Annotated in this window: 50 protein-coding genes and 1 other RNA gene (1 of these 51 running past the window's edge); 31 read left to right on the top strand and 20 right to left on the bottom strand. The window is 67.3% G+C overall.

All coding sequences use genetic code 11. The features are described from left to right. From ACVOME_RS04800 to ACVOME_RS04780, 5 genes are all read left to right on the top strand, one after another. Positions 1–1,084, top strand: the 3' portion of a protein-coding gene (locus ACVOME_RS04800) for an NHL repeat-containing protein (RefSeq protein WP_193395516.1). Its footprint begins 29 nt before the window's first position; the window shows 1,084 of its 1,113 coding nt (coding positions 30–1,113); its start codon lies beyond the left edge, outside the window; it ends in the stop codon at positions 1,082–1,084. After that, positions 1,081–2,445 carry a purple acid phosphatase family protein gene (locus ACVOME_RS04795; RefSeq protein ID WP_481504797.1) on the top strand — a complete coding sequence of 455 codons (1,365 nt, stop codon included), beginning with the start codon at positions 1,081–1,083 and terminating at the stop codon, positions 2,443–2,445. The genes ACVOME_RS04800 and ACVOME_RS04795 overlap by 4 nt, the downstream gene beginning before the upstream one ends. Before the next feature lie 10 nt (positions 2,446–2,455). Further along, positions 2,456–3,076, top strand: a complete 621-nt coding sequence (locus tag ACVOME_RS04790; protein ID WP_053517323.1) for an inorganic diphosphatase — start codon at positions 2,456–2,458, stop codon at positions 3,074–3,076. An 85-nt stretch (positions 3,077–3,161) separates the two neighbouring features. Further along, entirely contained in the window at positions 3,162–4,577 is a 1,416-nt protein-coding gene (locus tag ACVOME_RS04785; protein WP_481504796.1) for a cryptochrome/photolyase family protein, read from the top strand. A 141-nt stretch (positions 4,578–4,718) separates the two neighbouring features. Further along, positions 4,719–5,414 carry a YiaD family glycine zipper/OmpA-like lipoprotein gene (locus ACVOME_RS04780; RefSeq protein ID WP_053517326.1) on the top strand — a complete coding sequence of 232 codons (696 nt, stop codon included), beginning with the start codon at positions 4,719–4,721 and terminating at the stop codon, positions 5,412–5,414. Between the two features lie 112 nt (positions 5,415–5,526). On the opposite strand, the gene ACVOME_RS04775 is transcribed toward ACVOME_RS04780, so the two are convergent. Further along, entirely contained in the window at positions 5,527–6,252 is a 726-nt protein-coding gene (locus ACVOME_RS04775; protein ID WP_111185460.1) for an SDR family oxidoreductase, read from the bottom strand. A gap of 122 nt (positions 6,253–6,374) precedes the next feature. On the opposite strand from ACVOME_RS04775, the gene ACVOME_RS04770 reads away from it, so the two are divergent. Beyond that, a complete protein-coding gene (locus ACVOME_RS04770; RefSeq protein ID WP_481504795.1) occupies positions 6,375–7,271 on the top strand; it encodes a LysR family transcriptional regulator in 897 nt (298 codons plus the stop codon). An 18-nt stretch (positions 7,272–7,289) separates the two neighbouring features. On the opposite strand, the gene ACVOME_RS04765 is transcribed toward ACVOME_RS04770, so the two are convergent. Next, entirely contained in the window at positions 7,290–8,321 is a 1,032-nt protein-coding gene (locus ACVOME_RS04765) for a LysR family transcriptional regulator (protein WP_065174970.1), read from the bottom strand. A gap of 147 nt (positions 8,322–8,468) precedes the next feature. On the opposite strand from ACVOME_RS04765, the gene ACVOME_RS04760 reads away from it, so the two are divergent. The 7 genes from ACVOME_RS04760 to ACVOME_RS04730 all read left to right on the top strand — a co-directional run bounded on the left by ACVOME_RS04760 (position 8,469) and on the right by ACVOME_RS04730 (position 16,896). Further along, positions 8,469–8,696: a hypothetical protein gene (locus tag ACVOME_RS04760; RefSeq protein ID WP_053517540.1), complete on the top strand. Its 228-nt coding sequence runs from the start codon at positions 8,469–8,471 to the stop codon at positions 8,694–8,696. Then, complete coding sequence (locus ACVOME_RS04755) at positions 8,693–9,463, top strand: SDR family NAD(P)-dependent oxidoreductase (protein ID WP_053517454.1); 771 nt, start codon at positions 8,693–8,695, stop codon at positions 9,461–9,463. The genes ACVOME_RS04760 and ACVOME_RS04755 overlap by 4 nt, the downstream gene beginning before the upstream one ends. A gap of 89 nt (positions 9,464–9,552) precedes the next feature. After that, the gene (locus ACVOME_RS04750; protein ID WP_065181297.1) at positions 9,553–10,776 is read left to right on the top strand and encodes an efflux RND transporter periplasmic adaptor subunit; all 1,224 of its coding nucleotides are present in this window, start codon (positions 9,553–9,555) and stop codon (positions 10,774–10,776) included. Positions 10,777–10,903: 127 nt separating this feature from the next. Further along, complete coding sequence (locus tag ACVOME_RS04745; protein WP_053517457.1) at positions 10,904–14,074, top strand: efflux RND transporter permease subunit; 3,171 nt, start codon at positions 10,904–10,906, stop codon at positions 14,072–14,074. Positions 14,075–14,138: 64 nt separating this feature from the next. Next, positions 14,139–14,876: an SDR family oxidoreductase gene (locus ACVOME_RS04740; protein ID WP_193395511.1), complete on the top strand. Its 738-nt coding sequence runs from the start codon at positions 14,139–14,141 to the stop codon at positions 14,874–14,876. Beyond that, positions 14,870–16,291, top strand: coding sequence for an efflux transporter outer membrane subunit (locus tag ACVOME_RS04735; protein ID WP_065174973.1), 1,422 nt, complete (start codon positions 14,870–14,872; stop codon positions 16,289–16,291). The genes ACVOME_RS04740 and ACVOME_RS04735 overlap by 7 nt, the downstream gene beginning before the upstream one ends. Positions 16,292–16,632: 341 nt before the next feature. After that, positions 16,633–16,896 (top strand): hypothetical protein, encoded by a 264-nt coding sequence (locus ACVOME_RS04730; RefSeq protein ID WP_053517461.1) that lies wholly within the window; start codon positions 16,633–16,635, stop codon positions 16,894–16,896. 18 nt (positions 16,897–16,914) lie between these two features. Here the strand turns inward: ACVOME_RS04730 and ACVOME_RS04725 are convergent, their stop codons facing one another. The 6 genes from ACVOME_RS04725 to ssrA all read right to left on the bottom strand — a co-directional run bounded on the left by ACVOME_RS04725 (position 16,915) and on the right by ssrA (position 24,022). Next, positions 16,915–17,769: an endonuclease/exonuclease/phosphatase family protein gene (locus ACVOME_RS04725; RefSeq protein ID WP_322523305.1), complete on the bottom strand. Its 855-nt coding sequence runs from the start codon at positions 17,767–17,769 to the stop codon at positions 16,915–16,917. A gap of 109 nt (positions 17,770–17,878) precedes the next feature. Further along, entirely contained in the window at positions 17,879–18,583 is a 705-nt protein-coding gene (locus tag ACVOME_RS04720; RefSeq protein ID WP_111185466.1) for a PA1136 family autoinducer-binding transcriptional regulator, read from the bottom strand. Positions 18,584–18,588: 5 nt separating this feature from the next. Next, on the bottom strand, positions 18,589–19,461 hold the full coding sequence (gene hchA, locus ACVOME_RS04715) for a glyoxalase III HchA (RefSeq protein ID WP_111185670.1): 873 nt from the start codon (positions 19,459–19,461) through the stop codon (positions 18,589–18,591). A gap of 125 nt (positions 19,462–19,586) precedes the next feature. Further along, positions 19,587–21,596 (bottom strand): esterase/lipase family protein, encoded by a 2,010-nt coding sequence (locus tag ACVOME_RS04710; protein WP_340044821.1) that lies wholly within the window; start codon positions 21,594–21,596, stop codon positions 19,587–19,589. A 285-nt stretch (positions 21,597–21,881) separates the two neighbouring features. Further along, positions 21,882–23,381, bottom strand: coding sequence for a S8 family serine peptidase (locus ACVOME_RS04705; protein WP_229765817.1), 1,500 nt, complete (start codon positions 23,379–23,381; stop codon positions 21,882–21,884). Between the two features lie 287 nt (positions 23,382–23,668). Then, positions 23,669–24,022, bottom strand: a transfer-messenger RNA (tmRNA) gene (gene ssrA, locus ACVOME_RS04700). Between the two features lie 229 nt (positions 24,023–24,251). On the opposite strand from ssrA, the gene ACVOME_RS04695 reads away from it, so the two are divergent. Further along, positions 24,252–24,824, top strand: a complete 573-nt coding sequence (locus ACVOME_RS04695) for a hypothetical protein (protein ID WP_481504794.1) — start codon at positions 24,252–24,254, stop codon at positions 24,822–24,824. A gap of 51 nt (positions 24,825–24,875) precedes the next feature. Here the strand turns inward: ACVOME_RS04695 and smpB are convergent, their stop codons facing one another. After that, positions 24,876–25,379: an SsrA-binding protein SmpB gene (gene smpB / locus ACVOME_RS04690; RefSeq protein WP_019661238.1), complete on the bottom strand. Its 504-nt coding sequence runs from the start codon at positions 25,377–25,379 to the stop codon at positions 24,876–24,878. 57 nt (positions 25,380–25,436) lie between these two features. Here smpB and ACVOME_RS04685 point away from each other — a divergent pair, with 57 nt between their 5' ends. Both ACVOME_RS04685 and ACVOME_RS04680 read left to right on the top strand, forming a co-directional pair. Then, positions 25,437–25,862 carry a type II toxin-antitoxin system RatA family toxin gene (locus ACVOME_RS04685; RefSeq protein ID WP_053519703.1) on the top strand — a complete coding sequence of 142 codons (426 nt, stop codon included), beginning with the start codon at positions 25,437–25,439 and terminating at the stop codon, positions 25,860–25,862. 3 nt (positions 25,863–25,865) lie between these two features. Then, complete coding sequence (locus ACVOME_RS04680) at positions 25,866–26,123, top strand: RnfH family protein (RefSeq protein WP_053519704.1); 258 nt, start codon at positions 25,866–25,868, stop codon at positions 26,121–26,123. Positions 26,124–26,159: 36 nt separating this feature from the next. Here the strand turns inward: ACVOME_RS04680 and ACVOME_RS04675 are convergent, their stop codons facing one another. Continuing rightward, entirely contained in the window at positions 26,160–26,552 is a 393-nt protein-coding gene (locus tag ACVOME_RS04675; RefSeq protein WP_053519705.1) for an outer membrane protein assembly factor BamE, read from the bottom strand. 103 nt (positions 26,553–26,655) lie between these two features. Here ACVOME_RS04675 and fur point away from each other — a divergent pair, with 103 nt between their 5' ends. Next, the gene (gene fur / locus ACVOME_RS04670; RefSeq protein WP_053519706.1) at positions 26,656–27,063 is read left to right on the top strand and encodes a ferric iron uptake transcriptional regulator; all 408 of its coding nucleotides are present in this window, start codon (positions 26,656–26,658) and stop codon (positions 27,061–27,063) included. A gap of 53 nt (positions 27,064–27,116) precedes the next feature. Here fur and ACVOME_RS04665 read toward each other — a convergent pair whose 3' ends face one another. Then, entirely contained in the window at positions 27,117–28,370 is a 1,254-nt protein-coding gene (locus tag ACVOME_RS04665; RefSeq protein ID WP_481504793.1) for an SGNH/GDSL hydrolase family protein, read from the bottom strand. Positions 28,371–28,467: 97 nt separating this feature from the next. Between ACVOME_RS04665 and ACVOME_RS04660 the strand changes: the two genes are divergently transcribed. Beyond that, entirely contained in the window at positions 28,468–29,385 is a 918-nt protein-coding gene (locus ACVOME_RS04660) for a LysR family transcriptional regulator (RefSeq protein WP_053519708.1), read from the top strand. Positions 29,386–29,428: 43 nt separating this feature from the next. Here the strand turns inward: ACVOME_RS04660 and recN are convergent, their stop codons facing one another. Continuing rightward, positions 29,429–31,090, bottom strand: coding sequence for a DNA repair protein RecN (gene recN, locus ACVOME_RS04655; protein WP_065175026.1), 1,662 nt, complete (start codon positions 31,088–31,090; stop codon positions 29,429–29,431). A gap of 114 nt (positions 31,091–31,204) precedes the next feature. Here recN and hrcA point away from each other — a divergent pair, with 114 nt between their 5' ends. The 4 genes from hrcA to dnaJ all read left to right on the top strand — a co-directional run bounded on the left by hrcA (position 31,205) and on the right by dnaJ (position 36,255). Beyond that, positions 31,205–32,269 carry a heat-inducible transcriptional repressor HrcA gene (gene hrcA, locus ACVOME_RS04650; protein ID WP_481504792.1) on the top strand — a complete coding sequence of 355 codons (1,065 nt, stop codon included), beginning with the start codon at positions 31,205–31,207 and terminating at the stop codon, positions 32,267–32,269. Between the two features lie 63 nt (positions 32,270–32,332). Beyond that, complete coding sequence (grpE, locus tag ACVOME_RS04645; RefSeq protein ID WP_053519711.1) at positions 32,333–32,848, top strand: nucleotide exchange factor GrpE; 516 nt, start codon at positions 32,333–32,335, stop codon at positions 32,846–32,848. Between the two features lie 206 nt (positions 32,849–33,054). Continuing rightward, positions 33,055–34,977, top strand: a complete 1,923-nt coding sequence (dnaK, locus tag ACVOME_RS04640; RefSeq protein ID WP_053519712.1) for a molecular chaperone DnaK — start codon at positions 33,055–33,057, stop codon at positions 34,975–34,977. Positions 34,978–35,130: 153 nt separating this feature from the next. Further along, positions 35,131–36,255: a molecular chaperone DnaJ gene (gene dnaJ, locus ACVOME_RS04635; RefSeq protein WP_053519713.1), complete on the top strand. Its 1,125-nt coding sequence runs from the start codon at positions 35,131–35,133 to the stop codon at positions 36,253–36,255. A gap of 145 nt (positions 36,256–36,400) precedes the next feature. On the opposite strand, the gene ACVOME_RS04630 is transcribed toward dnaJ, so the two are convergent. After that, entirely contained in the window at positions 36,401–37,198 is a 798-nt protein-coding gene (locus ACVOME_RS04630; RefSeq protein WP_481504791.1) for an AraC family transcriptional regulator, read from the bottom strand. Between the two features lie 72 nt (positions 37,199–37,270). Here ACVOME_RS04630 and ACVOME_RS04625 point away from each other — a divergent pair, with 72 nt between their 5' ends. From ACVOME_RS04625 to ACVOME_RS04615, 3 genes are all read left to right on the top strand, one after another. Then, positions 37,271–38,470 carry an MFS transporter gene (locus tag ACVOME_RS04625; RefSeq protein ID WP_164152967.1) on the top strand — a complete coding sequence of 400 codons (1,200 nt, stop codon included), beginning with the start codon at positions 37,271–37,273 and terminating at the stop codon, positions 38,468–38,470. A gap of 292 nt (positions 38,471–38,762) precedes the next feature. Continuing rightward, positions 38,763–39,671 (top strand): pyridoxal kinase, encoded by a 909-nt coding sequence (pdxY, locus tag ACVOME_RS04620; protein ID WP_481504790.1) that lies wholly within the window; start codon positions 38,763–38,765, stop codon positions 39,669–39,671. Next, entirely contained in the window at positions 39,668–40,792 is a 1,125-nt protein-coding gene (locus ACVOME_RS04615; RefSeq protein WP_481504789.1) for a prephenate dehydrogenase, read from the top strand. Before pdxY ends, ACVOME_RS04615 begins: the two co-directional genes overlap by 4 nt. Before the next feature lie 175 nt (positions 40,793–40,967). Here ACVOME_RS04615 and ACVOME_RS04610 read toward each other — a convergent pair whose 3' ends face one another. The 5 genes from ACVOME_RS04610 to ACVOME_RS04590 form a co-directional block, all read right to left on the bottom strand. Beyond that, on the bottom strand, positions 40,968–41,162 hold the full coding sequence (locus tag ACVOME_RS04610) for a hypothetical protein (RefSeq protein ID WP_481504788.1): 195 nt from the start codon (positions 41,160–41,162) through the stop codon (positions 40,968–40,970). Positions 41,163–41,232: 70 nt separating this feature from the next. Next, complete coding sequence (locus tag ACVOME_RS04605; protein ID WP_065181307.1) at positions 41,233–43,005, bottom strand: ABC transporter transmembrane domain-containing protein; 1,773 nt, start codon at positions 43,003–43,005, stop codon at positions 41,233–41,235. Then, positions 42,998–43,594: an IMPACT family protein gene (locus tag ACVOME_RS04600; protein WP_481504787.1), complete on the bottom strand. Its 597-nt coding sequence runs from the start codon at positions 43,592–43,594 to the stop codon at positions 42,998–43,000. Before ACVOME_RS04600 ends, ACVOME_RS04605 begins: the two co-directional genes overlap by 8 nt. A 34-nt stretch (positions 43,595–43,628) precedes the next feature. Further along, positions 43,629–44,591: a hypothetical protein gene (locus tag ACVOME_RS04595; protein ID WP_481504786.1), complete on the bottom strand. Its 963-nt coding sequence runs from the start codon at positions 44,589–44,591 to the stop codon at positions 43,629–43,631. Then, on the bottom strand, positions 44,588–45,106 hold the full coding sequence (locus ACVOME_RS04590) for an RNA polymerase sigma factor (protein ID WP_229765872.1): 519 nt from the start codon (positions 45,104–45,106) through the stop codon (positions 44,588–44,590). The genes ACVOME_RS04595 and ACVOME_RS04590 overlap by 4 nt, the downstream gene beginning before the upstream one ends. A gap of 292 nt (positions 45,107–45,398) precedes the next feature. Between ACVOME_RS04590 and ACVOME_RS04585 the strand changes: the two genes are divergently transcribed. Beyond that, positions 45,399–48,194, top strand: coding sequence for a bifunctional diguanylate cyclase/phosphodiesterase (locus ACVOME_RS04585; RefSeq protein ID WP_481504785.1), 2,796 nt, complete (start codon positions 45,399–45,401; stop codon positions 48,192–48,194). Between the two features lie 19 nt (positions 48,195–48,213). Here ACVOME_RS04585 and ACVOME_RS04580 read toward each other — a convergent pair whose 3' ends face one another. Together ACVOME_RS04580 and ACVOME_RS04575 are read right to left on the bottom strand one after the other, a co-directional pair. Continuing rightward, positions 48,214–48,807: an LOG family protein gene (locus tag ACVOME_RS04580; protein WP_065175031.1), complete on the bottom strand. Its 594-nt coding sequence runs from the start codon at positions 48,805–48,807 to the stop codon at positions 48,214–48,216. Between the two features lie 264 nt (positions 48,808–49,071). Then, positions 49,072–50,568, bottom strand: coding sequence for an aminotransferase class III-fold pyridoxal phosphate-dependent enzyme (locus ACVOME_RS04575; RefSeq protein WP_128988969.1), 1,497 nt, complete (start codon positions 50,566–50,568; stop codon positions 49,072–49,074). 209 nt (positions 50,569–50,777) lie between these two features. Between ACVOME_RS04575 and queA the strand changes: the two genes are divergently transcribed. The 5 genes from queA (at position 50,778) to secF (ending at position 56,466) form a co-directional block, all read left to right on the top strand. Then, complete coding sequence (gene queA, locus ACVOME_RS04570; protein WP_111185614.1) at positions 50,778–51,845, top strand: tRNA preQ1(34) S-adenosylmethionine ribosyltransferase-isomerase QueA; 1,068 nt, start codon at positions 50,778–50,780, stop codon at positions 51,843–51,845. A 97-nt stretch (positions 51,846–51,942) separates the two neighbouring features. After that, on the top strand, positions 51,943–53,073 hold the full coding sequence (gene tgt / locus ACVOME_RS04565) for a tRNA guanosine(34) transglycosylase Tgt (RefSeq protein WP_065181313.1): 1,131 nt from the start codon (positions 51,943–51,945) through the stop codon (positions 53,071–53,073). Between the two features lie 134 nt (positions 53,074–53,207). Then, positions 53,208–53,552, top strand: coding sequence for a preprotein translocase subunit YajC (gene yajC, locus ACVOME_RS04560; protein WP_053519780.1), 345 nt, complete (start codon positions 53,208–53,210; stop codon positions 53,550–53,552). A 61-nt stretch (positions 53,553–53,613) separates the two neighbouring features. Continuing rightward, positions 53,614–55,470, top strand: a complete 1,857-nt coding sequence (gene secD / locus ACVOME_RS04555) for a protein translocase subunit SecD (protein WP_053519779.1) — start codon at positions 53,614–53,616, stop codon at positions 55,468–55,470. 15 nt (positions 55,471–55,485) lie between these two features. Then, a complete protein-coding gene (gene secF, locus ACVOME_RS04550) occupies positions 55,486–56,466 on the top strand; it encodes a protein translocase subunit SecF (RefSeq protein ID WP_481504784.1) in 981 nt (326 codons plus the stop codon). Positions 56,467–56,717 lie beyond the last annotated feature (251 nt).

The following is a 56,717-nucleotide window of genomic DNA, read 5'->3' as shown; positions in this document are numbered from 1 at the left end:
AGCAATCGCATCCGCGCTGGTCGTGGGCTGCACGCCAGCGGCCGACCGCGCGCCGGCGGCACATGCGGCGTCGCCGACGCCTCCGGCGCGCACGGTGGCCACCGTTGCCGAGGCGTTCGTCTCGCCACTCACGCCCGCCGACAACATCGATTCGCCCGCAACCTGGCGCACGCCGGACGGGCAGATCTGGCTGATCGCCACCGCCAAGGCCACCGACAAACTGGTGGTGTATGACGGCAGCACCGGCCGTCACCTGCGCGACGTCGGTGCCACCGGTACCGGCCTGGGACAGTTCGATCGCCCCAATGGCATCGCCGTGACCGACGACCTGCTGTGGATCGTGGAACGCGACAATCACCGGGTCCAGGTCCTGTCCCTGCCGGACTTCATACCACTGGCGACGTTCGCTGCCGAAGATCTGCGCAAACCCTACGGGCTGTGGGTCGATCGCAGGGCGGACGGCTACAGCGTCTACGTCACGGACTCTTGGGACAACGGCGAGGACGCACAGGGCCGCGACATCCTGCCGCCGCTGGCGGAACTGGACAAGCGCGTGCGCCAGTACCACGTTTCCCGCGACGGCGCGAAGATCGACGCGAAGCGCATCGCCGACATCGGCGACACCAGTGAGGCCGGTGCGCTGCGCGTGGTCGAATCGATCTGGGGCGATCCGGACAACGACCGTCTGCTGATTGCCGAAGAGGATGAGAGCTACGCCAGCGAGTTCAAGGTCTATACGCTGGCAGGCCGCTTCACCGGCACCACCTTCGGCCGTGACGTGTTCAAGGCGCAGGCCGAAGGGGTGACCCTGCGGACCTGCGGCAAGGACGGCTGGTGGATCACCACCGAGCAGGGCAAGCAGCGCAGCGTGTTCCATCTTTTCGATCGGCACACGCTGAAGCCGGTCGGTGCCTTCCAGGGCAATACCGTGGCCAACACCGATGGCATCTGGCTGATGCAGCAGCCCAGCACGCGGTTCCCGCACGGTGCGCTGTACGCGGTGCATGACGATCAGGGCGTGGTCGCCTTTGACTGGGAAAGCATTGCCAGGCAGCTGGCGCTGCCGCTGGAGTGTGGCGCATGAGGCGGCACAGCACGCGCGCGTTCGTCGCCAGCCTGCTGCTGGCCCTGCCTCTGCTGGTCACCGCGGCGGTCGAACCCAACACGCAGGTGCCTGCGGGCAGCCGCCACTATGCGGCATCGCCACTGCCGGATCGTATCGTTGCCTCGCCCTCGGCCGACCCCAGCCACGGATTCGCCGTAGCCTGGCGTACGGATGGCAGCGTACAGGCGCCACTGCTGGAGATCGCGCGTGCCGGCGATTCGCCGGCCATCGAAGGCATTCGCGCGCTGCGCGCGACCACGCAGGCGCTGCAGACCGAGAACGGCCTGTCGCACCATCACCGCGTTGACATCGATGGCCTGCAGCCGGATACCGCATACATCTACCGTGTGCAGGGCAGGGCAGGCTGGAGTGCATGGAACCAGCTGCGCACGCTGGCGGCCGCCGGGCAGCCGCTGACGCTGCTGTACTTCGGCGATACCCAGAACAAGAATCTCAGTCACGTCAGCCGAGTGATCCGGGCCGCGCAGAAGGCGGCACCGGACGCTCGCCTGAGCCTGTTCGCGGGTGACCTGGTCAGCGGCGGCGACGGTGTGGACGACAGTGAATGGGGCGAATGGTTCGCTGCCACCGCCTGGCTGGCGCAGGAAACACTGGTGGCGCCTGCCATCGGCAATCACGAGTATTTCGAGGAGTTCGAGGACACTCCGCAGGAACGCCGTGTGCTGGGCCGGCACTGGCCGGTGACCTTCGCACTGCCGGACAATGGCGCCCCTGCCGCGCAGCAGACCAGCTACTGGTTCGATGCGCAGGGCGTGCGCGTGGCCGTGCTTGATGGAACCTCGGCACTCGATCTCGGCACCGCCCAGGCCCAGGCACACTGGCTGGACAAGGTGCTGTCCGGCAATCCGCAGCCGTGGACCATCGTAATGCTGCACCAGCCGTTCTACTCGCCGCGCGAAGGCCGCGAGAACGCCGCATTGCGTGACGTGCTGCTGCCGGTGGTGCGTCGTCACCAGGTGGATCTGGTGCTGCAGGGGCACGACCACACCTATGGCCGCCGTGGCGAAGGACAGGCCGCCACACCACAGTATGTGGTGACCGTGGCGGGACCGAAGCAGTACCGTCTTTCCGATGAAGCCCGAAGGACGATGGCCCCGGTGGCCGAGGACACCCAGCTGTTCCAGGTGTTGCGCATCGATCCGCAGCATCTGCGCTATGAGGCGCGCACGGTGACCGGGCAGCTGTACGATGCTTTCGAGCTGCACCGCGACGCCAGCGGGGGCAAGCAGCGCACGGAGCTGACCGAAGGCCGCATCACGCCACGCGACTGCCCGCGCGCGCAGACTGCCAAGGGTCGCGCCGACCGTTGCTGGGAATAAGGAGACGCCGATGACCATGCCCCGACGCATCGTTCCTCTTGCTGCCATCGGTGCCGCTCTGCTGTTGCTGGCCGGTGCGGTGGCCGCCGCTGATGCGGTGCTGCATCCGTTCCTGGCGGCCCAGCCGCAGCAGGCACCGCAGGAGGTGAACCTGGCCGTGGAAATTCCCGCTGGCAGCTTCACCAAGTATGAGATCAAGGACGACGGGCTGGTCCACGTCGACCGCTTCCAGTCGATGCCGGTGGCCTATCCGGCCAACTATGGTTCGATGCCGCGCACGCTGGCGGGTGACAACGATCCGCTGGACGCGCTGGTGCTGACCCGTGAGCCCCTGCACCCCGGCGTGATCATCCGCTTCCGCCCGATCGGCTATCTGAAGATGATCGATGGCGGCGAACATGACGAGAAGGTCATCGGCGTGCCGACCGACAAGGTTGATCCGAGCTATGCAGGCGTCCGCGATCTGGCCGATCTGCCGGAGATCGAGCGGCAGCGCATCGAGGCGTTCTTCCGCGTGTACAAGGATCTGCCAGCTGGACGCAACCCGGTGCAGCTGCAGGGCTGGGGCAACGCGGCCGAGGCGCGTACGCTGATCCGCGAAGCCATGCAGCGTTTCGACGCCCGGAAGTAGTCCGGCTGCGGACGGCGTTGCGCCCCTGCGCGGTCTTCACCTGTGCTGGCTACCATGGCCGCCTTCCACAGCAAAGGCGGTGCACGTGTCGGTAGCGTTGGTCTGGTTCCGTCGCGACCTGCGGCTGCAGGACAATCCGGCCCTGCAGGCCGCACTGGATGCGGGGCACGATGTGGTCCCGGTTTACATCCACGCGCCGCACGAAGAAGGCGAGTGGGCCCCGGGAGCGGCATCCAACGCGTGGCGTCATCGCTCGCTTGCCGCGCTGGATGCGGATCTGCGTGGCCGCGGTTCTTCCCTGGTGCTGCAGATCGGCGACAGCCTGCCGGTGTTGCAGGCACTGATCGCACGGACCGGTGCCACGGCGGTGTACTGGAACCGCAAGTACGAGCCCGCCACCCAGCCACGTGATGCCTCCATCAAGCGCACGCTGCGCGAGCAGGGCATCGATGCGCAGAGCTGCAACGGCAGTCTGCTGTTCGAGCCGTGGGATATCGCCACCCAGCAGGGGCAGCCGTACAAGGTGTTCACCCCTTACTGGCGCAACGTGCTCAGTCACTGGCGCCTGCCCGGGCTGCAGGCGGCGCCCGCGGCACTGGCGGCGCATGCCGTCGAAGGCGAGTCGCTGCAGGCGCTCGGGCTGGCACCGGCGCTCGGCTGGGACGGCGGCTTCTGGGAGCACTGGCAGCCGGGAGAGGCCGGCGCGCTGGAGGCGCTTTCGGTGTTCGAGGACGGCGCGCTGCGAGGCTATCGCGCGCAGCGCGACCTGCCGGACCGGGTCGGTACCTCGCGGCTGTCACCGCACCTGCACTTCGGCGAGATCGCGCCCTGGCGCATCGCCCATGCGCTGGAAGGGCTGCGCAGCGCCGGTACCGACGCCGACATCGACGGCTACCTGCGGCAACTGGGCTGGCGTGACTTCGCCTACCACCTGCTGCATCACTTTCCGGAGACCCCCACCGGCAACCTCAACCCGCGCTTCGACCGCTTTCCGTGGGCCACGCCCAGCGCCGGCCAGCTGCATGACTGGCAGCGCGGCAACACCGGCGTACCGATCGTGGATGCCGGCCTGCGCGAGCTGTGGCATACCGGCTACATGCACAACCGGGTGCGGATGATCGTCGCCAGCTACCTGTGCAAGCACCTGCGCGCGCACTGGCTGCATGGCGCACGCTGGTTCTGGGACACACTGGTCGATGCCGACCTGGCCAACAACACGATGGGCTGGCAGTGGGTGGCCGGTACCGGTGCGGATGCAGCGCCTTACTTCCGCGTGTTCAATCCGGTCACCCAGGCCGAAAAGTTCGATCCTCAGGCGCGCTACATCACCCGCTGGGTACCGGAACTGGCGGCGCTGCCGGTGAAGGCGCGCTTCGCGCCGTGGCAGCATCCGCAGTGGCTGGCCGAGCACGCGCCGGAGTATCCGCGCAGCCCCCTGGTGGATCTGGCCGCCGGCCGGGATGCAGCGCTGGCCGCCTACCGCCAGTCGGGAGCGGGGTAAAGCGCCGTCGCGGGGTTCCAGACAGCTAGCTGAACAAGGGCCTGTCGAGCGGCGTGTTCATCATCCCGGCATCGCGTCCTGCTGTTTATCCTCTGGGCGGCCCGCAAGCCGCCGGCCCGACCGGAAACCAAGGAGACCATCATGATCCGCAACACCACCCGCAATGTCGCACTGGCCCTGATGAGCGCGGCCGTCCTGTCGGCCTGCGCCACCGGCGGTTCCTACGTGCAGAGCGATCAGTACGGCAACCCGACCGAGCAGCAGAACCGGACGGGTCGCAACGCGCTGATCGGTACCGCCATTGGCGTGGCCGCCGGCCTGCTCAGCGGCGACAGTGCGACCGAGCGCCGCCAGCACGCGCTGATCGGTGCAGGCATCGGCGCGCTCAGTGGCGCGGCCGTGGGCCAGTACCAGGATCGCCAGGAACGCGCGCTGCGCGAGCGCACTGCCAACACCGGCATCGATGTGCAGCGCCAGGGCGACAACATCATGCTGAACCTGCCCGACGGCATCACCTTCGATTTCGGCAAGTCGGCACTGAAGCCGCAGTTCTACGGCGCGCTCAACGGCGTGGCCGGCACCCTGCGTGATTACAACCAGACCATGATCGAAGTGGTCGGCCATACCGACAGCATCGGCAGCGATGCGGTCAACAACCGCCTTTCCAAGGAGCGCGCCGATTCGGTCGCCCAGTACCTGATCGGGCAGGGCGTGCAGAGCGTGCGTATCGAAACGCTGGGCGCCGGCAAGGCGTACCCGATTGCCGACAACAGCACCGATGCCGGCCGTGCCAAGAACCGCCGTGTTGAAATCCGCGTGATTCCGCTGCAGCAGTAACGCGCGGCGCGTGCGTGCAGGTCCGGCGCAGCCGGAACGGGAATGCCGCCCTTGCAGGCGGCATTTTCGTTGGGCGAGATGCGCGGCGCCTAGCGCAGGAACGGCGGCCGGGTCATGCCGCGGCCGTCGGCCGCACCACGATCTCGTTCACGTCCACGTCGTCGGGCTGCTCGATGGCGAACCGCACCGCGCGCCCGATCGCATCCGGCTGCAGGGCGATGGCGCGATAGCCGACCATCATTTCGGCGGCGACCGGGTCGGTGATGCTGTCCGCAAGCTCGCTTTCCACCACGCCGGGGTGGATGCAGGTGACCCGCAGCTCGCGGTGTTCCTGGCGCAGGCCCTCCGAGATGGCGCGTACCGCGTGCTTGGTGGCGCAGTAGACCGCAGCGGTCGGTACGACCGACAGCGCGCCGATGGACGCGATGTTGATGATCTGTCCGCGGCCGCGTGCGCGCATATGGGGCAACACGGCCGCGATCCCGTGCAGTACACCGCGGATGTTGACGTCGATCATCCGGTCCCATTCGTCCACCTTCAGCGATGCCATCGGCGACAGTGGCATCACACCGGCATTGTTGACGATCACATCGAGGGCGCCGAACTGCTCCAGGGCCGAAGCGGCGAACGCTTCGACCTGCGCGCGCTGTGTCACGTCCAGCGCATGCACGCGTACGTCGGCGCCGTGCTGGCGCAGTTCATCCGCCAGTGCCTGCAACCGTTCGAGGCGGCGCGCGCCCAGCACCAGGCGCGCGCCGGGCTGCGCCAGCGAGCGGGCGATGCCGGCGCCGATGCCGCTGGAGGCACCGGTGATCAGGATGGTTCGGGAATGGCTCATGGCAGGTCTCCGGAAGGGCTAGGGGGAAATGCCGGGTCGTGCCCGGTGCAGTCACGGTAGACGGCCTGCTTCGTCGCGATAAGATGGCGACTGCTGACTACCTTGTATAGATCCGCTAACCAATGTCCGTCGATCTCAATGCCCTCGCGGTGTTCCAGCGGGTAGCCGACTGCAGTAGCTTCACCGCGGCGGCCCAGCAACTGGGCGTGACCCGGTCGGCCGTCAGCCAGACCATCGCCCGGTTGGAACAGTCGCTCGGTGTCGCTCTGGTGCTGCGCACCACCCGCAGCGTCAACCTCACCGATGCCGGCCAGGCGCTGCTTGCGGCGGTCAGACCCGCCCTGGCTGAACTGGACAGCGCCGTGGAGTCCACGCTACGTCGCGGCAGCACCCTCAAGGGCCAGCTGCGCTTGGCCGTGTCCTCCATTGCCGAGCATTTCCTGGCCGGTCCCCTGCTGGCCAGCTTCGCCGCCCGGCACCCGGAGCTGCAGCTGGACATCACGGTGACCGATGAGGAGTTCGACATTGTCGAGGCGGGTTTCGACGCGGGCGTGCGTCTGGGCGAGGTGATCGCCCAGGACATGGTGGCGATTCCGGTGTCCGGCCGGCAGCGGCAGGTGGTGGTGTGCACTCCGCGGTATGGGCAGCAGCACGGCATGCCCAGGCACCCGCGCGAGCTGCCCGGGCACCGTTGCATCGGCTGGCGCGCCGCACCACGCAAGGCGCCCTATCGCTGGGAATTCGAAGAGCGCGGACGCGAGTTCAGCGTCGATGTGCAGCCGGAGATCACCAGCAATGACATGGCCACGATGACCCGCCTGGCATTGGCGGGCGCCGGGCTGGCCTTCGGCATGGAGGACACATGGCGCCCGTGGCTGCAGCGTGGGGAACTGGTCAGCGTGCTGGAGCCCTACTGCCCGTGGTTCGCAGGGTTCTTCCTGTATTACCCCAGCCGGCGCCAGGCCGAGCCGAAGCTGCGGGCACTGATCGAGCATCTGCTGGAACAGCGCACCGCATGACGCCGGGCAGGCCCCGCTTCACGCCGCCGGCGCGGCCACCTTCTCCAGGATCCGCTTGCCGCTGATCTCAAGCGCGGCATCTTCCTGCTCCTGCTGCTGCCGCGCCAGCTTCGCGCCAGGGCACTGCGCCAGCATGTAATTGGCGTCGAAGTTGAGCTTCTCCACCAGGAAGTCGACGAATGCGCGCACCTTCGGCGAGACCAGGCGGCCGCCGGCAAAGACCGCGTTGAAATCCACCTCCGGACCTGTCCACCCGGCAAGCACGCGACGGACCATGCCTGACTCGACGAACGGCTTGGCCATCACATCGCCGGTCAGCAGCAGGCCTTCACCGCACACCAGCGCGCCGTTGAGCGCGGACATGTCGTTGGCCGTCATCAGCGGCGTCACCGGGAAGTCACGCAGTTCCCCTCCGTTCTCGCCCAGCTGCCAGGTAAAGCGCGGTGAATTGCCAGTGTGGTAGGGCTTGCGCATGGCCAGGATGCGATGGAACTGAAGCTCTTCCGGGTGCAGTGGTTCGCCGTAGCGCTCGATGTAGGCTGGGCTGGCGAACACCTGCGTGCGCAGGCTGCCGAGCTTGCGTGCGACCAGGTTGGAATCGGGCAGGGCGCCGACGCGCAGGGCCAGATCGGCTTCACCGGCGATCAGGTCGAGCTTCTCGTTGCCCATGTGCATGTCCAGGCGGATTTCCGGGTACTGCGCATGGAACTGGCCCAGCAACGGCGCGATCCAGGTGATGCCGATGGAGTAGGGCACAGTGAAACGCAGCCAGCCGCGTGGGCCGGACTGCAACTGGCTGACCGCGCTCTCGGCTTCTTCCAGCTCGCGCGCGATGCGCTGGCAGTGCTCGTGGTAGATCGAGCCCGCCTCGGTCAGGCCAAGACGGCGCGTGGTCCGGTGCAGCAGGCGCGCGCCCAGCCGTGTCTCCAGCTCCTGCACCTTGCGGCTGACAGTGGTCTTGGGCAGGCCGAGCGCTTTGGCAGCTGCGATGAAGCTGCCCTGCTCGACCACTTTGACGAAGATCAGCGTTTCATTGAGATCGTGGGACATGGTCGGGAGTCCTGGACGTCGGGGGTGGGACAATCGTGACAGATCGATTGGACCGGGAACGGGATGATTATTCCCCTTAATCAGGACTAATCAAGTAAAGGTTTGAGGTCTATCGTGGCGCCATTCGTGAAATGGAGTCCCCCCGCCATGAGCCTGCGCAACATTCTTGCCCGTTTCCGGCATGCCGGCCAGAACGCCCTGGATCTGGCGATGACCGTTGAGATCCGCCCGAGTTCCTTGGTGCACAAGGATTTCCGTGAGTTTACCGCGCCCATGCGGCAGCAGCGTGGCGGTGCCATCCGCTTGGCGCCGCAGAAGAGCGATCGACTGCGCCGAATCGGGACTATCCCGGATTTGGGAGGAAATGTCCCGTGAATGGGATTCTGATGCCCGAAGTCCTGGTCCTCGGCGGAACCGGTGCGGTCGGCCAGGGCGTGGTCGGTGCGCTGCTGGAAGCCGGCAGCCCGGTGCTGGTGGTCGGCCGCGATCCAGGACGGCTGGCGTCGCTGGAAGCGCAGTTCGCCGATGAACCCGGCCTGCAGACCATGCTCGGTTCACTGGCAGACGACGGTTCGGCGCAGGTCCTGGCCGAGCGCGTCGCGCAGCGCCCGCGGCCGTTGGCAGCGGTGATCGCGGCCATGGGCGGTCCTTACAACCGTGGCCGGGTGATGGACCGCAAGGGCGACGAACTACTCGGCGCACTGCAGGCCGACCTGATGCCCCATGTGCATGCGGTACGCCACCTGCTGCCGCTGCTGCGTGACAACGTGCATGCGCGGCGCTACGTGATGATCGGCAGCCCTGCCGGTCTCAAGCCCTGGGCCGGCTACGGCGAGACCTCGATCACCACCGCCGCCCTGCGCATGTACGCACAGGTGGTGCACCAGGAAGCACAGGCGGTCGGTGTCCGCGCGCAGATGCTGGAGGTGTGCAGCCCGGTGTGTACACCGGCCAACGCCGCCAACGCCTGCATCGAGTGGCCGAGCTCGCTGCTGGTCGGCCGGCGCGTGGTGTCGCTGCTTGATGGCTGCCGCGACAACCGCGCCATCGTTCGCTGCGACAGCAGCGATGCGGAACTGCCGCGGGGCCTGCTGCGACTGGAAGTTCCACCACCGTGGCGCGACGCCGTCGGTGTCGCTTGACCTTGACCTTGGTTGAGGTTGCAGCATACGCCGCACTTTCTGATAGCCATTCTCATTAGCTGTACCACCCCTCCGTACGGATGCATGCCATGACTTCCCCCAAAACCACCCCACATCGTTTCGGCCATCGCATTGCGATGGTCGGCGTGTCGATCCTCGCCGCGGCGGTGCTCGCTGCCTGCAGTGGCGGCCATGCCGAAGAAGCCGGTGCACCGCCCCCGCCGCAGGTCAGCGCAGCCCCGGTGCTGGTCAAGCAGATCAGCCAATGGGACGAGTTCAGCGGCCGCATCGAGGCGGTGCAGAGCGTTGAACTGCGTCCACGCGTGTCCGGCTACATCGACAAGGTCAACTACGTCGAAGGCCAGGAAGTGAAGAAGGGCGATGTGCTCTTCACCATCGACGCGCGCAGCTACCAGGCCGAGTACGATCGCGCCGCCGCTGAACTGGCCCGCGCCCGCACCCAGGCAACCCTGGCCCGAAGTGAATCGGAGCGGGCCAAGCGCCTGGCCGAGCAGCAGGCGATCTCCACCGAGACCGCCGAGCAGCGTCGCGCTGCGGCAGACCAGTCCGGCGCAGCCGTGCAGGCCGCGCAGGCGGCACTGGATGCTGCCCGGCTCAACCTGGAGTTCACCAAGGTGCGTGCGCCGATCGACGGCCGTGCCGGCCGCGCGATGGTCACCGCGGGCAACCTGGTCACCGCCGGCGACAGCGCCAGCGTGCTGACCACGCTGGTCTCGCTGGACACCGTGTTCGTCTACTTCGATGCCGACGAAAGCACTTTCCTGCGTTACGCGCAGATGGCACGCAAGGGCGAGCGCCCGAGCGAGCGCGACAGCGACCTGCCGGTGAAGGTTGGCCTGTCGGGTGAAGAAGGCTACCCGCACGCGGGCAAGGTCGACTTCCTCGACAACCAGGTTGCACGCAGCACCGGCACCATCCGCGTGCGTGCGCTGCTGGACAATGCCGACCGGCAGTTCACCCCGGGGCTGTTCGCCCGTGTGCAGCTGCTGGGCAGTGGCCAGTTCCAGGCGATGCTGATCGACGACAAGGCTGTGCTGACCGACCAGGACCGCAAGTACGTGTACGTGGTCGACAAGGATGGCAAGGCCCAGCGTCGCGACATCCGCCTTGGCCGCACGGCGGAAGGCCTGCGCATCGTCGAGCAGGGCCTGTCCGCAGGCGACAAGGTCATCATCGATGGCGTGCAGAAGGTCTTCATGCCGGGCATGCCGGTGCAGGCCAAGGCGGTGGCGATGCAGCCGGCTGCGGCCGCCGCACCAGGCCGTGATGCCACTGCTGCGCTGAACCGCTGATCCGCCGTCTCCTGATCCGAGTTTCCGCTTAGCTGCCGGCGCCAGCGGCGGCCTTCCCTGCCTTCGTCATATCGGCGAGGGGCAGGGTGGCTGTTGCCCGCCGGCGGCATTTCCCAGGAATTCCTCCATGGACTTTTCCCGTTTCTTCATCGACAGGCCGATCTTCGCGGCGGTACTGTCGATCGTGATCTTCGCCGCAGGCCTGATCACGATTCCGATCCTGCCGATCAGCGAGTACCCGGAAGTGGTGCCGCCGTCGGTGGTCGTGCGCACGGTCTATCCGGGCGCCAATCCCAAGGTCATCGCCGAAACCGTCGCCACGCCGCTTGAAGAGGCGATCAACGGCGTCGAGGGCATGATGTACCTCAAGTCGGTCGCCGGTTCCGACGGCGTGCTGCAGATGACCGTCACCTTCCGCCCGGGCACTGATCCGGACGCGGCGGCGGTGAAGGTGCAGAACCGTGTGGCGCAGGCGCAGGCACGCCTGCCCGAGGACGTACGCCGGCAGGGCGTGACCACGCAGAAGCAGTCGCCCACCTTCCTGATGGTCGTGCATCTGACGTCGCCCAATGGCAAGTACGACACCCTGTACCTGCGCAACTACGCCCGCCTGCACGTCAAGGACGCGCTGGCACGCATTCCCGGCGTGGGCGACGCGCAGATCTTCGGTGGTGGTGACTACGCCATGCGCGCATGGCTGGACCCGGACAAGGTTGCTTCGCGCGGCCTGACGGCCAGCGACGTGGTGCGTGCCATGCGTGAGCAGAACGTGCAGGTCTCTGCGGGTCAGCTCGGCGCCGAGCCGCTGCCGAACAGCCAGTTCCTGACCCTGATCAATGCCCAGGGCCGCCTGCGCAGCGAGCAGGAGTTCGGCGACATCGTGCTCAAGAGCGGTGTCGACGGCGAGATCGTGCGCCTGTCCGACGTTGCCCGCCTGGAACTGGGCGCTGGCGACTACACCCTGCGCTCGCAGCTCGACGGCAAGAATGCGGTGGGTATCGGCATCTTCCAGTCGCCCGGTGCGAATGCACTGGAGATTCGCGACAAGGTCATCGCCACGATGGACGAGATGCAGAAGACCATGCCCGCCGACGTGAAGTACGAAGCGGTGTACGACACCACCATCTTCGTGCGTGATTCGATCAAGGCGGTGGTCTCGACCCTGCTTGAAGCGATCGCCCTGGTGGTGCTGGTGGTGATCCTGTTCCTGCAGACCTGGCGCGCGTCGATCATTCCGCTGATCGCGGTTCCGGTGTCGGTGGTCGGTACCTTCGCAGCGCTGTACGTACTGGGCTTCTCGATCAACACGCTGAGCCTGTTCGGCCTGGTGCTGGCGATCGGCATCGTGGTCGACGACGCGATCGTGGTGGTGGAGAACGTTGAACGCAACATCGAAGAAGGTCTGTCGCCGACCGCAGCCGCCCACCAGGCCATGCGTGAGGTGTCCGGCCCGATCGTTGCGATCGCACTGGTGCTGTGCGCGGTGTTCGTGCCGATGGCGTTCCTGTCGGGCGTCACCGGTCAGTTCTACAAGCAGTTCGCTGTCACCATCGCCATTTCCACGGTGATCTCGGCGATCAACTCGCTGACCCTGTCGCCGGCCCTGGCCGCCCGCCTGCTGAAGGCCCATGGCGCTCCGAAGGATGGCCCGAGCCGTCTGATCGATCGCCTGTTCGGCTGGGTGTTCCGCCCGTTCAACCGCTTCTTCAAGTCCAGCTCGGAGAAGTACGAGCGCGGCGTGGCGCGCATCCTTGGCCGCCGCGGCGCTGTGTTCGTGGTCTACGCGATCCTGCTGGTCGGTACCGGTGTGATCTTCAAGCTGGTGCCGCCGGGCTTCATCCCGACCCAGGACAAGCTGTACCTGATCGCGGGCGTGAAGCTGCCGGAAGGTTCGTCGATCGCACGTACCGATGAAATGCTGCGCAAGGTCGCCAAGATCGCCCAGGAAACCGACGGCGTGGCGCATACCATTTCGTTCCCGGGCCTGAACGCGCTGCAGTTCACCAACACCCCGAACACCGGTGTGGCGTTCATTCCGCTCAAGCCGTTCAACGAGCGTCATGGCCGGACCGCGGCGGAGATCAACGCCGAGATCAACCAGAAGATCGCAGGCCTGCAGGAGGGCTTCGCGTTCGCGATGATGCCGCCGCCGATCCTGGGCCTGGGCAACGGCAATGGCTACCAGATGTTCATCGAGGACCGCGGCAACCTGGGCTACGGCGCGCTGCAGAATGCCGTGCAGGCGATGCAGGGGACCGTTGCACAGACTCCGGGCATGGCCTTCCCGATCAGCAGCTACCAGGCCAACGTGCCGCAGCTGGATGCGGAAGTGGACCGTGTGAAAGCGAAGGCGCAGGGCGTGCAGCTGACCGAGCTGTTCGACACGCTGCAGACCTACCTGGGTTCGGCGTACGTCAACGACTTCAACCAGTTCGGCCGCACCTGGCAGGTGATCGCCCAGGCGGACGGCCCGTTCCGTGAGAGCGTCGAGGACATCGCCAAGCTGCGCACCCGCAACGACCGCGGCGAGATGGTGCCGATCGGTTCGATGGTGACCATCAAGCAGACGTTCGGCCCGGACCCGGTGCTGCGTTTCAACGGCTATCCGGCAGCGGACCTGGCCGGCGAGGCCGACCCGCGCCTGCTGTCCTCGGCGGAAGCGATGAACAAGTTGACCGAGATCGCCGGGCAGGTGCTGCCGGTCGGCATGGCCACCGAATGGACCGACCTGAGCTACCAGCAGGCCACCCAGGGCAAGGCCGCGTTCATCGTGTTCCCCGTGGCGATCATGCTGGCCTTCCTCGTGCTGGCCGCGCTGTACGAGAGCTGGTCGCTGCCGCTGGCGGTGATCCTGATCGTGCCGATGACCCTGCTGTCGGCTCTGTTCGGCGTATGGCTGACCGGCGGCGACAACAACGTGTTCGTGCAGGTGGGCCTGGTGGTGCTGATGGGCCTGGCATGCAAGAACGCGATCCTGATCGTCGAGTTCGCCCGTGAGCTGGAGATGGGCGGCAAGGGCATCGTCGAGGCCGCGCTGGAAGCCTGCCGCCTGCGCCTGCGCCCGATCGTGATGACCTCCATCGCGTTCATCGCCGGCACCGTGCCGCTGGTGCTTTCGCACGGTGCGGGTGCCGAGGTGCGCTCGGTGACCGGTATCACGGTGTTCGCCGGCATGCTGGGCGTCACCCTGTTCGGCCTGTTCCTGACCCCGGTGTTCTACGTCGCCCTGCGCAAGTTCGTCACCCGCAACGGCGGTGGCCAGCTGGTGCAGCACGGCGAGCCCACCATTCATCACTGATACGGAACCCCGTCGCCGCCGGTCGATGATCGGCGGCGGCTTCTCCCTCCAAAGGCATGAATCCATGAACACCCATCAGAACAAGATCGCGCTGGTTACCGGCGCTACCCGTGGCATCGGTGCCGAGACCGTGCGCCAGCTGGCGAAGGAAGGCGTGCACACGCTGCTGGCCGGCCGCAAGCGTGAGACGGCGGTGGAGCAGGCACTGAAGCTGCAGGCGGAAGGCCTGCCGGTGGAAGCGCTGCAGCTGGACGTTACCGATGCTGCGAGCATCGCCGACGCGGTCGAGCAGGTGCGCCAGCGTCACGGCCGGCTGGACATCCTGGTCAACAACGCCGGCATCATGATCGAGAACCCGGCACAGGCACCGTCGGAGCAGTCGCTGGATACGTGGCGTCGCACCTTCGACACCAATGTGTATGCACTGGTGGCGGTGACCCAGGCGTTCCTGCCGCTGCTGAAGCAGGCCAAGGCCGGGCGCATCGTCAACGTGTCCAGCATCCTCGGTTCGCAGACCCTGCATGCCGACCCGGGTTCGGTCATCTATGACTTCAAGATTCCGGCCTACAACGCCTCCAAGGCGGCGGTGAACAGCTGGACGCTGGCCCTGGCGCACGAGCTCCGCAGCTCGCCGATCAAGGTGAATACCGTGCACCCGGGCTACGTCAAGACCGACATGAATGGTGGCCACGGCGAGATCGAGATCGCCGAAGGTGCGCGTTCCAGCGTGCAGATGGCGCTGATCGGCCCTGAAGGCCCGAGTGGCAGCTTCACCTATCTGGGCGAGGTGCTGCCATGGTGATCCGCACCCTGGCGGTGGCCGTTTCCAGCCTCGTGCTGGCCGGCTGTGTCACCGTCGGTCCCAATTACAAGGCGCCCCAGCAGGAGCCTGTCGTCCTGCAGGGCGCGGAGCAGCCGGTGTTCAGCACCACATCGCCCGTTGCCAGCTGGTGGGCGCAGTTCGATGACCCGGTGCTGGAAGAGCTGGTGCACGGCGCACTGTCGAGCAATCTTGACCTGCGCGTGGCCGTGGCGCGTGTCAGCCAGGCGCGGGCGGTGTTCGTCGAAAGCCGCTTCGACCAGGCACCGCACGTGACCGCAGGCGGCAGTTACGATCGCCGCAAGCAACCCGATCCGCAGCTGGGTGGGCAGCGGGTGTTCAGTGAAAGCTACCAGCTCGGCTTCGATGCGGGCTGGGAGCTGGATCTGTTCGGCCGCAAGCGCCGTGCTGCCGAAGCTGCACGCGCCGATCTGGGGGCCGAGCAGGCCAACCTGGCCGATGCGCAGGTACTGGTTGCCGCCGAAGTGGCACGCAACTACTTCGAGCTGCGCGGCACGCAGAAGCGCATCGCCGTGGCCCAGCACACACTGGTCAATCTGCGTGATACGCAGAAGCTGACCGAGGCGCGCTGGGAACTGGGTGCCGGCAGCGAGCTGGATGTGCAGAGCAGCCGTGCCCGGCTGAAGGCGATCGAGGCCGATATTCCCCTGCTGGAAGTGGCCGAGACGCAGTCCCGCAATCGCCTGGCGGTGCTGCTGGGCCAGCGCCCGGAAGTACTGGCCGACATGCTCGCGCCGCATGAGGTGCCGGCGTTCGCCAAGCCGTTGCCGCTGGGCGATACCCGCGAGCTGCTGCGCCAGCGTGCCGACGTGCGTGCGGCCGAGCGGCGGCTGGCAGCCGCCACGGCACGGGTGGGGGTGGCAACGGCCGATCTGTTCCCGCGGTTGTCGCTTTCCGGTTTCGTCGGCTTCCTCGGCGGCGACGCCAATGGCCTGGTCAACGGCAGCAACAAGGCCTGGTCGCTGACGCCGTCGTTGAGCTGGGCGGCCTTCGATTTCGGAACCGTGCGCGCACGTCTGCGTGCCAGCAAGGCCGAGGCCGAGGGCGTTGCCGCGCAGTACGAGCAGACGGTGCTGCTGGCACTGGAAGACACCGAGAACGCGCTGACACGCTACTCCAAGCAGCAGGCAAGGCTGGCGATCGTGGTGGAGCAGGCGCAGGCCGCACGACGAGCCGAGTCGCTGGCGCAGATCCGCTATCGCGAGGGCTCGGAAGACTTCCTGACCCTGCTCGACGCGCAGCGCACCCAGCTGGCCGCCGATGATGCACTGGCGGCCGCCGAGGCGGAGGTCAACGTCAGCGTAGTCGGCGTATACAAGGCGCTGGGTGGTTGGGGCCAGTCCCCGCAGGCGCCGAGCGTGGCACAGGTGAATTGACCGGACGGGGGGGGGGGCCCAGGGGGGCGCGGCGCCGGGCGGGGGGGGGGCCCCCCCGGGGGGGGGTCGCCACCCCCCCCCCGCCCGGCCCCCCGTCCCCCCGCCCGGCCCGCCCCCCCCCCCCCGGGGGGGGGGCCCGGGCCCCCCCCCCCCCCGTTGCCGGTCAGGGCCACCGATGGGCGGGCGCCTGCCGCCCTGCCATGCCGTCCTCCACACTTTGCGAACTCAGGCAGGGCAGCGCGGCGTGAGCCGTGGACACCGTCACATTCATGACGCTTCTGACTCTCCCGGAAGCGCCTTCTGCCGTGTAACAAGTGGGGCGGGCCATCAGAGGACAGGCGATGACGGACGGCAAGCGGGATACCCAACGAATGTTGTTCGGCGATCCGGGACCACCCGGTGCAGGACTGTCCGTCGCGGTGGTCGTTCTGCTGGTGCTGGCGATGCTGGCCGCGGCCATCGGCTTCGTGCGGCTGCCGGACTCCATGTTGGGCCTGGGCCTGATCGGCGTGGCCGTGCTGCTGGCCATCGGCGCTCGCATCTGCCAGGCGCGCGATCAGCACCAGGCGCTGTATCGCCTGTTGGCGCGGCAGCCGCCGCGGTGAACGCGGCGGCAACCCGACTCAGGGCCGGGGCCAGTCCAGCTCGACCACCAGCGGGAAGTGATCCGAGGGCAGCACGCCGTCGATGCGACGGTCATCGGTCAGGAAGCTGCGCGCACGGAAGCCTCTCACCAGTACCCAGTCCAGCTGCGTGGTGGCCTTGCCGGTGAAATCATGGAAGGTCAGGCGCGGCCCCTGGGGAGACGCCACCTGGGTGCGTGCGTCCTGCAGAACGCGGGTGAGCGTCGCGTAGGTTCCGCCCCCGGGTTCACTGTTGAAGTCGCCCGTCAGCACCACCGGCAGATCCGGCGGCAGCGTCGCCACCCGCCTGCCGATCAGCTCGGCTCCCTTGACCCGGCGCGGTTCGTCTTCGTCGCGATAGGGCAGGTGGGTGTCCATGAAGTAGAAGCGGCGGCCATCGTCAAGGCGACGGAACAGGGCCCAGGTCACCATGCGCGGGTACAGGTTGCCCCAGGTGATGCTGCCGGCGATCTCCGGTGTATCGGACAGCCAGAAGTTGCCGGATTCCTCCACGGCCAGCACCCGCGTGTCGTAGAACACGCCCATGTGCTCATCGCCGCTGCCACCGCGCCGTCCTTCACCGAACCACGCGTAGCCGGGCAGGTGGCCGGCGAGATAGTCGGCCTGTTCCTGTACCAGCTCCTGGGTGCCGATGACGGCCGGGCGGGCATCCAGGATGACCTTGACCATCGCATCGCGGCGATCCGGCCAGCGCTTGCCTGGCGCGGTGTCGGCCGGGGTGCGGACATTGAAGGACATCACCTTCAGCGGCGCAGGGGCCGCCGCCCAGGCGATGGCGGGAAGAGCGAAGGCCAGCAGCGCACACAGCGCAGGGCGACGGAAACGCGACAGCATCGTGGAATCCCTCCATTCCATGTAAACGATTCCATGAAGGATGGCACGGATTGGCAGGGGAGGGTATGCCGGGATGGGTCATTGGCGTGGCGGCTGCACGGGGGCCCGCTCAGTCTTCGATCTCGCCGCGTCGCGCGGCCGCGCGCACGGCCTGCGCCGTCGTCGCAACGCCCAGGCGCTGGCGCGCGCGGCGCAGGTGGTTCTCCACGGTGCGCGCGGACAACCCCAGCGTGGCGGCGATCTCCGCCTGGCGCCGGCCGGCTGCGACCCAACGCAGAACCTCGCGTTCCCGCGTGCTCAGTTCGCCCAGGGGGCGTTCAGCCGGTGCTTCGGCCAGCCGGCGGGCGGCGCGGAATGCTGCTGTGCCGGCAGACTCCAGCAGCAGCCGGGCAGGCGCGGAAGCGTCGATGATCGTTCCGGCGAAACTGATCGCCCCTTCCAGCCCCGTGGTTCCGAACACGGGTACCTGCAGGCCATGCAGGCCGTCGCCGCGGGGCTGCCTGACCACCTGGTAGCGGGCCCCCCTTGCGCCGTCGCGCTTGCTCCAGAAGAACGGGGCATCGCTGTCGAGCACGTGGCGGTTGACCGGGCAGGCATGCAGGTAGCGGGCAAGATCGGTCTCACGCCCTTCGCCCAGCCAGTCGCCCTCGATCCAGTACACGCGGTGTGCGCCGCGTTCGAGCCCGGTGCCGGCCGCAAACACCAGCACGCGATCGTAGCCGAGGGGCGCGGCGATCGAGCGAAGCAGCGCGCCGATCTCGGCGATCGAACGCGCCTGCTCCAGTTCCAGCAGCATCGGCACCAGCGCGGCCACGGTGTTCAGCGACCTGCCAGCGCGTCCAGCAGGGTGCGTGCGGCCAACTGGCCGAGTGCATTGCCGGCCAACGGACTATCGCCTGTCAGCAGCAGGCGATCCTGCAGCACGCTGCCGTCAATACCCTCGTTGACGATCTGCACGCCCTGCTGCGCGAGCTTTTCACCGAAGAACCACGGCAGTTGCCCGGGCATGTAGCCGATGTCCGGCGTCTGCCGGTCCATCGCATCGGGGAAGGCGCAGATGCGGTAGCCACGGAACAGCGAATCACCGCACGCTTCATCGATCCCGGCAGCCAACAGCGCTGCAGGGCCGTGGCAGAGCGTGATGATGTAGCGCTGCTGTGCCATCGCCCAGTGCAGCGCCTTGCTGACCGCGCGGCTCTCCGGCAGACCGATCAGTGCACCATGCCCGCCCGGAATGAAGATGGCTGCATAGTCCGACGCCGCGTCCAGCGAGGCCACGATGTCGTCCAGCACCTTCGGCTGGCGGAACCGCGCCTGGTAACGTTCGTACAGACCGCCGATGTCGCGGTCCTCGCCGGGGAAGGCCCACCATTCGAACTTCACGGCGTTGCCGGACAGGGTTGCCACATCGAAGTCGAAGCCGGCCTTGTCCAGGTGATACATCGGCAGCAGCGTTTCGACCGGGTGATTGCCGGTGGAGAACAGGTGGCCGTTGGCGGTCGGCAGGTAGCGCTCATCGGCGCCGATCATCAGTATCTTCCAGCGGCCATCCCGGCGTGCGTCGGCATAGTCCGCGCCGGACAGATTGCTGGTGGGTGACGTGAACTGCGAGAGCGACCAGGGCGAGGGAAAGAAGGCATCGCGCTCGGCCGGATCGGGACGGGGTTGGCGGCTGAGGTCCTGGGTGTTCATGTGGCTGGCCTGCTGTCGGGGAGGTGCGGCCAGCATAGGAGGCACTGTGCGTACGTGCGATGAGGGATTTCCCGCAACGGCTGAACCGCCGTCCCGGCTGGTGACGGAACGGCGATCAGCCTGCGCTACTCATCGCGCCGGTCGTGTGCCTGCATGTCTTCATGCAGGATGCGCCTGAGCTCGACGATGGCGGGCGTGGCTTCCTGCACGCTGTGACCGGACACGATCACCTTCTCCGATTCGGCGCCCGGCAGGTGCGAACTCCAGTACGGCACCAGTCCGTCGCTGGTCTGCTCCAGCGGTCCATCGGCTTTGGCGCGCGCGATGATGGAGTGGTAGCGCACGCTCGGAGACATCGGCAGATCGGCGACGGCCTTGACGAAGGGGTCATCCTTGTCGAGATTCTGGATGCTGTTCATCTGGTAGCCGTGCTTGCCGTCGTCGCGGTCGACGTGGCCGTCGTTGGCGATCGTCGCCACGTCCTCCAGCACGGTCAGTGGCAGCCGTACCAGACGGCCGATCCAGCGCCCGAGGCGGGTACCGGCGACGTCGGTGCCGCGATGCGGCGTGGCAATGAATACCACCCGTGAGATCTCCGGTTCCGGCTTGAACGTGAGCACCGGCGCGCCGCGGGTGCGCAGCAGCTCGCGCTGTGCCGGCGTCATCTGCGCGGTTGCCAGCAGGGTCTCGACCAGATGGTCGCCGGACGAAGACACCATCAGCCGCGAGATCACTCCGCCCATGCTGTGCCCGACCAGCACCATGTCATGCGAGGCCGCCGCCTTTCCAGTGGGATCGAAGTGCTGCAGCACGTCGGCCAGCATGTGGCGGATCGCATCGTGGCTCATCGCGATGGGCATATTGGTCGGGTAGTAGAACTGCCACACCTGGAAGTCCCGGCGGATCTCATCGTCGCGCATCAGCTCGTTGGCGACGTTGACCCATGCCTCCGGGCTGCTTGCCAGGCCGTGGATCATCAACAGCACGCGGCGCTTCGGGTCGTAGGGCTGCATCATGTACAGATGCGGCGTATCGATGCCGCCCTTGCTGCCGAACAGCGAGCGCAGCGATTGCCGGCTGAAGTTGGAGCGTGCGAGCCACAGCGCGTAGCCTGCCGTGAAGTTGGCCGCCAGTGGCACCTGCTGGCCATGCAGGGTGACTTCCGAAACCTGGTAGGGATCGTGGATCTCCACCTCCGGCTCGTCGTCGTGCAGCACTTCCCACAGGTTGTCGCCGGAGAACCGCAGCAGCACCGACATCGAAGGTGATGGCATTTCGCTCCAGCTGCGCTGTACCGGCGCAGCTGCGCTGGCCTCGGCAGCAGGCGTGTCCACGTCGCTGCCGGGATCATCCATCACCGCCACCAGCTCGGCGCCGAAGCCATCCCGGCGATGCACGCTGCGCAGGGTACCGGTGAACGAGAGCGCTGCGGCGGGAACCAGCTCCCTCGGCGTACGCTCGTCCAATGGCGAGCCGTCGTCCGATGGCGCCAGCACAAAGGTCCATCGTCCCAGCTGGAAGCGGCTGGTGTCGCTGTGCACCCGGCCAGTGGCGTAGGCCTCGAACAGCTGCACGGAGGCTTCCTGCACGGCCAGGTTGTAGTAGTCCCGCACCTGCGTCTGGCGATCCTCGAAACCCCGCTGGTTGGCGGTGCGCTCGGTGAAGAACAGATAGGCGTAGGCCTGCCTCGCAACCTGCATCCACGCATCCAGACGCGGCTGGAAGCCGGCGTCCAGTTCGGTGACCACGGCCTTGGCGCGGCCTTCGGCGGAGTACTCGCGCTTGGGGGCGGGCAGAGTCAATGCGTACTGCAGCCAGAGTTCGGCCAGGGCCGAGCGCTTGTCTTCCTCGCGCACGACGATGCTGGCCTCCATTGCATCGATGCAGGGCGGACCGGGCCTGGCGCAGACACCCTCGTCCAGACCGGCCACGCGCAGGGTTTCCAGGGTGGCCGAGCTGAGCTTGCCGGTGGTGAGGATGTCACCGCGCTTGAGCGCGATGTACTGGCCGGGGGTAACCGAGGCGACCTGCACCGAGGGCCCGAACTGGCGCAGGGTGGCGCAGCCGCTCAGCGCCAGCAGCAGGGTGAAGACGAGAGCCGTGCGGCCGACGATGCCCATTCCCGTGGTTGCCATACGATCCTCCTGCGCGGTCGCGCCACTCTAGCGGGAGGCATGTCAAGGCGGAAGCGGCGTGCGCCGGTTCCTTCAGCGGCCGGTCGTCAATCGTCCAGATCGCTGTTGCGGATTGCCAGGACCACCGCAGCAGTACATGCCAGGACACCGAGCAGGAAGCCGATGGCTATGCCGTCGAACCAGTTCATGGGTTTCGTGCCGGGAATGTGGGAGATGGTGGCCTGTGGATCTGACCGGCGGGCAACGCATGGCGCAGCGGCCGTGGCGGGCCGCTGCGCCCGGGCCTCAGTTGCTGGCCTCCCTGACAGCTTCTGCGGCGTCGATGATGCCCGGACCGCAACCCCCCGGGCAGTTGGCCGCCGCGATCGGATGGGCGGTGCGGCGCAGGATGTCCTTGACCTGGCTGGTGGTCTTCGGCACCGGTGCCACCGCCTGCATCAGCGCGACGACGCCGGCCACGTGCGGTGCCGCCATCGAGGTGCCGGACATGAAGTCAAAGGCATTGTTGCCCACCGTGGACAGAACGCCCTGCGCCGGATGCTGGCGGGTCGGTGCGCAGTTGGTCGAGTTCGGCGGTGTGGCCAGGGGCAGGAACTCGCCCACCGAGGCGCGGCACGACCACGTCTCGCCACCGGGCGCGGTGATATGGATGCCTGCACCGTAGTTGGAGTAGAACGCGCGGCGCCCGCCCTGGTCGTTCGCGGCTACCGCGATCACGCCGTTGCAGTTCGCCGGTGCGAACTCGGACACATCGAGGTTGCTGTTGCCCGCCGCGACCACCACGAGGGTGCCGGTGGCCGTGATGTCGTCGATCGCATCCTGCTCGGCCGGCGAGCAGGGCCGACGGCCGCCCAGGCTGAGATTGATGACCTCGGCCGGGTTGGCATTGGCGGGAACACCCGGCACGGCGATGCCAGCGCTCCAGAGCATGCCGTCGATGATGTCATCCGAGCCGCCATTGCCCTGGTTGCCCAGCACGCGTACCGGTACGACCTTCGCGTTGTAGGCCACGCCTGCCACGCCGATCTGGTTGTTGGTTACCGCCGCGACGGTTCCCGCAACGTGGGTGCCGTGCGCGATGCCCGAGGCATCGAAGGCATCCGCATCGCGGCCATCGCCATCGTCGGAACCGCCACAACCGGGATTCAGCCCGCCCAGGATGCACTGCAGATTGCTGAACGGCCGGGTGGAGGAAATCATGTCGTAGCCCGGCAGCAGGTTCGGCTGCAGGTCGTTGTTGTCGAGATAGCCCGAATCGATCACCGCCACCACGACCCCTTGGCCGGTGGAGCGATCCCATGCCGCCGGCACGCGTGCGCCACTGACGGGATTGCTGTAGTGCCACTGTTCGGCGTAACGCGGATCGTTGGGCGTGGCGAACGCACTCATCATGAAGTTCGGCTGCACGTATTCGACGTCCGGGTCGTCGGCGATGCGCTGCATCAGGATCTCGGCCTCCGGACGATCCAGTGCCTTGTCTGTCCTGATCACATCGGCGCCGCCACCCATGCGGCGCTGATGCGCCACCGCCGCAGCCTGCGCCGCACCCACCGAGCGCTTGCTGCGCTGCTGCGCGCCCAAGCGCTGTTTCAGCGCATCCTGGGCGGTGTCGGCAGAGACGCGTTTGCGGCTGCCATCGCGGTACTTGACGATGAAACTGCTGTACTGCTGGTTGTTGTCCATGCCCCGTGTCCACACCCGTTCGGTGGATTGGGCGAAGGCAGGGGCACTGGCCAGGACCAGGGTGATGGCACTGGCAAGGGAAACCCGAAGCGACGTACGCATGAATACAGTTCCTTTGTGAAAGGTGCGATGAGCCGGTCGTGCCCTGGGGGCTCGACTCGAGATGAAGGGGGTATGTCCGCGCGGTCTCCTTTCTGATGGCGACCTTGAACGAACGGCTTCGCAGACCGTTCTCCCCCAGTGCGGGGGTAGGAAATTTCTGAACTGATTTACCGATGTCGAGATCGACACGCGCGGCGAGCGGTGTATACCGCAAGCAATAAAAAAGCCCGGAGATCCCCTTCTGGCGGGAATGTCCGGGCTTCTCCGGTCCTTGAAGGACCGCTCGTTGGTGGAGGTGGGCGGAATTGAACCGCCGTCCGAAGGCACTCCATCCCCAGCACTACATGCTTAGCTCGCCGTTGAATCTCGTCCCCGAACAGCACGGCGTGCAAAGCGCATCCGGGAACCAGCCTGTTGTGTTCTAGTGCCGGACTGACAGGCAGCCGTCCAGCGCGATTCCATGATAGTGACTCTACACCGCGAGCATGGACACAAGCGGTTTCGAGGCTTAGGCCTTAAGCGGCCAGAGCGTAGTTGTCGTCGTTGGCAACTAGAGTTTTGCAGCTGGATTTACGAGGAAAGCTACCCCCTCGGCATGCGCCAGGCGACTTCACAACCCCCGTCGAAACCAATGCACCCCCGGTTTCTACAGTGCTGCAAGGTACAGGGCCGATTCCGTGTCACCACGGGCAGGGCCTGCCCAACGGTTGTCATGCTACGGCAAAACAGCTGAACAGTCACCTCGCGCGGCCGGTCAATCCGCAACACGTTGTACTGCCTGTGTCATAGCGGATTGCTAACGTCTCCGGCACGGATTTGCGACACACTGGTCGTGACCATCCAGGGCAGGACAGAAACGGGAGACTGTGGGTGACCGACGCGATGCAACAGCGCAGCCTGCGCCAGCTGGTGGGCCCGGTCGGGGCCGACTATCAGCGACGGGCGTTGCCTCCCGGTTGGGTCTGGGCGCTGCTGGCGGTACTGCTGGCGGCGACCTGGCTGACCGAACTGCCGGCCACCGCAGCGGTGGCGCTGGTCGCCAGCGCAGTGGTGGTGCATTGGCCGCAGCGTGGGCGCACCCATTGGCTGGGCTGGCGGCTGCCGGCGCTGGCGGTACTGGCGGCGTTGCTGTGGGGGCCGGACGTGCTGGCGCAGTGGTTCGAGCACGGCCTGGCGCTGACCTTGATGACATTGGCCAGCCTCAGCATCGGCGTTCACGTGTGGCAGTCGCGGCAGCTGGCGCGCCAGCTGCAGGGTGCAGCCGATGCGCTCGACGATACGCAGCTGCTGGCCCTGCTGCCGGCCAATGCAGCCCAGCTCGCCCAGCAGTGGCGGGCGGGCGATGATCGCCACGCGCCGGAACTGGCGGTGGTGATGCACCTGGCCGTGATGCACGCGGCCCTGGCGCCGCGCGCGCGCGGGCAGGGCATGCTGGCCGGTTGATGGCCCGGGCCGCCGGGCATCGCCCGGCGCCACATGGCGGCGGGGCCTGCCTCAGGCGTCGCGGTTGCCGCGCCGCATCACCCGCTGCTTCTCGATCGCCCAGTCGCGATCCTTGGCCGCATCGCGCTTGTCGTGGTTCTGCTTGCCCTTGGCCAGCGCGATCTCGAGCTTGATCTTGTTCTTGCTCCAGTACATCGCGGTCGGCACGATCGTATAGCCATCACGCTCGACCTTGCCGATCAGCTTGTCGATCTCGTTCCGGTGCAGCAGCAGCTTGCGCTCGCGCCGATCCTCGGCCACCACGTGGGTGGAGGCCTGGATCAACGGAGTGATCTGTGCGCCGATCAGGTAGATCTCGCCACGCTTCACGTAAGCGTAGGCGTCGATGATGTTGCCGCGCCCCGCCCGGATCGACTTGACCTCCCAGCCCTGCAGGGCGAGCCCGGCCTCGAAGCGCTCTTCGATGTGGTACTCGTGGCGGGCACGCTTGTTCAGCGCGATGGTTTTGTTGGCCGTCGCGCTCTTTGCTTTATCCTTGCCGCTGTTCTTGCTCATTTCCGTATTGTCTCCGATTCGGGCCCGCCCGGTCGATTGCCGAAACGTCCCGTATACATGCCTACTATCCGCCGCAGCGCCCTGGTCGAACATTCGGCCGCGCGCATGTTCGACCTGGTCAACGACGTCCAGGCTTATCCGCGCCGCTTCCGCTGGTGCTCCGATGCCCGCATCCTGGAGCAGGGCGAGGACCGGCTGGTGGCGCGTCTGGACCTGGGCCTGGGTTCGTTCAGCACCTGGTTCCAGACCGAGAACACCCTGCAGCGCCCGCACAGCATCGACATGCAGCTGCGCGACGGTCCCTTCAAGCAGCTTCATGGCCGTTGGGAATTCCACGCGCTGGCCGAAGACGCCTGCAAGGTGACGCTGACCCTGGAATTCGAACCCAGCTCACGGCTGCTGGGCCCGGCGCTGGCGATCGGCTTCCAGGGTCTGGCCGATCGCATGGTCAACGATTTCGTCCGGGTCGCCGACGAGGACTGAGCGATGATCGAGGTCGAGGTGGTGCTTGCCTGGCCGCAGCGGGTGCTGTCACGCCGGTTGCAGCTGGAAGAGGGCGCCACGGTTGCCGATGCGATCGCCGCTGCCGCTCTTGAGGGGAGTGCCGGCTGCCCGGCTGCCGCCGTGCATGGTGTGCTGGCCCGCCCGCAGCAGGCACTGCTGGATGGGGACCGGGTCGAACTGCTGCGCCCGCTGCAGGCCGATCCCAAGGACAACCGCCGGCGTCGCGCGCTCGGCGGTTGAGGGCCAGGGCCCGTCCGTCGGAACGGGCCGGCGGCCTCAGCGGCCCTTCTTCTTCTTGTCCTTCGGCAGGTTGCGGCCGAACTGGCGGACGGTCTGCTGGGCCAGCGCCTTGTCGTTGGCCGGGAAATAGTCACCCTCCCAGCGCGTCACGGCGTCGTTCTCGAAATACACGGTGAAGTTCTTCACTTCCGTGCGGCCGAGACGGTCGACCCGCTGGCTGGAGGTGTAGTCCCAGCGCTGGGCATGGAACGGGTCCGGCACGGAGGGCGTGCCCAGCAGCGCGTTCACCTGCTGCTTGCTCTGCCCGACCTGCAGCTTGGCCACGGCATCTTCCCGGATCAGGTTGCCCTGATAGATGGGTTGCTTGTAGATGATGCCGCACCCGGTGGTGGACAGGGCGACGGCGGCGACCAACAGAAGATTGCGCATCGGGACTGGCGGTTGGGGAAATCGAACCGATGATACACTCCCGGCGTGCCACCGCGACCCAATCCGAGGCAGCTGGCGCTAAATCGCCAATGAACGGAGACCTATGGAAACCCACGACCTGCGTAAAGTCGGCCTGAAGGTAACCCATCCACGGATGCGGATCCTGGCGCTGCTCGAGCAGCGCACTGCCCAGCACCACATGACCGCCGAAGACATCTACCGCCAGCTGCTGGAGCATGGTGACGAGATCGGCCTGGCCACGGTGTACCGGGTACTGACCCAGTTCGAGGCCGCCGGCCTCGTGCTCAAGCACAATTTCGAAGGCGGCCAGGCCGTCTATGAACTGGACCGCGGCGGCCATCACGATCACATGGTCGATGTGGACAGCGGCAAGATCATCGAGTTCGAAAGCACCGAGATCGAGGAACTGCAGCGCAAGATCGCGGCCGATCACGGCTATGAGCTGGAAGAACACTCGCTGGTGCTGTACGTGCGCAAGAAGCGCAGATAGGCCCCCTGCGTGCCGGTTGCGACGAGACCCCGGGCTGGCCCCGGGGTTTTTCGTCAGCGCGGCGGAGTGACCGCCGGGTGCGATGGCGGCATCAGCATCCGCAGATCCACGGCCTCGGCCATGGCCCGGTTGCCGGCATCGCCCGGATGCAGATGGTCGCCTGAATCGTAGGCGGCGGCCATCCGTGAGGGATCGGCGGGGTCGCGCAGCACTGCATCCAGGTCGATCACCGCATCGAATGGGCTGTCCTGCCGCAGCCAGGCATTGAGCTGCTGGCGCAGTGCGTCCTTGTGCGGCTGGTAGTAGTCGTCCAGCGGGGTGCCGGGCAGGGCACCGGCGAACGGCGGCAGGGTTGCGCCGACAATGCGCAGTCCATGGCGATGGGCCTGTCCGGCCAGGCTGCGATAGCCGGCCTGCAGTTCGGCGAGCCCGGGCCGGTCCTGGCCGCGCGCAAACGCTGTGCCCGGCCAGCTGATGTCGTTGATGCCGATCAGCACGATCACACTGGCGACACCGGGTTGGTCGAGGACATCGCGCGGGAAGCGGGCCAGGGCGGATTCCCCCATGCCGTCGCGCAGCAGGCGTCCGCCGGAGATGCCGGCGTTGACCACTGCGATTCCCTGCGGTGCCAGCCGTGCGGCGAGATGGTCGGTCCAGCGCTGGTCCTGGTCGAGGCTGGCCGTTGCGCCATCGGTGATCGAGTCGCCGATCACCACCACGCTGCGCGCGTGGGCCGCGGTTTCGACGTCGATACCGGACAGCAGCAGGCGGGCCGTGGTGCTGCGGGCCCCATTCAGGTCCGCAGCCAGGCTCTGGTCACCCGGTGCGATCCAACTGGTCTGCCGGCCCTCCCAGTGGAACGTCCGCAGCGGCGTGGGCTGTGGCAGATGGATGCTGACCTGCAGCGACTGCAGGTTGCGCGTGGGCAGTGGCAGCGCGTCGCTGAGCCGGTCCTGGCCAGGCGCGATCAGCACGCCGGGCTGGCCATCGAAGGTCAGCGCCTGCGGCACCTCGCCCGGATGTGCCGCCAGGGTGGCCCGGCCCACCCGCAGTGGCTGTGTCCCGTAGGCGTTGCTCAAGCGGACACGCAGGCGCGAGCCGCCCAGGCTGATGCGGACGGTCTGGCGGAAGGTCTGGTCGGCCAGCTCTGCGGGGATCAGCGTCGGAAACAGGAAGTCTGCCTGCCAAACCGGTTGTGGACTGGCTTGCCAGCTGGCCACCCAGTGCCGGGGAGGGGCGGCCGTGGCGCTGGCTGCTGCGGACAGGGTGAGCAGGGCAGCGGTGGTCAACGTGCTCAGGCGGTTCATCGGAAGGGTCCGTCGGAAGGAGGGGCCATGGTGTCCCTGCCGCTTTCTGTGAACTAGACTGCGTCTGGATAATCATCTGTGAACTGGATTCATCGCCATGGCGCGACCTGACATCAATCGTTCCGGCGAGCTGGAAGTGTTCGTGAGGGTGATCGAGACCGGCGGATTCTCCGCGGCGGCCCGCAGCCTGGACATGACGCCCTCGGCGGTCAGCAAGCTGGTGGCGCGGCTGGAGCAGCGGCTGGGCACGCGCCTGCTGCAGCGATCCACCCGCCAGCTGCAGCTGACCCCGGAGGGCTGCGCCTTCTACGAGCGCGGGCTGCGCGTGCTTGCTGACCTGGAAGAGGCCGAGCGCTGTGCGAGCGCGCATGCCGAACCGCGCGGGCGGCTGCGGGTGAATGCCAACGTGCCCTTCGGCCAGCATTTCCTGCTGCCGTTGCTGCCCATGTTCCTGCAGCAGCACCCGCAGGTGGGGGTGGATCTGACCCTGACCGATGAAGTGATCGATCTGCTCGAGCAGCGCACCGATGTGGCCGTGCGGGCCGGTCCGCTGAAGAGTTCCAGCCTGGTGGCACGACGGTTGGGGGCGACGCGGATGATGATCGTGGCCTCACCCGGCTATGCGCAGCGACACGGTCTGCCTGGCAACGTCGACGACCTGCAGACGCACAACCGGCTGGACATCGGCCATGCGCGGGCGATGCAGGGGTGGCCGCTGCTGCAGGGCGGCCAGGTGCTGCGCGTGCCCACCAGCGGCAATGCGCGCGCCAGCAACGGCGATGCCCTGCGGCAGCTGGTGCTGGGAGGGCTCGGGCTGGCCCGGCTGGCCGCGTTCCAGGTCAGGGACGACATAGCGGCCGGGCGGCTGCTGCCGGTGCTGGAAGAGGCCAATCCCGGCGATCTGGAAGAGGTGCACGCGGTATTCCTGGGGCAGGGTGGCTATCTGCCGCTGCGGGTGCGTGCGTTCCTGGATTTCCTGGTGGAAAAGGTGGATCTGGCGCGGCCGCTGGGGTGAACCTGCGGTGGGACGGACCGGGCGTCGCTCGGCGCCGCCGGCGTCAGACCTGCAGCAGCTTGCGGGCGGCGGCGCGCGCTTCCTTGCTCACTTCGACGCCACCGAGCATGCGTGCCAGTTCTTCCTCGCGTGCCTTGAGGTCCAGCTTCTCCACCGCACTCTGGGTCATGCCTTCCACCGGTGCCTTGCTGACCCGGTAGTGGGCATGGCCCTTGGACGCGACCTGCGGCAGGTGGGTCACGCACAGCACCTGGCGCTTCTCGCCAAGGGCGCGCAGTTTCTGGCCGACGATGTCGGCCACCGCGCCACCGATGCCCGAGTCGACTTCGTCGAACACCATGGTCGGCACGGCGTCCAGGTCGAGCGCGGCCACTTCGATTGCCAGCGAGATGCGCGACAGTTCGCCACCCGAGGCCACCTTGCGCAGGGCGCGTGGTGGTTGACCGGCGTTGGCCGCGACCAGGAACTCCACGCGTTCGGCGCCCTGCGGGTCGGGCTTGCCGCCGTCCTGGGGTTCCAGCTCGATCAGGAACTGGCCACCGCCCATGCCCAGCTCGGCAATGATGCCGGTGGTGGTGGTCGACAGCGCGGCCGCCGCACTGCGCCGGCTTGCGCTCAGTGCTTCGGCCTGCACCCGCCAGGCGGCCGCGGCCTTGTCGATCTCGCCGGCCAGGCGCTGCAGCCGCTCGTCGGCGCCGCGCAGCTGCTCCACTTCGGCATGCATGCGCTCGCGCTGCGCGCCCAGTTCGTCCATCGGCACGCGATGCTTGCGCGCAAGGTCGTGCAGGCGGCCGAGACGGCGCTCGTTCTCCTCGAACTGCTCGGGGTCGGCATCCAGGTCGTCGTGCACGCGGTCGAGCAGGGACAGGGCTTCATGCAGCTGGATCGATGCGTTTTCGATCAGGCTGTCCACCTCGCCCAGGCGCGGGTCGTGTTCGATCAGCCGGGCCAGTTCGTGCCGCACCTGCTGCAGCTGATCCAGCGCCGAGCTGCCCTCGTCGCCGTTGAGCTGGTTGCTGGCGGCCTGGCAGGCGGTCAGCAGCGCGCTGGCATGGGCCTGGCGCCGATGGCTGGCGCCCAGCGCGAGGATCGATTCGGGCTCCAGATCCTCACGGTCCAGTTCGCGCAGCTGATGCTCGAGGAAACCGATACGGTCACTGACGTCGCCCTGCTGCGACAGCGCCAGGGATTCATCGACCAGTGCCTGCCAGGCGGCTGCGGCGCGGCGGACCTGACGGCGCTCTTCCTCGTTGCCGGCATAGGCATCGAGCAGGGCCAGCTGGGAAGGACGCGCCAGCAGGGCCTGCTGTTCATGCTGGCCGTGGATTTCCACCAGCAGCGCGGCCAGTTCGCCCAGCTGGGCGAGGGTGACCGGGCGGCCGTTGATCCAGGCCCGCGAACCGCCGTCGGCGCGGATCACGCGGCGCAGCTGGCACTGGTCCTCATCGTCCAGCTCGTTGTCGGCCAGCCACTGGCGTGCGGCCTGCAGATGCTCCAGCGCGAACTCGGCCGACAGCTCGGCGCGGGCGGCACCGTGGCGGACCACGCCGCTGTCGGCGCGCAGGCCGGACAGGAAGCCCAGCGCGTCGACCATCAGCGACTTGCCGGCGCCGGTCTCGCCTGAAACCACGGTCATGCCAGGCCCGAATTCAAGTTCGGTGGCGCGGACGACGGCGAAATCCTTGATCGATAGGTGTCTGAGCATGGGTCTGGGGGTAGCTGAGCCGCGCAACGCTAGCACGCGCACGCGGGCGGTCCAATGGCTTGCCAAGGTGATCCGGCGCCATTATCTAGTCTCCGTGTCTCACAGGTTGATTCCATGCACGGTTCCGCCGACCAACTCGCCCCGCGCGCGCGCCATCTGCTGCGCACGCTGATCGCGCGCCACATCCAGGATGGTGAGCCCGTGGGCTCGCAGACGCTGGCGCGCGTGGCCGGGCTGGAAGTCAGCCCGGCCACCATCCGCAACATCCTCGGCGACCTGGAGGACCTGGGCCTGCTGGCGTCGCCGCATACCTCCGCCGGGCGGATCCCGACCGCGCATGGCTACCGGGTGTTTGTCGACAGCCTGCTGCAGATGCAGCCGCCGGGCGAGGGCGAGCTGGCCCGCTTGCGCCAGGAACTGGCCGGTGGCGGCAGCACCCAGGCCCTGCTCGGCAGTGCCTCCGAACTGCTGTCGGCGATGAGCCACTTCGTCGGCGTGGTCAGCGCGCCGCGGCGCGAGCAGTTCGCCTTCCGCCAGATCGATTTCGTGGCGCTGGACGGCCGCCGGGTGCTGGCGATCCTGGTGTTCGCCGACAACGAGGTCCAGAACCGGGTGATCGAAACCCGCCAGGACTTCGCCCCGGGCCAGCTGGAGCAGGTCGCCAATTACCTCAACGCCCATTTCGCCGGGCTGCCGCTGGCGGAGATCCGGGCGCGCCTGCTGCTGGAACTGCGCGATGCCCGTTCCGAGCTGGAGCAGCTGCTGGCGCACAGCATCGAACTGGCCGAGCAGGCCCTGCAGCCCGCGGCCGACGACATGCTGGTGGCGGGCCAGACCCGCCTGATGGGGGTCCAGGACCTGTCCGACCTGGAGCGCCTGCGTGAACTGTTCGAGCTGTTTTCCAGCAAGCGCGAGATCCTGCAGCTGCTGGAGCGGACCATCCAGGCCCCGGGCGTGCGCATCTTCATCGGCGAAGAGACCGGGATGATGCCGCTGCAGGGGGTTTCGCTGGTGACCGCCCCGTATGCGGCCAATGGGCAGGTGCTGGGCGTGCTGGGGGTGATCGGGCCGAAGCGGATGGCCTACGACCGCATGATCCCGCTGGTACAGGCCACCGCCGACGTGCTGGGGGCGGCCTTTTCACCGACCGGACGCGGATCCGGTGCCGTGGACGCTTGAAACGCAGCATCCCGCCCACACTAGGGTGGGTGGAGGCGGGGAGTGACCGCCAGGGACCCAGACATGAACCACGAACATCCAGATTTCGAATCCCAGCAGAGCGCCGCCGACGCGGCCGCCGCAGCAGGCGTCAATGACGAAGTGGAGCGCCTGCGCGCGGAAGTCGAGCAGGTCAGGGCCGATGCGCTGCGTGAGCGCGCCGACCTGGAGAACCAGCGCAAGCGCGTGGCCCGCGACATCGAGCAGGCCCGCAAGTTCGCCAACGAGAAGCTGCTGGGCGAACTGCTGCCCGTGTTCGACAGCCTGGATGCCGGCCTGAAGGCCGCCGGCGACGACCCGCACCCGCTGCGCGAGGGCCTGGAGCTGACCTACAAGCAGCTGCTGAAGGTCGCCGCCGACAACGGCCTGGTCCTGATTGACCCGACCGGCCAGCCGTTCAACCCGGAGCACCACCAGGCGATCAGCCAGGTGCCGGCCCCGGACGCCGCCCCGGGCAGCGTGGTGACCGTGTTCCAGAAGGGCTATCTGCTCAACGAGCGCCTGCTGCGGCCGGCGCTGGTGGTGGTGGCCGCCGACTGAGCGGTCGATCCGGGAGCGGCCGCCGGGCATGGCCCGGCGCTACCCCTGGATCGTCATCGCCGGGCGATGCCCGGCGAACCTTGAACGGCTGAACACAGCGTTCGGGAGATGGCTTGAATGTTCCACGAGCCTCCCCCACATCCCATTCATCCACCGGCCGAGCGGCCGGACTGACATCCACACAGCATTTCTCAGGAGTCTCCCCCATGGGCAAGATCATTGGTATCGACCTCGGCACCACCAACTCGTGCGTGGCGATCATGGACGGCGGCAAGGCCCGCGTCATCGAGAATTCGGAAGGCGATCGCACCACCCCGTCGATCGTCGCCTACACCAAGGACGGCGAAGTCCTAGTCGGTGCCTCGGCCAAGCGCCAGGCGGTGACCAACCCGAAGAACACCTTCTACGCGGTGAAGCGCCTGATCGGCCGCAAGTTCACCGACGCCGAGGTGCAGAAGGACATCGCCCACGTCCCGTACAGCATCCTCGCCCACGACAATGGTGATGCGTGGGTGGCCACCAGCGACGCCAAGAAGATGGCGCCGCAGGAAATCTCGGCCAAGGTACTGGAGAAGATGAAGAAGACCGCCGAGGACTTCCTCGGTGAGAAGGTCACCGAAGCGGTCATCACCGTGCCGGCCTACTTCAACGACAGCCAGCGCCAGGCCACCAAGGATGCTGGCCGCATCGCGGGCCTGGACGTCAAGCGCATCATCAACGAGCCGACCGCGGCCGCGCTGGCCTATGGCCTGGACAAGGGCGACAACAAGGATCGCAAGATCGTTGTGTACGACCTGGGCGGCGGTACCTTCGACGTCTCGGTGATCGAGATCGCCAACGTCGACGGCGAGAAGCAGTTCGAAGTGCTGGCCACCAACGGCGACACCTTCCTGGGCGGCGAAGACTTCGACAACCGCGTCATCGAGTACCTGGTGGAAGAGTTCAACAAGGACCAGGGCATCGACCTGCGCAAGGATCCGCTGGCCCTGCAGCGCCTGAAGGACGCTGCCGAGCGTGCCAAGATCGAGCTGTCCAGCGCCCAGCAGACCGAAGTGAACCTGCCGTACGTCACCGCTGACGCGTCGGGTCCGAAGCACCTGAACATCAAGCTGACCCGCGCCAAGCTGGAAGCGCTGGTGGAAGACCTGATCAAGAAGTCGATCGAGCCGTGCCGCGTCGCCCTGAACGATGCCGGCCTGCGTTCGAGCGACATCAGCGAAGTGATCCTGGTCGGCGGCCAGACCCGCATGCCGAAGGTGCAGCAGGCGGTGACCGAGTTCTTCGGCAAGGAGCCGCGCAAGGACGTCAACCCGGACGAAGCCGTGGCACTGGGTGCGGCGATCCAGGGTGGCGTGCTGGGCGGCGACGTCAAGGACGTGCTGCTGCTGGACGTGACCCCGCTGTCGCTGGGCATCGAAACCATGGGCGGCGTGTTCACCAAGATCATCGAGAAGAACACCACCATCCCGACCAAGGCCTCGCAGGTGTTCTCCACCGCCGAGGACAACCAGTCGGCCGTGACCGTGCACGTGCTGCAGGGTGAGCGCGAACAGGCCCGCTTCAACAAGTCGCTGGCCAAGTTCGACCTGTCCGGCATCGAGCCGGCGCCGCGTGGCCTGCCGCAGGTGGAAGTGTCCTTCGACATCGACGCCAACGGCATCCTGCATGTGTCGGCCAAGGACAAGAAGACCAACAAGGAACAGAAGGTCGAGATCAAGGCCGGCTCGGGCCTGTCCGAGGAAGAGATCGCGCGCATGGTCGCCGACGCGGAAGCCAACCGCGAAGAAGACAAGAAGTTCCAGGAGCTGGTGCAGGCCCGCAACCAGGCCGATGCCCTGATCCACGGCACCCGCAGCGCCATCACCGAGCACGGCAGCAAGGTCGGCGGCGATGTCATCGGCAAGGTTGAAGCGGCTCTGGCCGATCTTGAAACCGCGATGAAGGGCGACGACAAGGCACAGATCGAAGCCAAGTCGAAGGTGCTGGAGGAAGCCGGCCAGTCGCTGTTCGCCGCAGCGTCGGCAGAGCAGGGCGGTGCCCCGGGCGCCGATGCCGGCAATGCGGGCAAGGGCAACGACGACGTGGTGGACGCCGAGTTCACCGAAGTCAAGGACGACAAGAAGTCCTGATCCGGACCGACGCGGGACGCTGCCTGGCAGCGTCCCGTTGTCGCATCAGGGTCCTGACCGCCTCCGGCGCGTCGGGGCGCCCGACGCAAGAGCGGACCTGGTTCCGCTCTTCCGCTTTGACGAATCCCGACATTCCGGAAGCCGATTCACGATATGAGCAAGCGCGATTACTACGAAGTGCTGGGCGTGGCCCGCACCGCCAACGAAGAAGAGCTGAAGAAGGCTTACCGCCGCTGCGCGATGAAGTTCCATCCGGACCGAAATCCGGGTGATGCGGCTGCCGAAGCCTCCTTCAAGGAGTGCAAGGAAGCCTACGAGGTCCTGTCCGACGGCAACAAGCGCCGGATGTATGACAGCCACGGCCATGCCGCGTTCGAGCACGGCATGGGCGGGGGCGGTCCGGGTGGTCCGGACATGAACGATATCTTCGGCGACATCTTCGGCAACATCTTCGGTGGTGCCGGCGGCGGTCCGCGCCAGGCACGCCGCGGTGCCGACATCGGTTACGTGATGGAGCTGGACCTGGAAGAAGCGGTGCGTGGCGTCGAGCGCCGCATCGAGATCCCGACCCTGGCCGAATGCGGCGATTGCGATGGCAGCGGCTCGGAAGATGGCAAGGTGGAGACCTGCAACGTCTGCCACGGCCGCGGCCAGGTGCGCATCCAGCGCGGCATCTTCGCCATGCAGCAGGCCTGCCACAACTGCGGCGGCCGCGGCCAGATCATCGCCAAGCCCTGCAAGACCTGCCACGGCAATGGCCGTGTCGAGGAAGACAAGGTGCTGTCGGTGAAGGTGCCGGCGGGCGTCGACACCGGCGATCGCATCCGCCTGGCTGGCGAGGGCGAAGCGGGGCCGGCCGGCACGCCGCCGGGCGACCTGTACGTGGAAGTGCGCGTGCGCGAGCACCCCATCTTCCAGCGCGATGGCGACGATCTGCATTGTGAAGTGCCGATCCGCATCTCGCAGGCGGCGCTCGGCGATACCGTGCGCGTGGCGACGCTGGGCGGCGAAGCGGAGATCCGCATTCCGGCAGAGACCCAGACCGGCAAACTGTTCCGCCTGCGCGGCAAGGGCGTGCGTTCGGTGCGCAGCCGCAGCGAGGGCGATCTGTATTGCCGCGTGGTGGTCGAGACGCCGGTCAACCTGACCAACGACCAGCGCAGGCTGCTGGAGCAGTTCGAGGCCACCTTCGTCGGTGAGGAAGCGCGCAAGCACTCGCCGAAGTCCGCCACCTTCATGGACGGCGTGAAGGGCTTCTGGGACCGGATGACGTCCTGAATTTTCAACGCAAGCGTTGAACGGTAGCGCCGGGCCATGCCCGGCGTTGTCGTGTATGGGAATGCATTGCGCGCCGCCGGGCATCGGTCCGTGACCTTATGAATCCGGTAGCGCCGGGCCATGCCCGGCGTTTCTGTGCATAGGGTCAGCGGAAGAACGCCGCCGGGGTCTGCCCCAGCTGGCGCTTGAACATGCTGGTGAACGCGCTGGGGCTGTCGTAGCCCATCGCCAGTGCGACATCGATGACCTTCTCGCCGGTCGCCAGCCGTTCCATTGCCGCCAGCAGCCGCGCCTGCTGCCGCCACTGGCCGAAGGTCACGCCCAGTTCGTTGGCGAAGTGGCGCTGGATGGTTTTCACATCCACTTCCAGTGACTGCGCCCAGTCCTGCAGCGTCGCATCGTCGCCGGGATGCTTCTGCAGGTGCTGGCAGATCCGCTGCAGGCGCGGATCGGTAGGCGCGGGCAGGTGCAGCGGCAATACGTCCATGCGATGCAGCTCGTCCAGCAGAAGGCGCACCACGCGGCCATCGCGGCTGTCTTCGATGTGCTCGCCCTTGATCAGGGTGGCTGCCTGCAGCAGTTCGCGCAGCAGCGGTGCCACCTGTACCGCGAACGGTTCGGCCGGCAGTTGCGGGGCGAATGACGGGTCGATGTACAGGCTGCGCATGTGCACGGCGGCAATGCAGTCCACCGCATGCACCATGCCGGCCGGCATCCAGATCGCACGGGTGGAGGGCACGACCCAGCGACCGACTTCCGAGCGCACCACCATCAGCCCGGAGATGGCATAGACCAGCTGGTGGCGCTGGTGCTTGTGGCCTGCGATATGGGTGCCGGCCGGGTACTGGGTAACCCGGTAGGTGACCGGGCGATGCAGCGGCACATCGCGCCACGGCGCAGCCGGATCGACGTCACCGCCAATGTCCTTTTTGCGATAGGCCATGACCCGAACGCGGCAGAAGGGAGGGGAAGGCAACCGTAGCATGCGGAACCGCCCTCAAATCTGACTGCGTCCATGTCGACTCTGGCTTCCCCTGCAACGACCTCCCGCCCGGTGGCGCCCGGCGTACTGGCCGCCATCTCCACCTCGCATGTCGTCAACGACATGATGCAGTCGTTGATCCTGGCGATCTATCCGGTCATCAAGGGCGGCTTCAATCTCAGCTTCACCCAGATCGGACTGATCACGCTGACCTACCAGCTCACCGCGTCGATCTTCCAACCGCTGGTGGGGATGCATACCGACCGCCATCCAGCGCCGTACTCGTTGCCGATCGGCATGGCCTCGACGCTGTGCGGGATGCTGCTGCTCGGCTTCGCGCCGAACTATGCGATGGTCCTGATGGCCGCCGCGCTGGTCGGCATCGGATCGGCGATCTTCCACCCGGAAGCGTCGCGCATCGCACGGCTGGCGTCTGGCGGGCGCCATGGCTTCGCACAGTCGGTGTTCCAGGTCGGCGGCAACTTCGGTACCGCGCTGGGGCCGCTGATTGCCGCCGCCGTGATCGTGCCGTACGGCCAGCATGCGGCCTCATGGTTTGCCGGTGCTGCGCTGGTCGGCATCGCCCTGCTGACCTATGTGAGCCGCTGGTATGCGCTGCACCTGGGCGCACCCCGCCCGGCCGGCGTGGCGGCGGTGGCGTCGCGGCATCCTCCGCGCACCGTGGCCAAGGTGCTGGCGATCCTGCTGGTGCTGATCTTCAGCAAGTACTTCTACATGGCCAGCATCGGCAGCTACTTCACCTTCTACCTGATCCACCATTTCGGCATTCCGGTGGCGCAGGCGCAGCTGCATCTGTTCGCGTTCCTGGTGGCTTCGGCGGCGGGTGGCTTCCTGGGCGGTCCGCTGGGCGATCGCATCGGCCGCAAGCCGATCATCTGGACCTCGATCCTGGGCGTGGCGCCGTTCGCACTGGCGTTGCCGCATGCGGATCTGCTGTGGACCACGGTGCTGGCGGTGCTGATCGGTTTCGTGTTGTCGTCTGCCTTCTCTGCCATCGTGGTCTATGCGCAGGAGATGATGCCGCACCGGATCGGCATGGTGTCGGGCCTGTTCTTCGGTTTTGCGTTCGGCATGGGCGGCCTGGGCGCGGCGGTGCTGGGCCTGCTGGCGGACAGGACCAGCATCGAATACGTCTATCACCTGACGGCGTTCCTGCCGCTGCTCGGCATCGTGGCGGCATGGCTGCCGCCGTCGCGGCCTGCTGCTCACTGAGGGAGGGTGGGTTTGCAGGGCTTGCAGCCCTGCACCTGCACAGGCAACGGCAACAACCGAAGCGCGCTATCCGTGGATTGGCGGGGGGGGGGGGGGGGGGGGGGGGGGGGGGGCGGGGAGGCAGCAAAAAAAAAGAATAGAACCCCACCAAAACACACCACCCCCCCCCCCCCCCCCCCCCCGCCACCCCACGGAATGCCGCTTTGGCTTTGGCTTCGGCCGTTGCCGTTGCATTGAGCAGGTGCAGGGCTGCAAGCCCTGCCGAAAACCCCCTTGGGCGTAGAATGCGGATATGAGCGAATCCCTTGATACCCATCTGGTCCACGGTCGCCGCCAGCGGCCGGATGGGCCGTCGCCGGTCGATGTCATTTCGGTCCAGTCGCAACTTGTCTACGGCCATGCCGGCAACAGTGCCGCCATGCCGCCGATGCGCGCGCTCGGTGTGCGCGTGGCCGACATCCCGACCACGCTGCTGAGCAACGCGCCGTTCTACGAGACCACCCGCGGCCGCGTACTGCCCAGCGACTGGTTCGCCGATCTGCTGCTGGGCACCCACGAGCGTGGCTTGCCGCAGCGGGCCAGGATGCTGGTCTCCGGCTACTTCGGCAGCACCGCCAATGGTGCGGCGTTCGCCGACTGGCTCGATCAGGTCCTGCCCGCGTGCCCGCAGCTGCGCTACTGCCTGGATCCGGTGATCGGCGATACCCATACCGGCCCCTATGTGGAGCCGGGTCTGGAGGCGATCTTCGCCGAACGGCTGCTGCCGCATGCCTGGCTGGTCACCCCGAATGCATTCGAGCTGGCCCGTCTGACCGGCATGCCGGCACTGGCCGAGGCCGACGCCATCGCCGCCGCGCGTACGCTGCTGACGCGTGGTCCGCACTGGGTGATCGCGCACAGCGTGGGCGGCACGCCGGGCGAGCTGGTGACGCTGGCGGTGGGACGCGACGAGACCTGGCGCTGGACCTCGCCGCTGCTGCCGGTGGACGTGGCCGGGACCGGCGACGTACTGATGTCGCTGGTGGTGTCGTTCCTGCTGCGGGGAGAGTCGATGCAGCAGGCGATCTCGCGTGCCATCGCGGGTACCCATGCCGCCCTGGAGGCTACGCTCGCCAACGGCTTCGAGGAGTTCGACGTGATTGCCGCGGCGCCCGCCGCACTGGCCGAAGGCACGCGCTTCCGCGCTGAACGCGTGGCATGACGGCAGTGCAGCACTTTGCGCCGGGCACGATCGGCATCGTCGGCAGTGCCGGCGCCTACGGGCGCTGGCTGGGCCGCTTCTTCGAGCAGCAGATGGGACTGCAGGTGATCGGCCACGATCCGGCCGATGCAGCTTCGCATACACCGGAGCAGTTGCTGGCCCAGGCCGATGTACTGGTGTTCTCCGCACCCATCCGGCATACGCCGGAACTGATCGCCGAATACGTGCGCCGCTCGGCGGGCCGTGAACGCGGACGCCTGTGGCTCGATGTCACCTCGGTCAAGGACGCGCCGGTACAGGCGATGCTTGCCTCGCAGGCCGAAGTGGTCGGCCTGCACCCGATGACCGCGCCGCCGAAGGCCCCCACGTTGAAGGGCAGGGTGATGGTGGTCTGCGAAGCGCGACTGCAGCACTGGCAGCCCTGGCTGGAAGCGCTGTGCGTGGCGCTGCAGGCCGAGTGCGTGCGCGCCACGCCACAGCACCATGACCAGATGATGGCGCTGGTGCAGGCGATGGTGCATGCCACGCATCTGGCCCAGGCAGGCGTGCTGCGGGAATATCAGCCGCAACTGGGAACACTGGAAGCGATGCTTCCCTATCGCTCGGCGTCGTTCGAACTGGATACCGCGATCATCTCGCGCATCCTCTCGCTGAATCCGGCGATCTATGAGGACATCCAGTTCGGCAATCCGCATGTCGCGCCGATGCTGGAACGCCTGGTCGGCCAGCTGCGCGTGCTGCAGGCCCAGGTCGACCAAGGCGACGACATGGCGCGCGGTGCGTTCCGCGAGCAGATGCTGGTGGCGAACCGGGCCGCCTTCGGCGCGCCTGCACTGGCCTCGGGAAACTATACCTTCGAGCGGGTGGGCTACCTGCTGGCCGATCTGACCGAGCGCAACGCCGTGTCGGTCCACCTGCCGGAAGATCGCCCGGGCTCACTGCGTGAGCTGCTGAACATCTTCGAGCAGCACGGCATCAGCCTGGCTTCCATCCATTCCTCGCGCACGCCGGGCGGGGAAGTGCATTTCCGCATCGGCTTCGTCGCCGGCAGTGATCCCCGGGCCCTGGCCGACGCAGCGGCCGCCGTGGATGCCAGCGGAATCGGACGGGTACTGGCGTAGTGCATTCATCCACAGGGGATGTGGATGAATTCTGCGCAACCATGTGGATAACACTGCTCATGCCTTGCCAGCACAGGCTGTCAAGATCTGTGGCGAAAAACTGACCAGGGTGCTGCCGGTGGGGGCGGGTTACGCCCGGCGGCCCTGCGATGACCCAGCGATGACCCACGCGACGCTAGATGGTCAGCCGCAGTTCGCCGCCGCTGGTGCTGAACTCGCGGCCATTGCGCACCAGATGACGCCCGTCGTCGAGCTCGTAGCGCGGGGCGGCTTCGGAATGATGCCCGCTGCCATTGGCCTCGGGCTTGAACTCGATGATGATATGACTCTCGCCATTGCTGTCGACTGCGGGAAACTGACGGAACGACATCGTCCACCTCCTTCAGCGGATGCTGCTTCTGCGCGGCCAGCTTGGCGCCAGAGGTGTTAGCCGACCGTCATCAATCGATGAACTGCAGTCGCGCCAGCTCCGCGTACAGACCCCCTTCAGCCAACAACTGTGCGTGCGTGCCTTCGGCGACGATGCGCCCCTGGTCCATGACCACGATGCGGTCGGCCTTGAGCACGGTTGCCAGACGGTGTGCGATGACCAGCGTGGTGCGGCCCGCCATCAGGCGCTCCAGCGCCTGCTGTACACCGTACTCGCTCTGCGCGTCGAGCGCGCTGGTGGCTTCGTCCAGCAGCAGGATCGGCGCATCCTTCAGCAGCGCGCGGGCGATCGCCACGCGCTGCTGCTGCCCGCCGGACAGGCGCGCGCCGCGCTCGCCCAGCTCACTGTCATAACCCTGCGGCAACGCACGCAGGAAGCCATCGGCCTCAGCGGCACGAGCCGCTTCCTCGACTTCGGCATCGCTGGCCTGCAGGCGGCCGTAGCGGATGTTGTCGCGGGCGCTGGCGGCGAACAGCGTCGGTTGCTGCGGCACCAGGGCCAGCTGGGCGCGCAGGTCGGCGGGATCGACCTCGCGCACATCGATGCCGTCCACGCAGATGCGGCCGTTGGCCGGGTCATGGAAGCGCAGCAGCATCGACAGCACCGTGCTCTTGCCGGCACCCGAGGGGCCGACCAGGGCCACGGTCTCGCCGGGGCGCACATGCAGGCTGAAGTGGTCGAGCGCGGCCTGGTCCGGTCGCTGCGGGTAGTGGAACACCACGTCATCGAACTGGATCTCGCCTTGCAGCGGCTGCGGCAGCGCGCGTGGATGCGCGGGCGCGCGGATCTCGACATCCTCCTGCAGCAGTTCGCCGATCCGGCCCATGCCGCCGGCAGCGCGCTGGAGTTCGTTCCAGACTTCGGCCAGAGCGCCCACCGAACCACCGCCGATCAGCGCGTACAGCACGAACTGGCCCAGGGTGCCGGCACTGAGGCGGCCCTCGATGACATCGTGGGCGCCCAGCCACAGCACGCCGACAATGGCACCGAAGATCAGCAGGATGGCACTGGCGGTGACCAGCGACTGTGCGCCGATGCGCCGGCGTGCGGCACGGATCGCATCGCCCAGCGCCAGGTCGAAGCGGCCGCGCTCGTAAGGCTCGCGCGCATGTGCCTGCACCGTGCGGACGGCACCGAGGGTCTCGCTGGCCAGGCTGTTGGCGTCGGCGATGCGGTCCTGGCTGCTGCGCGCGACGGTGCGCAGCTTGCGTGCGCCGATGATGATGGGCAGTACCGCCAGCGGGATGCCGAGCAGCGACCACGCCGCCAGGCGCGGACTGGTCACGAACAGCATGGCCAGGCTGCCGACCACCGTCACGCTGCTGCGCAATGCGACTGACATGGTCGAGCCCACCACGCTGCGCAGCAGCTCGCTGTCGGCGGTCAGGCGCGAGACCAGTTCGCCGCTGCGGCTGCGGTCATGGAAACCGGCACCCAACTGGATCAGGTGCCCGTACAGACGGCTGCGCAGGTCGGCAACTACCTTCTCGCCGAGCAGCGACACGAAGTAGAAGCGTGCGGAGGTGGCGATCGCCAGCACTACCGCCACCAGCATCAGCAGGGCAAACGCCCGGTTGATCTGGCCGCCGCTGCTGAAGCCGTGGTCGATCATCTGCTTGACGGCCGGAGGCAGGCTGAGGGTGGCGGCCGAGGAGACGGCCAGCGCCAGCAGCCAGGCGGCGAACAGGCCACTGTGCCGGCGCACGAACGGCCACAGCGTTCGCAGGCTGCCGAGGCGGCGCAATGGCGGGGTCGCGGCGGCCGCGTCGTCCTTGTCAGTCATCCTGGTCGTCATCTCGGATACGGATACGGTCACGGGTGGCGTCTCGCAGGCGGATTTTCAATGCGTCGGCCTGGTCGGCGGGTAATTCGATCCGCAGGCGCACGCCTTCAGCGTCGAACTGTTCATCCTGCTTCTCGGCGGAGAACGTGGGCAGGGCCGCATGCAGGGTACCCAGGTCCTCGAAGCCGGCCAGCAGCTGCAGCCGTGCCATCGCCACCAGCGGCAGCCGCGGTGCCGTGCGCAGACACTCGGCGGCGGTACCGCCGTAGGCGCGGACCAGACCGCCGGCGCCGAGCTTGATACCCCCGTACCAGCGGATCACCACCACCATGACCCGGTCGAAGCCCTGGCCATCGATGGCGGCCAGGATCGGCCGGCCGGCAGTCCCCGCCGGCTCGCCATCATCGCTGGAGCGATACTCCTGTCCATGCCGGTAGGCCCAGCAGTTGTGCGTGGCGTCGGCCACCATCACCCGCTGCAGGAACGACATCGCCGCCGCCGCGCCATCGATGGGCGCGGCATGGGCGATGAAGCGGCTGTGCTTGACTTCCAGCGTGTGGCTGACGGGCTGGGCGAGGGTATCGGGCATTCCCTTCATTCTACGGGGTTGCCGCCCCCATGCTTCAGTCGTCCAGCAGAGGACGCAGGTCGCGTGGCAGCCGCGACTCCGGATACTGCTGCACGTAGCGCTCGAGGCTGGCACGGGCGATGTCGCGCTGGCCTTCGTCGCGACGTTCGCGGATCTTCTGCAGCCACTGCCGGCGGGGCAGCTGGGCGTCGGCGGCCACTTCGGCCTGCACGGCCGTAGCGCTGAGCGCGGCATCGCTGCCGCGACGCATCACGCCCGGTGCGCTGCGGAGCGGTGCGGCCCGCTTGAGCGTCGTGGTGTCACCGCGCTGTCCCGCGCTGGCCGGAGCGGCCTCCATCGCGCCGGACAGGGGGGCAACGGCGTCGCGCGCTTCCAGCGACGGCGGCGCAGGCGCCGCAGCAGGCAGCGGTGCCGAATAGGCCACAGCGGCCGGAGGTTCCGCAGCCGGCGGCGGAGCTGCGGTGTCGGCGGCGGCGCGCTCGGTGGCCTGAGCCGCCGCTTTCGCTCGTGCCGCCACCGTCGGTGCCGGTGTCTGCGGTGCGGAGGATCGGGCCGGCGCGGCGGGCTTGGGTGCCGCGACCGGCGCCGGTGGTGCCGGCGGCGCACTTGCGATGGCCGGCTCGGCAGGGGAAGGCCGGGTAGGGCGCTCGGCAGGCTGCGCGGCCACTTCGGCAGCGACCTCGTCGGCGACGCGCGGCGCAGTGATCTGTGCATCGTGCGCCGGGACCGCGGGCGGTTCCGGGCGCAGCTGCCAGGCGATTCCGATGGCGAATACCATCGATGCAGCAACGCCGAACACCGCAGGCCAGTGCCGGCGCGGCCGCCGTGCACGCACGCTGCCCGCACCGGGCGCGTCGGCCGGTGGCGCCTGCACCGCCGCACGGGCGGCCGCCAGGATCGTGGCATCCAGCGCCGCCGGAGGCGCCTGTTCGACACGACGGCCGAGCAGGCGCGCCAGCTCGCGCTCTTCAGGCGTCAGGGGTTCGTCTCGGTTCATGCGTTCAGTCCCGCACGCAGCTTGTCCATCGCATAGCGCAGCCGCGATTTCACGGTTTCCCGGCCTACGCCGGTGATCTGGCCGATCTCCTCCAGGCTCAGTTCCTGATCCAGCCGCAGCTGCAGCACTTCGCGCTGCTCCAGCGGCAGTTCTTCCATCGCGCGCTGGATGCGGCGACGTTGCTCGAATTCAGAAAGCTCTGCTTCCGGGGTCTGCCCATCTTCCAGCGCGGCCAGACGCAGCTCGGCATCGGCCGGCGCCGCCGGGCGGTGGCGTGCGGCGCGCCAGTGATCGTTGAGCCGGTTGTGCGCGATGCGGAACAGCCAGGTGCTGAAGGCGGCATCCGGCTGCCAGCCGGACCGTGCGCTGATGACCCGTTGCCAGACGTCCTGGAAGATCTCCTCGGCCAGGGCGGTATCGCGCAGCTGGCGCAGCAGGAAGCCGAACAGGCGCTTGCGATGGCGCGCATACAGGCTCTCGAACGCGTGCAGGTCGCCGCCGGCCCAGGCGAGCATCAAGGCTTCATCGGTTGGCAGGGCGCTGGCTTCCACGCGGTACAGGTTAAGGCCTGCCGACGATGGCGCATAGCGGGGTGCGGGGGCGGACAGGGCGAGGTTCATGGCTCGGAACGGGGTGCGGACGCCAGGAATAACGAACGGGCGCACGATTCGGGGTTGCCGGGCTTCCATTGCCCCCCCGGTGGCGCGCTATGCTCGGCGGCTCAGGGGAGGCGACGCACAGACGGCGCCAAGAGATTGTCATTTGTCCACGCACGCTGAACCTGCGCAAACGCCATCACACGAGGCCGTGCTGAGTACGGAACTCGTGCGCGCGCTGCATGCGCTGCTGCCGGAATCGGCGGTGGTCCGGGTCGGCTGGGACGATCCCCAGCTGGGGCGCGGTGACGCCATCTGGCCGATACCCCCGGTCGCGGCCGACAGCGGGGCACCGGCTGCAGGCGATGGCCGCCACGGTTGGGATCATGATGGTGCCCGCCTGTACCTGGTGGTGGAAGGCGCGGCGCCTTCGTCCGCATGGTGGGGTCTGGCGCGGCAGGCCATGGAGCTGGCCCTGCAGCGGGGCCGCCAGGCGGGACAGATCAAGGCGCTGGAAGAGGCCGAGCGGCTGCAGCAGGCGCTGTTCCAGATTGCCGATCTTGCCGGCGCCGACCTGGAGATGGGGCAGATGCTGCGCCGCGTGCACGACGTGCTGGGCACGCTGATGTACGCGGAAAACTGTTACATCGTCGAATACGATGACCTGCACGACCAGATCAGGTTCCTGTACTTCGCCGACCAGGTGGATGATTTCGTCGCCGATCCGGCGCAGAGCTTCGACGCCGGTGGAATGCCGCGCAGCCTGACGGTGGCGTTGCTGCACCATGGCAGGCCCCTGAGCGGACCTTCGCGGGAACTGTTGGCCCGCGAGGTCGGGCAGGAGCATGACCCGCTTCGCGGCCCCGAAAGCCTGGACTGGCTGGGTGTGCCGATGCTGCGCGATGGCCGGGTGTGCGGTGCCATCGTGGTGCAGAGCTACGAGCAGGCAGACCGCTATGGCGAGGCCGAGCGTGCACTGCTGGGTTTCGTTGCCCAGCACGTACAGACCGCGATGGACCGGCGCCAGGCCCAGGTGCGGCTCGAGCAGCAGGTGGAACTGCGCACGCAGGAGCTGCAGCGCGCCAACCACAGCCTGCAGGACGAAGTGGCCGAGCGTCGTCGTGCCGAGCAGCTGCAGATCGCGCTGTACGACATTGCAGAGATGGCGATGTCCGCCGAGAGCCTGGAGCAGTTCTACGGCCAGGTGCATGGCGTGGTCGGCCGACTGCTCGACGCGCGCAATTTCTACATCGCGCTGGTCAACGAGGCGGGTGATGGACTGGATTTCGTCTACTCGGTGGATGAACGCCACGCCAGCCGCGCCTCCCGTGCGTTCAGTCGTGGCCTGACCGAATACGTGGTGCGCAACCGCCAGCCGCTGTTGGCCTCCCGCGCGCAGATCGACTCGCTGCGCGCCAGTGGCGAGGTGCGCGAGTCCGGCGCGCGCTCGCTGTGCTGGCTGGGCGTGCCGCTGCTGCGGGATGACGAAGTGGTTGGCGCGATCGTGGTGCAGAGCTACAGCGAGCAGCGTGCCTTCAGCATCCACGACCAGCGCTTGCTGACCTTCGTCGCGCAGAACATCGGCACCGGACTGGCCCGCCAGCGCGACCAGCAGCGCCTGCGTTCGGCGCATGCCGAGCTGGAGAAGCGCGTGGACGAACGCACGCGCGAACTGGCAGAGGTCAATGAAAAGCTGTTGGGCCAGATCGGCGAGCGCCTGCGTGCCGAGCAGCGGCTGACCCACCAGGCCATGCACGACGCGCTGACCGGGTTGCCCAACCGCCTGCACCTGCTGGACCGGCTGCAGGATGCGCTGGTACTGGCCAGGCAGGAGGACGGCCCGGTGTTCGCGGTGCTGTTCCTGGATCTGGACCGTTTCAAGCTGGTCAACGACAGCATCGGCCACGCCGCCGGCGATCACATGCTGGTGGAAGTGGCCAAGCGCATCGTGTCGATGGCGGGCCCCGACGACGTGGTGGCGCGCCTGGGCGGTGATGAGTTCGCGGTGCTGCTGCAGTGCCCGCTGGGCCTGGCGCAGGCCCTGGATTTCGGTCAACGCCTGCTGTTGGCATTGCAGGAGTCGATGTGGATCGCCGGGCGCGAGCTGTTCCCGTCCGGCAGCCTCGGCATCGCGCTGTGGAATCCGCGTTACCGGACCGGAGAAGAGCTGCTGCGCGATGCCGACGCCGCCATGTACCGGGCCAAGGCGCAGGGGCATGATCGCTGTGCGATCTTCGACGAGGACATGCGCGAGCAGGCCATGCGCAGCCTCGATCTGGAAGCCGATCTGCGGCGGGCGATCAACAACCGGGATTTCGTGCCGTTCTACCAGCCGATCGTGCGCCTGTCCGACGGGGAAGTGGTGGGCCACGAAGCGCTGCTGCGCTGGCAGCACGAACGGCGTGGCCTGCTGTTGCCGGGCGCGTTCCTGGAGCTGGGAGAGGAGAGCGGGTTGATCGAACAGGTCGACTGGCTGATCTACGAACAGGTCATCGCCGGCCTGGCCGCGGGCGGGCAGGGCTATGTGTCGGTGAACGTGTCGCCGCGGCATTTCCGTTCGGCCGGTTTCAGTGCGCGCCTGTTCGGCCTGCTCGACGCCTGCGAGGCCGATCCGCGCCGGTTGCGCCTGGAGATCACCGAGGTCGCGCTGCTGGATGACGGCCCGCACACGCTGCATATCCTGCAGGGACTGCGCGAGCGCGGCATCCAGGTGCAGCTGGACGACTTCGGCACCGGCTTCTCGGCGTTGTCGTACCTGCACCGCTTCCCGATCAGCACGCTGAAGATCGACCAGAGCTTCATTGCCGGCCTGCATGGACCGGAAGTGCAGAGCACCCGCGCGCTGGTACAGGGCGTGCTGTCGCTGGCGCGCACGCTGGGCATCGAAACCATCGGCGAAGGCATCGAAACCGAAGCCCAGCGGCAGACACTGCGCGAACTGGGCTGCGATTACGGCCAGGGCTACCTGCTGGGGCGACCGGCTCCCTGGGCCGACGTGGCGCCCTGAGACGCCACGCGGCGGACGATCAACGCAGGGCGGCGCGGCGCTTCTCGTCGATCCACTTGGAGGCCTGTGCCGGCTGGTAGTTCTTCATCCACTCCAGCATCTGCTCGATGTCCGAGCCGTACCACAGGTCCTGGCGCTGGTCCGGGTGCAGGAAGCGCTCATCCACCATGCGATCGATCATGCCGATCAGCGGCGCGTAGAAGCCGTCCACGTCCAGGAATGCACAGGGCTTGTTGCCGATGCCCAGCTGGCGCCAGGTCAGCATCTCGAAGATCTCCTCCATGGTGCCGAAGCCGCCGGGCAGGGCGACGAAGCCGTCGGCCAGGTCGAACATGCGCGACTTGCGTTCGTGCATCGAGCCGACGATCTCCAGCTCGGTCAGGCCACGATGGGCCACTTCCCAGTCGGCCAGCTGGCGGGGAATCACGCCGGTGACCTCGCCGCCGGCCGCGAGCACGGCATTGGCCACGGTTCCCATCAGGCCGACGTTGCCGCCGCCATACACCAGGCGCAGGCCGTCGCGGGCGATGCGGTCGCCCAGTGCAATGGCGCGTTCGGTATAGGCCGGCTTGCTGCCAGCGTTGGAACCACAGTACACACAGATCGATTTCATGGATCTTCCTGTCTCTTGGCCGGAAACGAAAACGCCCCGTCGCCGACCGCAGGGCGGTCAGGGACGGGGTGTCCAAGGATTATGAGGCCTTGAGAGGCCTTCTGTAGAGCCGAGCCATGCTCGGCTGCTCTTCGTTCAGATCGCGGCAATGCCCTAGCCGAGCATGGGCTATGCCGGTCGTCCTGACCGGCACCCTTCGGGCCGTCGCCAGCGACGTTGGCAGCGGCTCCTGCCGCTGCCTTCGGCTCTACAAAAAGCGGGGGCTTACGCCGCCGCAGCCTGCTCGCGTCGCGGGCCTTCACGCAGGGCGCGGCCGACCATGCCCACCAGCAGATCCAGCTCTTCGCTGTCCATGCCGAAGTGGGGCGTGAAGCGCAGCGAGTTCTCGCCGCCATGGATCACATTGATGCCATGCCGGCGCAGCCATTCTTCGGTGGAACCACTGCCGTAGCACTTGAACTGCGGCGCCAGCTCGCACGAGAACAGCAGGCCGGTACCCTGCACCTTGGTGATCAGCCCGCCAAGCTCGCCCTTGAGCTGTTCCAGCTTGCGCACGGCTTCGGCGCCGCGCTCGGCGATGTTGGCGCGCACCTGCGGGGTCAGCTGTGCCAGCGTCGCGCAGGCCACGTCCAGCGCACGCGGGTTGCTGGTCATGGTGTTGCCGTAGATGCCCTTGCGGTACAGCTGTGCGGCATGCTCGGTCACCGCCAGCACCGACAGCGGGTACTGGGCCGCGTTCAGGGCCTTCGAGTAGGTTTCCATGTCCGGCGGATCCAGGCCTTCGAAGCCCGGGTAGTCAACCACCGACAGCACGCCGTGCGCGCGCAGGCCGGCCTGGATCGAATCGAGCAACAGCAGGCTGCCGTGCGCGCGGGTCAATTCGCGGGCCAGGGCATAGAACGACGGCGGCACCGAGCGGCCCGGATCGCCTTCGCCCATGACCGGCTCCAGGAACACCGCCTCGATGAACCACTTGTTGCGGGCGGCGTCCTCGAACACCGCGCGCAGGCCGGCTTCGTCGTACGGCGCCACGGTGATCACCGAATCCTCGCCACGGTAGCTGGCCAGATGCTGCATGTAGCTCTTGCGGCTGGAATCGGAGTACAGCGCCGGCCGGTCGGTGCGGCCATGGAAGCTGCCCTTGACCACCACGCGCTTGATCGCGGCGCCGGCGTGGCGCGCACCCGGGTCGGTCTGCAGCTTGGCGTTGACGTCGGCGATGCGTGCGGCCAGCCCGACCGCTTCCGAGCCGGAGTTCAGGCACATGAAACGGGCGAACGGGCAGCCGCCACGACGGTGGCCGATCTCGGCGCGAAGGGCGGTGATGAAGCGCTGCTGTGACAGGCTGGGGGTCATGATGTTGGCCATCACCTGCGGTCGGGCCATCGCCTCCAGCACCGTGTCGGGGGTATGACCGAAGCCGAGCATGCCGTAGCCGCCAGCGTCATACAGCACCGCCCCCTTCAGGGTGACCACCCACGGGCCGCGCGCGGCCAGCGCCACATAGGGCGTAACGGCGTCGTCGGCGTAGAAATTGACGAACCCGTCCTGCATGGCATCGATCTGCGCCTGTTCGTCCTGCCCCAGCAACGGCCCCAGTTCGCCCTGCACACGGGCGAACTCCGCGGCGGCGGCCTCGACCGCGGCCACCAGCTGAGGATGGCGGACGGACAGGGTGGTCAGGGTGGCGTCGTCCAGGCCGGTGGTGAGGCGGGTGCCGGGCTGGCTGCGCAGTGGGGCGAGGCGTTCGATGAAGCTCATTGCAGATCTCCTGAAACAATGGGGCGCACGGGCCATCAAAAAGCAAAACGCGCGTCATCACGCGCGCTGGGCGGCCTCGTGCAGCGGACTTCCATCTCGATGCTAGCACTTGTTTTTTTGCGCGATAACCCCGCAGAAACCTGTTGCATAGCAGCATTTTGCGCGACGTTCGCCGCGGACCACGCCGGCTCGCAGACGCTGGCCGTACAATGCGCGCCATTGTCGACCTGTTGCCGCCCACTGCCTTGAAGAAGTCCGATTTCCACTACGACCTGCCGGCTGAACTGATCGCGCAGGCGCCGCTGGCTGAACGTTCCGCCAGCCGCCTGCTGCTGGTGCCTCCGGCCCCTGCCGCCTTCACCGACCTGCAGGTGCGTGATCTGCCCTCGCTGCTGCAGCCGGGCGACCTGCTGGTATTCAACGATACGCGCGTGATCCCGGCGCGCCTGTTCGGTCAGAAGGCCAGCGGTGGGCGGGTCGAGATCCTGATCGAGCGCCTGCTCGGCGGCCAGCAGGCGCGTGCCCAGGTCGGCGCCAGCAAGTCGCCCAAGGCCGGCAGCCGCATCGCGCTCGATGCCGGTGGCGAAGCCGAAGTGCTGGGCCGCGACGGCGAGTTCTATGTGCTGCAGTTCCATGTGCCCGAGTCACTGGAGCAGTGGCTGCTGCACGCCGGACGCCTGCCGCTGCCCCCCTACATCCAGCGCGAGCCGGGCGTGGACGACCGCGAGCGCTACCAGACCGTGTTCGCGCGGGAGGTGGGAGCGGTGGCGGCACCGACCGCCGGCCTGCATTTCGATGAACCGCTGTTGGCCGCGCTGAAGGACAAGGGCGTGGAGTTCGGCCACGTCACCCTGCACGTGGGGGCAGGCACCTTCCAGCCGGTGCGAGCCGATGACCTGAAGGACCACGTGATGCACCGCGAGTGGCTGAACGTGGGCGCCGAGCTGGTGCAGCAGGTGCGTCGGACCCGCGCTGCGGGCGGGCGCGTGATCGGTGTCGGCACCACCGTGGTGCGCGCGCTGGAAAGTGCGATGCGTGACGGCGAGCTGTTGCCGTTCGCCGGCGAGACGCAGATCTTCATCACCCCGGGCTATCGGATCCGCAGCGTTGACGCGATGGTGACCAATTTCCATCTGCCGGAAAGCACCCTGTTGATGATGATTTCGGCCTTTGCCGGCAAGGAGCGGGTGTTCGAGGCCTATCAGCACGCGATCCAGCAGCGCTATCGCTTCTTCAGTTACGGCGACGCGATGCTGCTGTTCCCGCAGGCAGGGTAGGGCGCGCCGGGAGGGCAGGGACCCTTGTGGGTGCGCACCTTGGTGCGCACGCCTTCTTGGGAGACAATAGGCAACTATTTGCCTGAACGACCGCTCCATGTCCCGACTGCAGTTCCAGCTCAAGACCCGCGACGGCCGTGCCCGTCGCGGCCGCCTGACCTTCCCGCGCGGCACGGTGGAAACGCCGGCTTTCATGCCCGTGGGAACCTATGGCTCGGTCAAGGGCATCCTGCCGGACCAGGTGCGCGCGCTGGGGGCCGAGATCATCCTTGGCAACACCTTCCATCTGTACCTGCGTCCGGGCCTGGACATCATCGCCGACCACGGCGGACTGCATGGCTTCTGCCGCTGGGACGGCCCGATCCTGACCGATTCCGGCGGTTTCCAGGTGTTCTCGCTGGCCCACCGCCGCAAGATCACCGAACAAGGCGTGACCTTCGCTTCGCCGACCGACGGGGCCCGGGTGTTCCTCGGCCCGGAAGAGAGCATGAAGATCCAGAAGGTGCTCGATTCGGACGTGGTGATGATCTTCGACGAGTGCACCCCGTACCCGGCCACCGAGGACGTCGCCCGCCGGTCGATGGAGCTGAGCCTGCGCTGGGCCCAGCGCAGCCGCAACGCCCATGACGAGCTCGGCAACGATGCGGCCCTGTTCGGGATCGTCCAGGGGGGGGTGCATACCGACCTGCGCAGCCGCTCGGCCGAGGCCCTGCAGGCGATCGGCTTCGATGGCTATGCCATCGGTGGCCTGGCCGTGGGCGAGCCGGAGCACGAGCGCAACGCCATGCTCGACCACCTGGATCCGGAGCTGCCGGGCGACCGCCCGCGCTACCTGATGGGCGTGGGCCGGCCGGAAGACCTGGTCGAGGGTGTCGCACGCGGCGTCGATATGTTCGACTGCGTGATGCCGACCCGCAACGCGCGCAACGGGCATTACTTCACCTCGTTCGGTACCGTCCGCATCCGCAATTCGCAGTATGCGCGGGACATGGACCCGATCGAACCGGGCTGCGGCTGCGTGGCCTGTACCGGCGGCTACACCCGCTCGTACCTGCGCCACCTGGACCGCTGCAACGAGATGCTGGCGCCGATGCTGGGCACCCTGCACAACCTGTTCTACTACGAGAAGCTGATGGCCGACATCCGGGCGGCGATCGAGGCGGGAACCTTCCAGGCCTTCCGCGAGTCCTTCTATGCGGCACGCGGAGCGGTTCCGCCGCCGCTGTAACCCGGCGCCCCCCTGCCGAACGGCCCGGGGACGAACGTCCGGGGCCATGGCATACTTCAAGGCTGACCCAGATCCGCGGTCGACACCCCGCGCCCGTGAAAGGGCCGGAGCGCCGCCCAACCAAAGGACCAAAGATGAACCTGCTTGCCTTCCTGATTCCCGCCGCCCACGCCCAGGCCGCCGGTGGCCAACCGCAGGGCATGGGCCTGACCACGCTGCTGTTCCCGATCATCCTGATCGCCATCATGTACTTCCTGATGATCCGCCCGCAGATGAAGCGGCAGAAGGAGCACAAGGCCATGCTGGAGAAGATCAAGCGTGGCGACGAAGTGCTGACCAACGGTGGCATCGCCGGCGTGGTCACCGACATCGGCGACAACTTCGTCACCCTGGAAGTGGCCGAGAACGTGCGCATCCGCGTGCAGAAGGGCGCTGTCGGCAACGTGCTGCCGGCCGGTACCCTGAAGTCGGCCCAGTAAGCCACTCCCTTTCCGATGCACAACCGCGGCGCCGGGGATGGCGCCGCGCGGGACCCAAGCAATGCTCGAATTTCCACGCTGGAAGTACGTCGTCATCCTGATCGTACTTGCGCTCAGTACGCTGTATGCGCTGCCCAACATCTACCAGAAGGACGCGGCCGTCCAGATCACCGCCAACCGTGGCGGACAGGTCGACGACGCCCTCCGCGACCGCGTGGTGGCTGACCTGAAGAAGGCCGGCATCGCCAGCCTCGGCGCGGAGAAGGAAGGCGAGAGCCTGATCGTCCGCCTGCCGGACCTCAAGACCCAGGCCGCGGCAAGCGACCTGCTGCGCGACAGCGTGGGTGAGAACTACACGGTCGCGCTGAACCTGGCATCCACCGTTCCGGACTGGCTGGCCAATCTTGGCGGTCGCCCGATGACGCTCGGCCTGGACCTGCAGGGCGGCGTGCACTTCGTGCTGCAGGTGGACCAGAAGGCTGCGCTGGACAAGCGCCTGGATGCCTATACCGAAGACGTGCGCAGCACCCTGCGCGACGCACGCATTCCGTACCAGTCGGTCGAGCGTCGCGCCGACAACAGCATCGTGGCCAACCTGAGCCCGTCCGCCGGTGACGACGCCGCGCAGCGCGCCCGCACGGCCCTGCTCAAGGCGCAGCCGACCCTCGGTTACGACGTCAGCGGCAGCCGCATCACGGTGACCGTGCCGGAGGCCGAGATCTCGCAGATCGCCAACGGCGCCATCGAGCAGAACATCAATACCCTGCGCAACCGCGTGAACCAGCTGGGCGTGGCCGAGCCGATCATCCAGCGCCAGGGCGCCGACCGCGTCGTGGTGCAGCTGCCCGGCGTGCAGGACACGGCCGAAGCCAAGCGCATGATCGGTGCGACCGCCACCCTGGAATACCGTGCGGTGGTCGAGGGCAACGCCCAGGACGCCATCAACGCCGGCCGCATCCCGCCGGAAGCCAAGGTCTACCAGCAGCGTGACGGCCGCGGCCCGATCCTGCTGAACAAGCGCGTGATCGTCACCGGCGACCAGATGGTGGCTGCGCAGGCGGTGACCGACGCCAACAGCGGTGCCCCGGCGGTCAGCGTGACGCTGAACAACGTCGGTGGCCAGCGCATGTTCGACTTCACCAGCGCCAACGTGAACAAGCCGATGGCGGTGGTGTACACCGAACGCGTGCCGACCGTGACCGTGGTCGACGGCCAGGAAGTGCGCGGCTTCAAGGTCAACGAGGAAGTGATCTCGGTGGCCAACATCAATGGCGTGTTCGGCAAGAACTTCCAGACCACCGGCCTGCAGAAGAAGGAAGCCGAAGATCTGGCCAAGCTGCTGAAGTCCGGCTCGCTGGCCGCGCCGATGGACTTCGTCGAAGAGCGCGTGGTCGGCCCGAGCCTGGGTGCCGAGAACGTCAAGAACGGCATGCGCGCCGTGGTCTTCGCCTTCCTGTTCACCCTGGTGTTCTTCAGCATCTACTACCGCATGTTCGGCATCATCACGTCGGTGGCGATGCTGTTCAACCTGCTGATCGTGGTGGCAGTGATGTCGTTGTTCGGCGCGACCATGACCCTGCCGGGCTTTGCCGGCCTGGCGCTGTCGGTCGGCCTGTCGGTCGACGCCAACGTGCTGATCAACGAGCGTATCCGTGAAGAGCTGCGGGCCGGTGTTCCGGGCAAGACCGCGATCGTGACCGGTTACGAGCGCGCTTCCGGCACCATCCTCGACGCCAACCTGACCGGCCTGATCGTCGGCGTGGCACTGTTCGCATTCGGTACCGGTCCGCTGAAGGGCTTCGCGCTGACCATGATCATCGGTATTTTCGCCTCCATGTTCACCGCGATCACCGTGTCGCGTGCGCTGGCGACGCTGATCTACGGCCGCCGCAAGAAGCTCCAGAACGTGGCCATCTGACGGGACGACACGCACATGAAACTGTTTCCGCTGCACATCCTCCCGAACGACACCAAGGTCGATTTCATGCGGTGGCGCCATGTCGCCATGGTCGTCACGATCATCGTGTTCCTGGCATCGATCGCCATCATCGGCTTCAAGGGCTTCAACTATGCCCTGGACTTCACCGGTGGCACCCTGATCGAGGCCCGCTTCGAACGCCCGGTGGACGTCGAGCAGGTCCGCACCAAGCTCGAGCAGAGCGGCTTCGACGGCGCCCAGGTGCAGAGCGTCGGTGGCAGTACCGACCTGCTGATCCGCCTGGCGCCGCACGGTGAGCATGCCCCGGGTACCGGCGATTCCGCCGCCGAGGACAAGGCCACCGCGGCGGCCGTGGTCAAGGCGCTGTCCTCGGCCGACAACCAGGCGACGGTGCTGCGCAATGAGTTCGTCGGCCCGCAGATCGGCAAGGATCTGGCGATGAACGGCCTGTACGCCACCATCTTCATGCTGGCCGGCTTCCTGATCTACATCGCCGTCCGCTTTGAATGGAAGTTCGCGGTCACCGCCAGCATCGTGGCCATGTTCGACCTGATCGTGACGGTGGCTTACGTGTCCCTGCTGGGCCGCGAGTTCGACCTGACGGTGCTGGCCGGCCTGCTGTCGGTGATGGGCTTTGCGATCAACGACATCATCGTGGTGTTCGACCGCGTCCGCGAGAACTTCCGCAGCCTGCGCGTGGAGCCGATGGAAGTGCTGAACCGTTCGATCAACCAGACGCTGTCGCGTACGGTGATCACCGCGGTGATGTTCTTCCTGTCCGCACTGGCCCTGTACCTGTACGGTGGCAGCTCGATGGAAGGCCTGGCCGAAACGCACATGATCGGTGCGGTGATCGTGGTCATGTCGTCGATCCTGGTCGCGGTGCCGATGCTCACGATCGGCTTCCTGCGCGTGAGCAAGCAGGACCTGCTGCCGAAGGCCAAGGACATCGAGGCTCTGGCCCGCCGTCCGTAAGCGTTCGCGCTGCACGCAACGCACAGAGAACCCCGCGCAAGCGGGGTTTTTTGTTGGCAGGGCGTGCAGTCCTGCGGCTGACACCCCGCACTCTGACACCGCCCCACCTTCGACAGATTCCGGCGGCTGATCGAAATGAATCCGGGGTCAGAAACCATTTTAAGTGGAAAAACGCAATGACCCCAAAAACATTTACACCAGAAAGCAGAAAAAAATAGAAAGCGGGGTGGGTGCCCTTTGGGGGGCGGGGG

Source organism: Stenotrophomonas sp. STEN008, assembly GCF_056760435.1.
This window is presented reverse-complemented; position numbering and strand designations above follow the sequence as displayed.

Bases quoted from the DNA above. Each gene is read 5' to 3' on its own strand.
- ACVOME_RS04795 (WP_481504797.1), top strand. From the start codon at position 1,081: ATGAGGCGGCACAGCACGCGCGCGTTCGTCGCCAGCCTGCTGCTGGCC.
- ACVOME_RS04790 (WP_053517323.1), top strand. From the start codon at position 2,456: ATGACCATGCCCCGACGCATCGTTCCTCTTGCTGCCATCGGTGCCGCT.
- ACVOME_RS04780 (WP_053517326.1), top strand. From the start codon at position 4,719: ATGATCCGCAACACCACCCGCAATGTCGCACTGGCCCTGATGAGCGCG.
- ACVOME_RS04775 (WP_111185460.1), bottom strand. From the start codon at position 6,252: ATGAGCCATTCCCGAACCATCCTGATCACCGGTGCCTCCAGCGGCATC.
- ACVOME_RS04770 (WP_481504795.1), top strand. From the start codon at position 6,375: ATGTCCGTCGATCTCAATGCCCTCGCGGTGTTCCAGCGGGTAGCCGAC.
- ACVOME_RS04765 (WP_065174970.1), bottom strand. From the start codon at position 8,321: ATGTCCCACGATCTCAATGAAACGCTGATCTTCGTCAAAGTGGTCGAG.
- ACVOME_RS04760 (WP_053517540.1), top strand. From the start codon at position 8,469: ATGAGCCTGCGCAACATTCTTGCCCGTTTCCGGCATGCCGGCCAGAAC.
- ACVOME_RS04750 (WP_065181297.1), top strand. From the start codon at position 9,553: ATGACTTCCCCCAAAACCACCCCACATCGTTTCGGCCATCGCATTGCG.
- ACVOME_RS04745 (WP_053517457.1), top strand. From the start codon at position 10,904: ATGGACTTTTCCCGTTTCTTCATCGACAGGCCGATCTTCGCGGCGGTA.
- ACVOME_RS04740 (WP_193395511.1), top strand. From the start codon at position 14,139: ATGAACACCCATCAGAACAAGATCGCGCTGGTTACCGGCGCTACCCGT.
- ACVOME_RS04735 (WP_065174973.1), top strand. From the start codon at position 14,870: ATGGTGATCCGCACCCTGGCGGTGGCCGTTTCCAGCCTCGTGCTGGCC.
- ACVOME_RS04730 (WP_053517461.1), top strand. From the start codon at position 16,633: ATGACGGACGGCAAGCGGGATACCCAACGAATGTTGTTCGGCGATCCG.
- ACVOME_RS04725 (WP_322523305.1), bottom strand. From the start codon at position 17,769: ATGCTGTCGCGTTTCCGTCGCCCTGCGCTGTGTGCGCTGCTGGCCTTC.
- hchA (WP_111185670.1), bottom strand. From the start codon at position 19,461: ATGAACACCCAGGACCTCAGCCGCCAACCCCGTCCCGATCCGGCCGAG.
- ACVOME_RS04710 (WP_340044821.1), bottom strand. From the start codon at position 21,596: ATGGCAACCACGGGAATGGGCATCGTCGGCCGCACGGCTCTCGTCTTC.
- ACVOME_RS04705 (WP_229765817.1), bottom strand. From the start codon at position 23,381: ATGCGTACGTCGCTTCGGGTTTCCCTTGCCAGTGCCATCACCCTGGTC.
- smpB (WP_019661238.1), bottom strand. From the start codon at position 25,379: ATGAGCAAGAACAGCGGCAAGGATAAAGCAAAGAGCGCGACGGCCAAC.
- ACVOME_RS04685 (WP_053519703.1), top strand. From the start codon at position 25,437: ATGCCTACTATCCGCCGCAGCGCCCTGGTCGAACATTCGGCCGCGCGC.
- ACVOME_RS04680 (WP_053519704.1), top strand. From the start codon at position 25,866: ATGATCGAGGTCGAGGTGGTGCTTGCCTGGCCGCAGCGGGTGCTGTCA.
- ACVOME_RS04675 (WP_053519705.1), bottom strand. From the start codon at position 26,552: ATGCGCAATCTTCTGTTGGTCGCCGCCGTCGCCCTGTCCACCACCGGG.
- fur (WP_053519706.1), top strand. From the start codon at position 26,656: ATGGAAACCCACGACCTGCGTAAAGTCGGCCTGAAGGTAACCCATCCA.
- ACVOME_RS04665 (WP_481504793.1), bottom strand. From the start codon at position 28,370: ATGAACCGCCTGAGCACGTTGACCACCGCTGCCCTGCTCACCCTGTCC.
- ACVOME_RS04660 (WP_053519708.1), top strand. From the start codon at position 28,468: ATGGCGCGACCTGACATCAATCGTTCCGGCGAGCTGGAAGTGTTCGTG.
- recN (WP_065175026.1), bottom strand. From the start codon at position 31,090: ATGCTCAGACACCTATCGATCAAGGATTTCGCCGTCGTCCGCGCCACC.
- hrcA (WP_481504792.1), top strand. From the start codon at position 31,205: ATGCACGGTTCCGCCGACCAACTCGCCCCGCGCGCGCGCCATCTGCTG.
- grpE (WP_053519711.1), top strand. From the start codon at position 32,333: ATGAACCACGAACATCCAGATTTCGAATCCCAGCAGAGCGCCGCCGAC.
- dnaK (WP_053519712.1), top strand. From the start codon at position 33,055: ATGGGCAAGATCATTGGTATCGACCTCGGCACCACCAACTCGTGCGTG.
- dnaJ (WP_053519713.1), top strand. From the start codon at position 35,131: ATGAGCAAGCGCGATTACTACGAAGTGCTGGGCGTGGCCCGCACCGCC.
- ACVOME_RS04630 (WP_481504791.1), bottom strand. From the start codon at position 37,198: ATGGCCTATCGCAAAAAGGACATTGGCGGTGACGTCGATCCGGCTGCG.
- ACVOME_RS04625 (WP_164152967.1), top strand. From the start codon at position 37,271: ATGTCGACTCTGGCTTCCCCTGCAACGACCTCCCGCCCGGTGGCGCCC.
- pdxY (WP_481504790.1), top strand. From the start codon at position 38,763: ATGAGCGAATCCCTTGATACCCATCTGGTCCACGGTCGCCGCCAGCGG.
- ACVOME_RS04615 (WP_481504789.1), top strand. From the start codon at position 39,668: ATGACGGCAGTGCAGCACTTTGCGCCGGGCACGATCGGCATCGTCGGC.
- ACVOME_RS04610 (WP_481504788.1), bottom strand. From the start codon at position 41,162: ATGTCGTTCCGTCAGTTTCCCGCAGTCGACAGCAATGGCGAGAGTCAT.
- ACVOME_RS04605 (WP_065181307.1), bottom strand. From the start codon at position 43,005: ATGACTGACAAGGACGACGCGGCCGCCGCGACCCCGCCATTGCGCCGC.
- ACVOME_RS04600 (WP_481504787.1), bottom strand. From the start codon at position 43,594: ATGCCCGATACCCTCGCCCAGCCCGTCAGCCACACGCTGGAAGTCAAG.
- ACVOME_RS04595 (WP_481504786.1), bottom strand. From the start codon at position 44,591: ATGAACCGAGACGAACCCCTGACGCCTGAAGAGCGCGAGCTGGCGCGC.
- ACVOME_RS04590 (WP_229765872.1), bottom strand. From the start codon at position 45,106: ATGCTCGCCTGGGCCGGCGGCGACCTGCACGCGTTCGAGAGCCTGTAT.
- ACVOME_RS04580 (WP_065175031.1), bottom strand. From the start codon at position 48,807: ATGAAATCGATCTGTGTGTACTGTGGTTCCAACGCTGGCAGCAAGCCG.
- ACVOME_RS04575 (WP_128988969.1), bottom strand. From the start codon at position 50,568: ATGAGCTTCATCGAACGCCTCGCCCCACTGCGCAGCCAGCCCGGCACC.
- queA (WP_111185614.1), top strand. From the start codon at position 50,778: ATGCGCGCCATTGTCGACCTGTTGCCGCCCACTGCCTTGAAGAAGTCC.
- tgt (WP_065181313.1), top strand. From the start codon at position 51,943: ATGTCCCGACTGCAGTTCCAGCTCAAGACCCGCGACGGCCGTGCCCGT.
- yajC (WP_053519780.1), top strand. From the start codon at position 53,208: ATGAACCTGCTTGCCTTCCTGATTCCCGCCGCCCACGCCCAGGCCGCC.
- secD (WP_053519779.1), top strand. From the start codon at position 53,614: ATGCTCGAATTTCCACGCTGGAAGTACGTCGTCATCCTGATCGTACTT.
- secF (WP_481504784.1), top strand. From the start codon at position 55,486: ATGAAACTGTTTCCGCTGCACATCCTCCCGAACGACACCAAGGTCGAT.